Here is a 57671-nt window from a genome sequence, read left to right as displayed (position 1 = left end):
CCAATTGTAGATGGTCGTGGTGGTGGTAAACCAGATATGGCTATGGCTGGCGGAAGCAACCAAGCAGCTATTCAAGAGTTACTAAAAGCCGTGCCAGAAAAATTGTAATGTCATATTACTTTAAGCGAGATAGATCTGTGCTTGTCTCTACAAGGATTTCAAAAAATGAAATCTAAGAGAGTTGCATAAAAATCATACAAAAAACGAACAGTTTCGATATTCTGTTAGTCAGAACATCGGAATTATTCGTTTTTTTTATTTGTACGATTAAGTTCTGGCGTTTTATAAATCCAAAAATAGCTTTCATATTTTTGATAGTTACAATTTTATAAAAATATGGTAAAATAGTTTTGGAGATAAAGCGCTTTCATATAGCTAATTATGTTGCGATAAAAAGACAAATATTGCCAGTTAGCGTATGATTTTTTGTAAAAATTTACAAATTTATGACAAAGGAGATGATGTCGTTCAGTAGTACAGTTTAAGGTAGCGGAAACATGCTTTTTAAAGAGAGAAAGGAGATTCTTATGGGACTCATTAAAGCAGGAATTGGTGCTGTAGGCGGCGTATTGGCTGACCAATGGAAAGAATTCTTTTACTGTGATGCCATGGACAAGTCCGTCATGGTGGTCAAAGGACAAAAGCAAGTATCTGGACGTTCATCCAATACGAAGGGCAGTGACAACATTATTTCAAATGGTTCTGGAATTGCTGTTGCAGACGGTCAGTGTATGATGATTGTTGAGCAGGGAAAAATTGTCGAAGTTTGTGCTGAGCCCGGTCAATTCACTTACGACACCTCTAGCGAGCCGAGCATTTTTACAGGTAATTTAGGTGATTCCATTAAGGAGACCTTCAAACAAATCGGAAAACGGTTCACTTATGGTGGTGATACAGGCAAAGATCAGCGTGTTTACTATTTCAATACCAAAGAGCTGATTGATAATAAGTTTGGCACACCAAATCCGATTCCGTTTCGTGTAGTGGACTCAAAAATCGGCTTAGATGTGGATGTTTCTGTCCGTTGCTCTGGTGTTTATTCTTATAAGATTGCAGACCCACTTCTTTTCTATACCAATGTCTGTGGCAATGTCGAAAAAGAATATTTACGTGAAGAATTAGAATCACAACTGAAAACAGAATTTATCAGTGCTCTTCAACCAGCATTCGCTACATTGTCTGATTTAGAATTGCGACCAAATCAAATTGTTAGCCATAATACAGAACTCGAAAATGCTATGAATGAAGCACTCTCTAGCAAATGGGGCGAGCTTCGTGGTTTGAAAGTCATCAGTGTAGCTCTTGGTTCAGTAACTCTTCCAGACGAAGATGCTGAAATGATTAAGCAGGCTCAACGTGTGGCTATTATGAAGGACCCAACCATGGCAGCGGCTACCTTAGTCGGTGCACAGGCAGATGCTATGAAAGCAGCGGCTGAAAATCCAGGTGGTGCGATGACTGGCTTTATGGGAGTAGGAATGGCAGCGGGCGCAGGCGGTATGAATGCCCAAAATCTTTTTGCTATGGGACAAGAGCAGGCCGCTAGTCAGCAAACGCAAACAGCGAGTGCAACCTCTCAAACTCAAACTACTGCAGATAAATGGACTTGTCCAAATGGGCATGAAGCATCCGGCAAGTTCTGTCCAGAATGCGGTTCACCAAAACCTGTGAGTGACAGCTGGACTTGTACTTGTGGGACTGTCAATAATGGTAAATACTGTTCAAACTGTGGTCAACCGAAACCAGAAACCCGCCGTCAATATCGTTGTAGCAATTGTGGCTGGCAACCAGAAGATGCTTATAATCCACCTAAATTCTGCCCTGAATGTGGCAATGTATTTGATGAAAATGACCTTGTTTAAAAGCTTTTCTAACTATCTCATAGCTCGATGACAGTAGAAAGGAGGTCATCATGGCTGATTTACAAGAATATAAATGTCCAAATTGTGGCGGTGCTCTTGAATTTAATAGTTCAATCCAGAAAATGAAGTGTCCTTATTGTGATTCCGAATTGGATATGTCAAGTTTGAAGGAATTGGATGAACAATTAAAAACCCAGACTGATGAAAATATGACCTGGAGTATGCAGGCTGGTGGTGAATGGGATACGGGCGAGATTGATCAGCTATCAGTTTATGTCTGTAAATCTTGTGGTGGTGAAATTGTTGCTGACGAGTCAACAGCAGCCACTTCGTGTCCATTCTGCGATAATCCTGTTGTTATGATGGGACGCTTTGCTGGTGATTTAAAGCCAGATTATGTGATTCCATTCAAATTAGATAAAAAGGCAGCAAAGGCGAATCTGAACAAGCATCTCATGGGGAAACGTCTCTTGCCAAAAGTTTTTAAAGACCAAAATCATATTGATGAAGTAAAGGGGGTTTATGTTCCGTTCTGGCTTTTTGACACAGAAGCAGATGCGGATGTTCATTATAAAGCAAGCAGGATTAGAACATGGAGTGATAGTGAGTATGACTATACCGAAACAAGCTATTTTTCAGTTATTCGTTCCGGTCAGTTAGCGTTTGAACATATCCCAGTAGACGGTTCAAGTAAATTGGATGATCAATTAATGGAATCCATTGAACCCTTTGATTTTTCAGAAGCTGTTGATTTTCAGACAGCTTACCTAGCAGGATACCTAGCAGATAAATATGATGTCGGAGCCGAGGAGAGCATTACTCATGCTAACAGCCGTGTCAAGCAAAGCACGGAGGAAGCCTTTGAAGATACAGTTACGGGGTTTTCTGCCGTTACCCCAGAATCTTCGAATATTCGCTTGATAAATGGTTCAACTAAGTATGTTCTCTATCCAGTTTGGCTCTTAAATACGACTTGGAGGGGCAAAAAGTTTGTCTTTGCGATGAATGGTCAGACTGGTAAATTCGTCGGAGATTTGCCCTTAGACAAGCAAGCTTATAGACGTTGGCTAATTGGACTGGGCGTGGCTGCAAGTTTAGTTAGTTATGCGGCTGTATGGATGATTCACTTACTGTAAGAAGGGAGGATGAGATTATGTTGAAGAAATTCATAACATTACTGACAACTCTTCTTCTCTCCTTTCTCATGATTGGGACTGTCTGTGCAGAAGAAACCAGCTATATTCGTGATGAAGTCTCAGCCTTTTCAAGCAAGGAAATAACAGAGATTAACAAAGCGGCTAAAGCTATTGAAGAACAATATCATTTGAAAGTTTACTTTTTAGCAGCAAAATCAGTAGGTGAAGATGGTATTTTGTCTTATGCTGAAAAGGTTTATCAAGAATCTGCAGGCACAGCTGAAGGTATTCTCCTTGCTGTTGATAAAGAAAAAAATGAATGGATCCTATATTATGCCGGAAACGCTAAAGAAAAGCTAGGAGCAAAGAGTGACGACATACTTTGGAAAGCTTTTAAGAGTGGGAAAAATATTTATAGCGGTGTTCGGTATTATCTCAATAAAGTAACCAAATTGCTCAATGCATCGGCCAATCCATTACTGGTAGATGAAGCGGACTTGCTGAAGCCGGATCAAGAAAAAGTCTTACTAGCAAAGCTCCAAGACATTAGTCAGCGCCAAAAATGCGATGTTGTTGTCGTGACCGTTAAGAGTCTGGAAGGAAAAAGTGTTCAAGACTTCGCAGATGACTACTTCGACTACAATGGCTACGGTCAAGGAAAAAATCATGATGGGGTGCTTTTCTTAATCAGTATGGCAGAACGGAAGTGGCATATTTCAACGACAGGCTACGGCATCACTGCTTTTACCGATGCTGGCTTAGACTACCTATCAAAGCAGTTCTTGCCTGATTTAAAAGATGGTGACTACAATGCTGCTTTTACAACCTACGCTGAGCAGTGTGATGAATTCCTCACTCAAGCACGAAAAGGGCAGCCTTATGATGTAAAAAATCTCCCTAAGGAGCCTTTAAGTTGGTACTGGATTCCTGGAGCATTGGCTATTGGCTTTGGTATTGCCTTTCTCATCGTAACGGGAATGAAAGGTCAGCTCAAATCTGTCTATCATCAAACCGGAGCCACTGATTACATCAAGAAAAATAGTCTCCAGATTACCAATGCTCAAGAATTCTTCCTCTACTCAAATGTAGATAAGAAAGCAAAACCGGAGCCTAGCAGCTCCAGTGATTCTGGGGGTAGTAGCACACATACATCTTCATCAGACAGAAGTCACGGGGGCAGTGGCGGAAGTTTTTAGATGGATAATAGTGGAAGTTAAAAAAGGTCAGGATATTTATGCTGACCTTTTTATTACACTTCATTTTACAACGGGGCGAATTTTAAAATTTTCAAACGATGTTGTCCACAATAATTTTATTTCTAGGGGAATTCAACGAGGAATTGGAAATGCTATTATTTTGCTTTACATCATTTTCCAAGTCAGAAAGAATGTCTTCATTTGCCAGTTGATTTTCATACAAAAAAGTAGCAAACATCTTTCCTTTTATATTTGCATTGAAATCTGCAATGACTTTTGCATAGAAATAGCGTTTGCCTGCCAAACCTAAGACAATCAACATATTTCCAAGAATTCCCAACATCAAGATTTGCCAGAGAATTTTTAAATTTAAACTATCAATAATCATCCGAACAAGCGTTGGGTTTAAAACTGACTCAACCCATGTCAGCACGATAAACAGAAAGTAAATCGCTAGTAGTTTTTTTGAAATAAATCGTTTAAGCATATCTGATAAATCCTTATAGAACATATGAATACTTTAAAAACTCTCAAAAAGCTGTTTGAGAGTTTTAAGCGCGCCGTAGCAATTTTTTAATCAAACTGAGAATTTTAAATTTTAATGGCTGTGGATAATAGCGGAAAGTGCCCATTTTGCGAACGATGTAACCATTGAAGTTTTGTTTGAAACGGAGAACGCCGTCAGACCCGTCGAAAATTCCTGTAATACCAAGAAAATTGTAAAAAGGAATATTTCGCTTGATAGCTTCTTTCATGACATATTCTTGAAGAAGTGCTGGGGCGTAGAATTTGTTAAATTCAGGATAGGAGCCACTAAAGAGGTAAGTCGCTTCCTGTGGTGTGTAGATAAAGAGGCTGCCTGCAAGAACTTGGTCCTCTGTTCCATATTTATCTATCAATTCTTGCGCTTCGGCTTTGCGTGTTTCAAAACTTTCAAATTGACTAGAGAATTCACGCAGTTGATTGTGCTTCTTCTCTGATTGAGGATTTTTTTCTAAATCCGCTTCTAATTTTTTGATCTTTTGTTCTAGTTTTTTTTGATCATTTTGCAGATGTTGCAAATAATCTTGAAAATTAAGCGTTGCAATCATAAAGTCTGCTTGATTACCAAAAGCATCGTAGAAATCTTGGTAGTAATCTAAAGATTTGTCACTATATTCACGCCGTTCGGAAGTGGCAGAAGTGATTTCTTTGAAAATATTTAATTCATCTCGCTTCAATTTTTTTAATTGAATGCCGAAAGTATTCGCCTTTTTGACGGTTGATTTGCCATTTTTGCTGAAGGATTTGATGAGGTCTTTTTCGGTAAGACCTGCCAGATCTTTGACATAGTGCCAGTCAGGTTCCCCACCGGGATAGCCAGTCTGTAAACCATCAAATTCATAACCTAAGTCTGTCAAATCTTTTATCAATTCTGTTTTTTCGGGCGAAGTAGGTTGACCATTGCTGTCAAATGTTTGATAAGTTTCATAAGGTTTGACAATTAGCTCTAAAGCGCCATTTTCTTTAGCGTAGGTCTTGAGTTCACGGTAAAAAGCTTGCAGGTCGTGAGGATTTGTTGAAACAGGGCCACAATTTATTTCCATGTGAAGTCCACCTGTCATGGGCATACTGTAGAGCACAGCTGAAACAGTCACTTCGTCATGCTCATTTGTGTATCCTACATATTGACAAGTAAAGCCACGTTTTGATAAGAGCTTCTCCATTTCTACCGTCTGCATAAAAGAACGTTGAGCGCAAGAAGCGCTGTGTTTTACAAATTCTTCCTGACGAAGTTGTTTGAGTGTCATGCGATTCCTTTCTTAGTGTTTGCTGCGGTATTTCTTTCTCAAAGTATAAGCAAAGTTCGAGAGATGATAGAGAGGATTAGTTGGGAGGTTAAATTCACCGACAAACTCTTCAATGGTTGGATTGAACTTGGACTTAAAGTGATAAAGTCCGCCGTCTAAATCATTTTCAACACCACCCATGTTTTGCCAGTTCGCCCCACGGTCAAAGGCGTGCTTTGCTGTTTCATACCAAGTGAGGAGAGCTGGCTGGTAGCGGCGGTATTCTTCATCCATTCCAGCATAGATATTTTCAGAAGTGGCACCATATTCGAGAACCAAGGTTCCAGATAAAGGCACGGTTGTGGCACCTTGAGCAATTTTTTCTGACAAGAAATCCATTTCTTCTTGCAGTCGTTTTTGTTCTTGCTTATTGTTTTCAATTTTACCAGGTTTAGTTTTTTCAGTGAATTTGCTGGCTTCTTTTTCAGCCTTGGCTTTTTGAGCTTGAAGACTTTCTAGACGCTCATTTAGGTCAATGCTTGCAAGTGTGATATAGGAATGCTCTGGGTAAGTATCAAGGAGTTTTTGATAATAGTCCTTCCCCCGCAAGTGAATACTCTTTCGATTCTCGGTTTTTTTCATCAAAGCAGAGAAATCGTCTAAAAGCTCTGAACCACCAAATTGGACTTGAATACCTTTGTTGCGAGCAGTGCGAATAGCTTGTCGTGTGCTTTTCGATAAAAGTTCTTCACTGAAATTATCCTTGTAAATATTTGCTTGAAAGCGTGGCTGAATGGTTTCATCCAATAATTCAGTGCGTCCAAGCCAGATAGCACCTGCTTTTTGCAAGTTGTTAATCAAATCAAGAGTTTTTGGATTGTCCTGTCGTTCTTCCCCACTTTGATTTTGAACTAAGAAAAGACTAGGATCAAACTTGATAAAAAGAGCTTTTTTAGTTTTGGCAAATTTTTTTAAAGAAGTCAGAACAAAGTGTAGCAATTCCTGATCTTGATAGTCCATAATAGGGCCACGCGGAATATAAAGCATGGTCATACTGAGCGGCAGTGGCTTGATGAGAATGCTGGCCGAGGCTACTAATTGATTATTTTTGTAGAAACCAATTCGTTCATTGTCCCAGTTATCTTTAACCTTTGCCCAAGAAGCGCTTTGAAGTAAGTTGGTTTGAGAACTTTGCTTAACAAAATCATCGTGTTCTTGAGCAGAGATTCCGATTTTATAAGTGTACATTAGTTTAAAACCCACTCTCTAATAGCGTATGCAACGCCTGATTCGTCATTTGATTTGGTAATGTATTTGGCGATTTTTTTCAGTTCATCAGTCCCATTTTCCATTACAACAGGATTTCCAACGACTTCTAGCATAGAACGATCATTTTCTTCGTCACCAATCGCCATAGTCTCCTCTTTTGTCAATCCTAATTTTTCTGCTAGATGCACGACTGCAGCTCCTTTGTTGACAGTTTTTTTGACAATTTCTAAGTAAAAAGGTGCAGATTTTACGAGTGTGTATTTATCGTACAATTCTTTAGGAAGTTTCGTGATTGCTTGATCCAAAATTTCTGGTTCGTCAATATACATGATTTTGACGATTTCTTTATCTATCATTTCCTCTGGAGTGCGGTAGTAGACTGGCATATTAACTAACCCAGCTTCGTAAACAGTATATTTTCCAATGTTACGGTTAGCAGTATAAATGCCGTCCTTGGTGATAGCGTGCATATGAACTCCTAGCTTGCGGCTGAGGCATTCGATGTCCAGATAATCCTCATAAGACAGGGGTTCTTTGATATATTCCTCCCCTGTTACTGTATCTTGCACCAGCCCGCCATTGAAGGTAATGACATAGTCGCCTGGCTCATTTAGGTGTAATTCTTCGAGTAAATTTCTCACTCCTGGAATAGGGCGTCCGGTTGCAATGACGATCTTTACTCCAGCATCTTTCGCATCTTGTACAGCACTGAAAACCTCAGGTGTGACTTCTCTTTTATTGTTCAATAAGGTTCCGTCAATGTCAACGGCAACTAATTTAATACTCATGTTTGTGTGATTCTCCATAGATAAATTGGTCATTTTTGATATACGACAAGAAAGTTTTGCTATTTTCGCTAAAAAGTCCAGCATCTTTCAGCATTTCTTTTGGAAAATAGAAACGATTGTCACCGTGTCTTGTACCAGCTAATGCTTGGACAATAGCTGATAAAGTGGATAATTCAGCAAGATTGCCATCTTTTTGCACAATTTCAATCTGCGTTCGCGGATTTTCTACATGTGGTCGATAGAAATCATACGGCAAGTCAAAATTACGATGAATGGCAGTGTAGTAGTCAGGGTTAAAGCCGACTTCTGCAACTAAATTCCGCATGATATTCAGATGTTTTTCATTTTTTTCAGAGAAAATAATGGATTTAAAGACTTTACGGTTGATGAAACGCTGTGCTAAATCAGATAAAATCGTATCAGGACTCGTCATCCAAACTTGGAAATAGGTGTTCATAACTCCATCATCTAAAGCAAGATAATCTTTCAAAGTCACTCTTTTTTCAAAGAAAGGAATAAGGTTGGGAGAAGAGAGTGCAAAATAGTCTTTCTGCTTTTCATAGAGAAATTTTGCTCGCTTGAGCAAATTCTGTAAGAGTACCTCCATCGCACGACTAGCAGGATGAAAATAAACTTGCATATACATTTGATAACGACTGACGACATAATCTTCCACAGCATGCATACCGCTGCGTTTGAAAGCAATGCCATTTTCTACTGGACAAATAACGCGCAAAATCCGTGTTAAGTCAAATTGTCCATAAGAAGCACCTGTATAGTAGGAATCTCGCAAGAGATAATCCATACGATCCACATCGATTTGACTGGAAATCAACTGAACAACCTGTTTATTAGGATAAGTATGGTTGATAACACTGGCTACTTTTTCTGGAAAATCAGGTGAAACTTGAACCAGCACTTGGTTAATCTCTGTTTCAGGGCTCGTGATAATCTGGCGTGTAATTTCTTCATGGTCGGTATCAAATAAACGCTCGAAAGTATGTGAATAAGCGCCGTGACCTACATCGTGCAAGAGAGCTGTTGCCATGACTAAGAGACTTTCATGACGATTCCAAACTTCTGGATATTTTTCGTTAAAAATCTTTGTGATGCGTCTGGAAATTTCGTAGGCTCCAAGACAATGTGAAAAACGGCTGTGTTCGCCTCCATGAAAAGTATAGCCAGAAGTTCCCAGCTGTTTAATGCGGCGCAGTCGTTGAAATTCTTTAGTGTTTATTAAATCATAGATGATTTGGTGATCTACATGAATGTAATTGTGCACGGGATCACGAAATACTTTTTCAATCATGGCTCTATTATACCATAAAACAGAAGAAGACCACACTGAAAAAATTAAAGGAAAGAAAGGAAGAAATCTTTGAGATTTTCTGATAAAATAGAAAAGAAAAGCAGTAGATGAGGAGTTTATAGTGTGAAGATTAGAATCAAAAATCAGATACAGTTTGATGAACAAGTAGAACAAATTGATCAAACTTATGACGGAGAATGGCAGAAAAAGGGAGCTTATCATTACTTGCGTTTTGAAAATGAAGAGAATGAAAATGTTGTTTTGAAGTTTCAGGATGAAGAACTAGTCATGACACGCTTCTCTACTCCTAAATCTTTGATGCGGTTTATCAAAGGAGGAGAAGCCTTGATTGGAATTCCCACACCGGTCGGCATACAGCAATTTATCACAAAAACAAGTCATTACCAGGTTGATTTGAAAAAGCAGACACTTGAACTGCATTATCAATTGAGAACACCTGATGGCGGTCGAACTTTTGCGGATTATCAAATGGAAATTTCGTGGAGGTAGAAAGTGATGGGAAGAATCCTTTTTAGTTTAGTAATAGCGGCTATTTTTATTCTCAGCAGATTTATTTGGTTTTTTATAACAAGACAAAGCTTAATATGTTCTTTGACCTAACAGGGACACTTGTCATAGCGATTATTTTATTTATTGTGTCTTATTCTTTGTTGGGCAAAATAGATAGAAATTGAACTTTTTTGCTTGAAAAAATTGAAGAATCTGATATAATAAAAACACTCAAGGGAGTAGCTAGCGGGATATCCGTTACAAGGTCGTCAATACGAAAGCAATTTCCGGCCTTGTATGAAACAGCGAGACTTGTTACAGCAAACAGGTCTCTTTTTGTTTGTCAAAAAGAGATTAAAGGAGGAACTATTTTGTCGAAAGAACAAAAGCGCCAAGCGTTTTATACGCAAAGTTCGGAAGAAGTTTTAAAGAATTTGGAAACTTCTAATCAGGGTTTAACAAGCAATGAAGCTACTAAGCGTTTAGATGAGTACGGTCGCAATGAACTAGATGAAAGAGAGAAAAAATCCCTTCTGATGAAATTCGTTGAGCAATTCAAGGATTTGATGATTCTCATTTTGCTGATTGCTGCTATTCTTTCAGTTGTGACTTCAGGTGGTGAAGATATTGCAGATGCGATTATTATCCTAGCTGTGGTCATTATTAATGCCATTTTTGGAGTTTACCAAGAAGGCAAGGCAGAAGAAGCAATTGAAGCACTCAAATCTATGTCTAGCCCAGCTGCGCGCGCGCTGCGTGACGGGCATGTGACAGAAGTGGATTCTAAGGAATTAGTTCCAGGAGACATCGTTATACTGGAAGCTGGTGATGTGGTACCTGCTGATATGCGTCTTTTGGAAGCGAACACGTTGAAAATCGAAGAAGCAGCTCTGACTGGTGAATCTGTTCCTGTTGAAAAACATCTGACTGTTGGTGTAGCTGCGGATGCAGGACTGGGTGATCGCATCAATATGGCTTTCCAAAATTCAAATGTTACGTATGGACGGGGAATGGGTGTAGTTGTCAATACAGGTATGTATACGGAAGTTGGTCATATTGCTGGTATGCTTCAAAACGCTGATGAAACAGATACTCCACTCAAGCAAAATCTAAATGGTCTGTCAAAAGTGCTCACCTATGCGATTTTAATTATTGCAGCTATCACTTTTGTGGTTGGTGTATTTATTCAAGGAAAAGATCCACTGGGCGAATTGATGACATCAGTCGCACTTGCTGTTGCAGCGATTCCAGAGGGGCTTCCTGCTATTGTAACCATTGTCTTGGCACTTGGTACCCAAGTTTTGGCGAAGAGAAATTCTATTGTTAGAAAGCTTCCTGCAGTTGAAACGCTTGGCTCTACTGAAATTATTGCTTCTGATAAGACTGGTACGTTAACTATGAACAAAATGACAGTTGAGAAAGTCTTCTATGATGGTAGCTTGCACGAAGCAAAACAGGCTATTGAGCTTGGGCTCGACTTGCCTTTGCTACGCTCGGTTGTACTTGCTAATGACACTAAAATCGACCAAGAGGGGAAACTCATTGGTGACCCAACAGAAACAGCCTTTGTTCAGTATGCACTTGATAAGGGCTATGATGTTAAAGCTTTCTTAGAGCAATATCCTCGTGTAGCGGAGTTGCCGTTTGACTCGACCCGTAAGCTCATGTCAACTATTCATCCTTTGCCGGACGGTAGATTTTTGGTTGCTGTAAAAGGTGCGCCAGATCAACTCTTAAAACGTTGTGTGTCTCGTGACAAGGCAGGAACTATTGCGCAGATTGATGAGGCAACGACTCAGCTGATTAAAGATAATAATTCAGGTATGGCTCATCAAGCCTTGCGCGTGTTGGCTGGCGCCTACAAAATTATTGATGAAATCCCAGAAAACTTAACGTCTGAAAATCTTGAAAATGATTTAATTTTCACAGGTATGATTGGAATGATTGACCCTGAGCGTCTAGAAGCAGCAGAAGCCGTTCGCGTTGCCAAGGAAGCAGGGATTCGTCCAATTATGATTACGGGTGACCACCAAGCTACGGCGGAAGCCATTGCCAAACGTCTAGGAATTATCAATGATGATAGTAAAGACCATGTCATGACTGGTGCCGAGCTTAACGAATTGTCAGACGAAGAGTTTGAAAAAGTTGTTGGTCATTATTCTGTCTATGCGCGCGTATCACCTGAGCATAAAGTACGGATTGTCAAAGCATGGCAACATCAGGGGAAAGTTGTTGCTATGACCGGTGATGGTGTCAATGATGCACCAGCCCTGAAGACAGCCGATATCGGTATTGGAATGGGGATTACAGGTACAGAAGTTTCGAAAGGTGCTTCTGATATGATTTTGGCTGATGATAACTTTGCAACGATTATCGTGGCTGTTGAAGAAGGCCGTAAAGTCTTCTCTAACATTCAAAAGACGATTCAATATTTGCTTTCGGCCAATACGGCAGAAGTTTTGACTATTTTCCTAGCAACTCTTTTTGGTTGGGATGTGCTGCAGCCGGTTCACCTACTTTGGATTAATTTAGTGACAGATACTTTCCCTGCCATTGCTCTGGGGGTTGAACCTGCTGAGCCAGGTGTGATGACGCATAAACCGCGTGGTCGCAAGTCTAGCTTCTTCTCAGGTGGTGTCATGAGCTCGATTATTTATCAAGGATTCTTGCAAGGTGCTTTGGTACTTGGTGTTTATGCCTATGCCTTGATGAATCCTGTTCATGTTGGGGATATGAGAGCCATTCATGCAGACGCATTAACTATGTCTTTTGCAACGCTTGGATTAATTCAGCTCTTCCACGCTTTTAATGTGAAATCTGTTTATCAATCACTTCTAACAGTCGGGCCATTCAAGTCTAAAACCTTTAATTGGTCTATCTTAGTTTCCTTTATTTTGCTAGCTTCCACTATTTTGATTGAGCCATTAGAAGGAATTTTCCATGTAACAAAATTGGATCTTTCACAATGGACAGCAGTCCTTATTGGCAGTTTTTCAATGATTATCATCGTGGAAATTGTCAAATTTATCCAACGCAAACTTGGCTTTGATCAGAATGCTATTTAAGAAAGAAAAAGTCATCTTCGGATGACTTTTTCTAATAATCTAATAATCTAATTGAAAAGGAAAGATATGGAAAAAATACTAAAAGAAAAATTAGCACAGGATATGCCAATTTATCAACAAGAAGAAATCCTTTGGATGTTAGATCATGTTGGTCATCCAAATTATAAAATACGAGATGACTTAATCTTTGTTTCTCTAGCCAGAGCCATACAAGAACAGTTATTTACAAAGGACCAGTTTGATTTTGTAGTGGTTGAAGCTCTTAAACGACAGGGACTTTTGTATAAAAAGGAAGAAGTTGGTCAGGCTACTCTGATTCGATCTTTTACGGCTTTATTATTCGCTAATTTGCTAAATGCAGATGCTAAAAAAATTCACTTTATTTTAAAAGACTTTCTAGTCATCAAAGAATGGCTCTATTTGAACAAGGTCTGTCTTATTTATTGTATGAAAATGATAGCACTGGTTATTCTGAAGAATATGGTTGGGTGCATGCCTTTGCTCATGGTGCAGATCTTTTAGTTGAGATTATCTGTCATCCAGATTTTCCTATAACACGAGTAAATGAGGTTCTTCAAGTGTTAGAAAAGATTTTTAAAAGAGTGGATTGGCGCTTTATTAGTGATGAAGAATGGCGTTTGGCACGAGTAATCTATCAAGCTGTTTTAAATGAGAGGCTCTCACAAACCAGAGTTGCGGTTTGGTTAACTTCACTTAGCTTTCCGTTAGAAAACTCAATAGACTTCATACAGTTTTCCAATGTTCGTTCGTGCTTATTAGAAATTTATCTCCAATTAAATAAAGAAAAAGTTCTTGCAGACGAGCTGAGAGAAGCCATTCACTTATTTTCGTACTAGATTTCAAAAGAGATAAGTGTAGCTACAATTTCTTCGTTAAAGTGCTTCTTCTTGTATTTTAAAAAAAGAGATAGGAACGATTGTCGTCAAAAATCATAGGAATTTTTAAGTTTTTTAGTATAAAATTGAGGTAAAGAGGAGGGATAAAAGATAGTCAAATTAGTGATATTTGAAATTGGAATAAGGAAAATGATACGATAGAATACAGAAAAAGCCTTGGGAACTGCATCTTCCAAGGCTTTTTAAGTGTTTTTTGTTTCAGGTAGATGTGTGCTGAGAGGGCTAAGTTTTTATGAGAACACCCTTGATTTGTATATCGTTAAATTATAAAGAATCTCGTTTATTCTTTGTTAGTCAGCTTATTAAAGTGATTAGTATAGTGCAATTTTAATTTATCTTCTCCCAAAATATCAAGCACTTGTATGGCTTGTTTCATTTTTTTAATTCCGCTACTTGATTGACGCTTAAATTCAAAGTAACCAGTAGCATAGAGAAAGACGGTTTGTTCGTAGAAGTTCAATTCGTTATCTAATAATGATTTTATCTCACTAATTAAATAGGAACAATTCGAAAATTCTTCCTTATCTATGCTAAGAATGAAACAATTTATAGCTAGCTGAGTAACAATCCGTTTATTGGTTTTATTCAATGATGAGTAGAGGTAATTGTTTAACATTTCCTTTGTTAATAGGAAGTAGGACTTGTAGTTAATTGTTCGTACGCAGTTACCTAATAAAATGATTTCATAGTAGCCCCATTTTTCAACTTTGAAGAGATAATCTGTCAATTGAAGTAATTCTTCATCTGATGGAAAAATAGTTGAATCCATTGTGTATAAAATGGATTTTACCATTGTTTTTTCAAAAGAATTTAAAGTGTAATTTGAGGAGTCGGAAAGTAGATATACTATATTATTGATATCTTGTGATGAATATTGCTTACGAATGTACTGTACCAAGTTGGCAAATAACTCAGTTTTGGTGTAGTCCTGATCATGTAAGATAAGAAACTCATCGAAAGAGATATGCAGTTTGTCTAAATATTGATAAGTCGAGTACAAGATATTTCCGATTCACCACGTTCAAAACGAGAAATTTGTGATTTAGAGAGATGCTCATCCGCTACAGAAGATAAACTGACTTGTTTACCTTTACGGACCTTTCTAAGTGTCATACCAAGTTTTGATTTCATAATTTCCCGTTTTCCCAACAAAAAATGATTTTATTTTATTTATTGTACAATAAATAAAAATAGAAAGGAAGTCAAAGTATGAAGAAAATTTCAAAACTTTTGCCGATTTTGATTTTGGCAATGGATATTATCATTATTGTTGGTAGATAAAATGCTTAGGTGTATACCTAAGTTTTGGATACTCTAAAGACTTATACCATTAATTATGAATAAAATAATGAAGAAAGTTGAACATATTATGAAAAATAATTTGCTAAGTAGAATTCAAGATAAGAAGGCAAATATTACAATTTGGGGAGCAGGATATATAGGTCTATCCACAGCTTACCACTTTGCATTAGTAGGTTTCCGTGTCAAAATTTTTGATACTAATCATAGATTGATACAGAATCTACTTGAAGGAAATTTACCATTTAAAATTGACTTAGATGAAGAAATATTTAGTGAATTAATATTTAAGAAGTCCATTTTACCAGAAGTTGTAGAACACGCTGATACATATTCTAATGAGATACAAATTATCTGTATTAATACTGAAAGAAATGGAGTACCTATTAGTAAACCATTAACTACTGTATTAGATAATATAACAACAGTATCTGAACAACTAGTTATTATTGAAAGTACAATTTCTCCAAATTGGATTGATACAATTGTAAGACCAAAGTTGAATGATTTGCAGTATCTAGCACTGGCTCCTAGACGAGACTGGTTTTTAGAGACTGGATTAAATTTAAAAACACTTCCTCGAGTTATTGGTACATTGGGATCAAATTATCGTATGGAGGTTTTGAAATTATATGAAATGCTTTCTGATGTTGTGATTGAGGTAACGGATGCCTATCACGCTTGTTTAGTGAAGGCGGTTGAAAATTCTATACGTTATATTAATGTTGTATTTGCTAATGAAATGATGAGAGCATTTCCAAAATATAATATTGCAGAAATTTTCAATGCTGCTTCAACTAAGTGGAATATTCCTTATTATCATCCGTCAATTGGAATTGGAGGGTACTGTCTTCCGTTAGCTCCTAAATATATTTTAGATGCAGTCGATGATAGCAAGGAGTTGTCTATGCTAAGGGAGTCAGTTAACTCTGATTTAAAACAGTCTGACTTTATTACTGATTTAGTCAAAAGCTATAACTGTCAAAAAGTAGGAGTATTAGGTTTAAGTTATGCTCCGGAGACTAAAATTTGGAAGAACTCCCCAGCTATTAGTTTAATCCATTCTTTGTTAAGAAATGGAATGGAGGTAAAAATAAATGATCCATATTACTCTAGTGAAGAAATTCAAGAAATAACGACTGTTCAATCTTTCAGTTTAAATAGTGAGTCATTACAAGAATTTGACATATTGATAATTGCTACCTCACATAAAAGTTATGATGGAGAATTAGAAAGATTCCTTTTTGATTTAGATAAAGAAATAATTATTTTTGATAATTTTGGAGTGAATAAGAATCTATCTAGATTACCAAATATTCATTATTTTGAAATTGGGAACTTCCAATATAATGAAAGTAGGAGATAAGGTGAAAAAAGCATTAATAATTACAGCCCATCCAGATGATGCGGAAATTTCTATGGGTGGACATATAATTAATATGGTTAATAGTGGTTTTTATGTCAAACTGCTAGTCTTATCGGTTCCAGAAGATAAAACGAGGATTTTAGAAGCAGAAAAGTCTGCAGAATTTCTAGGAATAGAATTAAAAATAATTAGTGAAAAATCTCAAGTTTCTCAGTTTAGTTCAAGCGAATTAGTTTCAATTATTGACAACGAAATTGAGGAATTTAATCCATCTTATGTGTTTACACATTGGGAAAATGATGCTCATAAAGATCATCGAATCATATTTAAATCTGTACAGTCCTCTAGTAGGCGTCATTCGTTTACTTTTCTATCGTTTTCTCCTCCCAATATATATGTTAGCAATGCTTTGCAGTTTGTTCCAAATATTTTTGTAGAAATAAATATTGAGAAAAAGTTGAGGGCTATCGAATTCCATAAAAGTCAAGTGAATAAAAAGTCATACCCAATCGACGGCCCTAAAGTTCAATCTGTCTTATTTGGTAAACATATAGGAGTAGATTATGCAGAGGGATTTATACTGATTAGACATATAAATAGGAAGTGTTAATGCGGAAGTATGAAACAAATAATATTATCCACTGGGAGTACTAGTTCTCTAGGGTTAGATAATCTAGCAACCTTTGAAAAATTTACTAACAATGAAGTATATGATTATGAAATTTTTTTCCAATCTAGATTGGAATTGACCGCTTCTGAAATAAAAAAAGTAAAAGAATATTGCAGCCAAAAGGGAGTAAATGTAAATTCTATACATCCTTTTATGGAGGGATATGAGGTTCCAAATCTATTCTCTGTAAATATAAAAAAATATACAGAAGCCAAAGACATATTCTACCGATTTTTAGAGATATGCGTATTATTAAATTCAAAATATTTGATTATGCACGGCCCTTTACAAAATTGTGATTGGGACAACAGTATTGATAGAATAAAGTTTTTAATAGCTGAAGCTGAAAAGTATAATATTGATATAGCGATTGAAAATAAAGACTATACACTTTTCTATTGTCCTGAGCAGATTATTCTCTTAAAAGAACAACTGGAAAGTGATAATTGGGGATTTGTTCTAGATTTTAAGTCTGCTTGGAAAGCAAATATATCTTTAACAGATATGGTAGATGCAATGGGGAAGAGGTTATTATTTTCTCATGTTTCGTTTAGGGATTTAGAAAATAATAAATATGGAATTTCATTTCAGAAACCTGATAAAAGTGTATATAAAATTTTTTCATATATAAAGGAAAAATACAAGACTCCTAGATATGTCATTGAAGTTGATTTAGTAGAGAGTGAAATTGATATTATTCGAACAATTTCTCATGTAGAGGGACTATTATGAATTTAAGGAAGAAAGTTAAAATATGAAAAAATGCTGGCTTACAACAAACTTTGAAGACTATGTAAAAGCATCAAGTGCGAATGAATTGACGTTACTTGTAAAAAATCAAGAAATTGATTTGTTGGAAATTTCAAGTTTTTATGATGTAGAATTTGAATTTTATACAAAGGATAGATTATCAATAACATACAAAGGAAAAACTATAGATAGCGAGTCAGTCGTTATTTATATTGGAAGTAACCTCATGTGTCAGAAGTCTGTAGAATTATACGCTAGCAATAGAAATTATAATTTTACTTCATATAAAAATATTAGTGATTTTTTGGATACTGAGTTTGAAAAGAAATATGATTATGTGACTATTGTCTGTAACATTGATAATATTGATGACAGTAGTTTTTATAAATGTACAAACAAAGTCAATATTAATAATATTTATACTTCAGTCGGCTTTCTTTTGTATGACGACATATATGATTTAACTTATCAGATATTTAAAACAGTATCTTTAGAAAATACCTTTAAAGATAATTCTTTATTGATTGCACACGATGAAAAGATGAAAAACAAAAACTATTTTAATTTTTTTGATTCGTCGAAAGGCAACTTCCCTTATACTGATGAGATGGATATTTTTTCATTCCATGGACACAGTCGAGAAGATAAACTCTTTATTTATAATGGATATATATGTTGTACAAATAATGACAATAATGTGATGGAGGCGCGAAGTGGGTGTGATATTCCTCATTGGGCTAGAAATCCAGAATACTATGAGGGAAAAAAGGATATAGTAGATAATAAAGAGATAAAATGTAAAATAGCCTTTTTAAATTCTTGTAGTGGTATTCACTTTAAAAAAAGTCTATATCGAAAGGAATATTGGATTTCTGAAGGTTTTCGTGTTAGCTATCCAGCTGTAGTAATTGGGAGCAATATTATTAAAGATGGTAGTAGTATTGAAAATATATTCTTTATAGAATTAATAAAAGCTGGATATAGTGTGGGAGAATCAGTTAATATTTTAAATAAAATGTCAAAAGACTTAAAATATGATACTGGTTCATTTTGCATTTTAGGTGCTCCTGAATTTAGGCTTACAACTCTAAATAGTAGTTCAGAGAAGATATTGTATGAAATCAAAGATTTCACAGATAATCTTCTTATTTTAAAAAATCGTTTAAAAAAATATTTGGAAATTTTTCATAAGCAAAAACAAATAGATATTTATGGCGTAAAAGATAAACGAATTCAGAATATACAAATAAATGTAGAAAATCAGCTACAATCGCTTGTGCGAAAAATTAATATTTCAAATATACATAGATATAATTTATGTCAATTAAATCATGAAATGGATGTTCTAGAAACTCAATTAAGAGATTTACAGGATAGAATAATTTCAGATTTGAGTATGAAGACTAGAACAGGAAATTATCTATTTTCAGAGTATTATCATGAACTTTCAGAAATAGATTATGAAGAGTTCCGAGAAAACTCTTGTCCAAATTGTAATAATTCTATTCTGTTACAGAAATTCACAGTGCTTCCAGAAAATGTAAGTAGGTTTGTATATAAATGCTCAAGATGTGGTACTTCAATTGATTTGCCTAGGAATGTCTTTAGAGATATAAATTTAACAATGGAAATTAATATAGAAAAATTAGAAATAAAGGTGTTGTTCGACTATCAAAACCTAATTAAGAAGGGAGAAATTGCAGCAGTAGATTGTGAAATATTAGAAGCTGATAGATATTCAATTGAGAGAGTAGTGGCTAATAATCAAGATAGTTTGCAGGGAGAGACTGCTTTTAAATATAATCTCCAAAAGACACCGCTGCAAGTATATTATTTAAAAGTATATATAATGATCAACGGTGAGTTACTACATAGGAGTATTCCTATAAATTTGTAAGTTAGTAAAGAATTGTTGGTGATTAGATATGGGATCAAAAATTTCAATCTTAGATAGACTATATTCACGGATATATATTCAGAAATTAAAAAAATTAGGTGCAAAAATTGAAGAGAATGTTGTGATTTGCTATGGAGCAAAGCTCATTTTTAATAAAGGATGTTTAATTCAGAAGGATACAGTCATCGGTAGATTCGTAGTAATAGAAGCAGATAGGATTACAATTGGAAATAATTGCTTATTTTTTCCAAAAACTATGATTTACTCTAAGGAAACATTCAGTTTGGGAACAAGAGGAAAAATTAGTAAAGATTGTATATTTAGGGCAAATAATATAAATATCGGAAGAGAATTTTGGTGTAATGAGTCAGTAAGAATTGGAGAAGGTGGATGGAATCAAAAAAGTGCAAATATTAAAATTGGTGATTATCAATTCATAGGACCTCGAGCGCAAATAAATGTAAGTGATTCTGTGGAACTAAGGGGATATGGTGGTCTAGGAATCGAGGCAATGATTTTTACGCATGGTGCGGGACATGGTCAATCGGCAATTGATGGATATTATGCTGAACAAAATAAAGTTATTATTGAAAAAAATGTATCCATTTTAACAAGGGCTATTGTTCTACCAGGTGTCATAGTTGGTCAAGGTACTACTGTAGCAGCAAATGCTATCGTAACCAAGAGTTTTGCACCCAACTCATTAATAGGAGGAGTTCCGGCAAAGTATATAGGTCCAAGTAGTAAAGAAGTTTCTGTGAAAGAGCGAAAAAATATAATTGTTGATATTTTAAGTGAGGGATTGGGAATAGAACCAGAGATAAAAAATAATAGCTTTTGTTTTGAGAAATTTAATGAAAATATTATTTTTCAATATAATTTAGAAGAAATTGAATCTACTGATTCTATTGATCAAAGAGATATTATCATTTTTTACCAAGGGGATAATAAATATCATAAAAATTATAGTACCTATATTGATTTGAAATCGAAAATAATTTCAGGCAAAACAACTAAGGCTTCAGAATTTTTAAGAGATAAATTTAGAAGAAAGGGAGTAATCTTAAATTATAAAAATTATAGTCCATTTTTATTGAATTATAATTATTTAATAATTAATAAGATTGAAATTTAGATGAGATATGGGATTATCGAAAATGATTAATAATGTGTTTGAAAGTTGTATTCATACTGAATATCATTTAATTGATTTATCGAAGATAAAAGAGAAGAGAATAGCAGTCATAGGGGAAAATAAAGCTGAGTACTTAAATATGATTTTAAATCTCATGCTACAAGGTAAAGTTGTTATTCCAATTAATCCGATTCAAACTAATTCTCAAATTGAAACACTTTTGAATATATCCGATGCTGAAGCAGTATTATCAGATAATAACTTTCAGTGTAAAAGTGAGAAAAAAGTTTATCAATTTTGTGAATTCAATAATATTTATAATAATCTTGAAATAGGGATTTCGGATACTCCTTTAGTATTTTTTACATCAGGTACCACAGGAGCTCCTAAATCGGTTGTGATTAATAAGATATCTTTTACAGAATTAATTAATCTAATGATCTCACAGTTAGAAATTTCCAGTGATGATATATTATATCTCCCTTCGCACATTGCCTTTATTCAATCTCTCTGGGCTGCCATGATAGTTATTTTTACGGGGGGAAGAGTAATTTTTAAAGATAGAATTACTTATAAAAATTTTTTCAAGGAACTTCAATTAAACGATGTAACAATAACTGTTATGGTACCTACTATGATGAATAAACTTGTTAATTTATATACAAATACTCTCGAAGAGTGCGAAAAATTAAGATGTATTATTGTAGGTGGAGAGGTTATAAATAAAGATAGTGCAATCTTTTTATTAAATAAGTTGAAAAACGCAAATATAGCAAATGCATATGGAATGGTAGAGACAACCGCAGTTTGTTGTCTACAATATGGACGTGATTTAAAAAATATTAACTCTGTTGGTACATCTTTACCGGGGGTTGAAGTTGAAATAAAGAATATGGATGATGATGGGAAAGGTGAAATCTGGATAAAGACAAATCGCTTTATGAACGGATATTATCCGAATAAACATACTGATGAATGGATATATACAGGAGATAGAGGATACAAAAATAGGGAAGGTCTTCTATTTGTAACAGGTCGAGATAGTATGTCAATTAATAAGGGAGGGATAAAAATTAACCCTATTGAAATTGAACAAATTATTCTTCAGTTGCCGGATATTCAACTTTGTAAAGTTGAAAAAATTAGTGACATTATTTACGGAGAAAATTATATATTAGAAGTTATTTCTGAAGTGAAAGATAGTAATAGAATAAAAGAACTGATTTTAACAAACTTAGGTAAATATTATTTACCTCATTCAATAAAATTTGTTGAATCTATAGAAACAACTTCTAGTGGGAAATTGAAGAGAAAATAGTATGGTCAAAAAGGGAAATATCAGGTTAAATTATCCGAAAGGTTTCTTTGATCTTGATGAAATTCAATTTAAAAAATATTGTGACGTAGAAAATAATTTGAGGGATATAGCATCTATAAATGGTTTTGAATTGATCAAAGTTTCATCTGCTGTTTATAGTCATTTAAATGAATACACTCATGCATCTATAGGAAGGTATTATCAAATTAAAGATGAAAAAGATAGAAGTATAGGACTAAGCTCGGATGGTTCTATGTCTATACTGAGATATTTCTATAACAATAAGCAGGGTTATAGTAGCTATAAAGTTTGTTCTAATGCAACAATATATCGAAAAAATAAAAAACTACGGGAATTTTCACAATTTTGCTATGAGATTTTTAATGCTTCTTCAATCGATGAGTTACAGTTTAATTATATCAATTTAATTATTGAGATTCTTGATTCACTTGAGTTAGAAAGTATTGTTATATTAACTAATTTCAATATTTGGAAAATAATTTTATCAAAATATAATAATTATAAAGAGGTATTATATGAGTTAAGAAAGAGTAAAGACATGTTAGGAATGATAAATTCATTAAATATCAATCCAAGGTATGTAAAATTTTTATTAAAATTTCATAAGGGAAATTTTACAATATATGATTTGTTAAACTATTGTAAAGTAAATCAATTATTTGAATTAATTGATGAACTTTGTCAAATGCAGAAATATATAGAGTTCATACGACATCGTCTTACTATTCAAATTAATTTGTTTGATTTTAGAGGCTCTGAAGTTTTTGAAGGTATTTACTATAAATGTGTAGATAAAAATGAGAGACCATTTTTAGATGCTGGAACTTACTCTAATTTAATATTTGAAGTAACTAAAAAGGGCATACTAAGTGGTGGTTTAGCGGTTTGTATAGAAGCTCTTTTAGATAGAATTCAAATTTCAAAAAATCCTAAAAAAGTTTTTGTGAAATATGTTGGTGGAAAAAATTTTAAAATTGGCGATTTTTATAATATTCTAACTCTCATTCGAAAGGAAAAGTTGAAAAAGTTTTTTATTAAAGAAGAGGTTAGTTCATTGTCTCTAGCAAAAGCGAAGAGGAGGGCATACAATCAGAAATATGATTTTTTTATAGCTATTGGTGAAAGAGAGAAAAATAGGAGTGAAATTATGATTGAAGAATTACAAACACGTTCAAGAAGAATAATAACATTAAATGGAGGGTAATTAAGTGATAAGGAAATTATATTACGGCATAAGTTCAGCTGCTGGTTGGTCTTGGGGAGTTTCTTTCTTAGTAACTTATACATTGATTCATGAAAAAGGGGTGATTCCTTTTGCAGTGTGGGCATTTTTTAATTCGTTAGCTATTCCGATTTTTGGCCTATTTTTTAAAAAATTATCAAGATTAAAGGAAATAATGATAAATGTTCGCTGGTTAGTGTACTTTATGGCTATTGTCCAATGTTTTTCAATTATTATTAATTTACAAGCAATGTATCAGATGGGAACTATTATTGGTCTCTCTTCAAGATTATCAACTCTAGTTGCTTTACTATCAGGAGGGATATTTATAATAAGTGTCCTCAAGAATGGCTATAAAACTGTATTGTATAGTAATGTTATACAATGGTTGATTAGTATAGGAGCTATTATTACACTTATTTTTATTGGTTACTTAGCTGATAGTGATGTTACTCTACATGTATACAATGATTTTAATTCAATTTATTGGTCCATTTATGCTGGTTTATTATTACTTTTTAGTCCATTTGTTGATATGCAAGGATGGGTTAGAGCTATTGAAATAGATAAAAATAGAGATTTTGAAGCATTCGGATTATCTGGAATATTTTTTGCAGTCTATATGTTATTAATTTTAGTGCTATCTCAATTTGAATTATCAGTTCATATGGGTATAACTTTATTATTTTTAGTTATTATGATATCTACATCAACAATACAACCGAATGCACATGCATTGAATATTAATTTTAAGTATGGCTGGCTTGGGGCACTAATAGCCTGTCTCCTTTGGCCTCTACTAAGTAGATTTGGAATACTAGCATTATGGACATATCTTGCCAGTTTTAGAGCAATTGTAGTAGCACTAGTCTTTATATATATGGGCTACGAGAAAATAAGAGTTTTACTGATTTCTAAATAATTTTTAAAATATCTGGAGGTATTTTATGGTAAAAGTAGCAATTATCAATCAATTTTCACCTAGAGTTTGTGATTATAAATCTATTGAAGAATTAGAAGATAAAAAATATGAAATTGAGTTTTTCACTAAATCTAGATTTAAATCTTACTACAGTAGTTCAAAGTTTAAATGTTACTTCTATGATGATCTTTTGGAAAATCAAAATTATCTATTTGATCTTATTGAGTCACATGCAAAAAAACCATTTAATTATATAGTTGCAACTCATGAATTTGATATAGTCCTAGCAGCAAAGATAAGAGAGTTACTGGGACTATCTGGACAGAATATCGAGAGCGCTATTGGTTTTAGAGATAAATATATAATGAAAAAATATTTAGAAAAAGTAGTATCTTTACCAAAATATGCTGAAATTAATGATTGTATAGATTTAATCGAGTTTACTGATAACCTAAGATATCCATTTGTAGTGAAACCTAGACAGGGTGCGGGATCAATAGGTGTAACAATTATACAAAATAAATCTGAATTAAAAGATTTCATTAGTACTCCTCTAAGTCCAAATATAATGGTTGAAACTTTCACAGATGGTGAGATGTATCATGTAGACGGATTATTCAAAGATAGTGAAATATTGTTATATTCCGTTTCGAAATATTTCAATGATTGTTTATCATTTAAAACTAATACACCACTAGGATCATATATAATTGATGATAGTAATCCACTTTCGAAAAAATTATATGATGCGACATTAAAAGTATTGACTAAAATTCCAACTCCTAGTCATACAATCCCATTTCATGCAGAATTTTTTGTGGATGGTGAGCAGATTACTTTTTGCGAAATTGCTTCTAGAGTAGGTGGAGGGTTAATAAATGACTCCTTCAAATTAATAACCAACATAAATTTACAGGAAACATTTGTAAAAAGTCAGATAGGAATTGATTATTTAAATATAATAAAATCTGACAAAAGAACAGCTTGGATAACAATTCCTCCTAAAGAAGGAGAATTATTATCTGTTAGTTTATATAAGGACTCATGGGTTGAGAAAGTTAATTTTGATGAGACCTCTATTGGGAGAAAATATAGTGGAGGTGATTTTAGCGCCTCTGCTCTTATAGCATATTTAATTAGTGGAAAGAATGAAGAAGATCTGAAGAGTAAAATTTCACATATTATTAAGTGGCAAGATGAAAATACAATATATAAAGTAAAATAATTATAAGTTTGTTTTAAAAGTTGTGGGTAAAGGATATGTTTATATTAGGTTCAGGTGATCAAGGATTGGCGGTATTGTCAATTTATGAAGGTGAAGTTGAAGGATTGGTAGATATTTTTGATGAAGGTCGCTTTATTGGTTGCAAAGTCTTAGATAAAACTGTCTTAGGAGGTCTAAAATGGTTTGAAAGTTTACTCTTGACACTTGAAAAGAAGCCAAAAGCAATTGTTGCATTTGGTGATAATTTTAAGCGAGAAGAAATATTTTGCTCATATGAAAATAAGGTGGAATATACGAATGTTATCTGTAATTCCGCGAAAATTTTAAAACATTCTTTTTTAGGAAAAGGAAATTTTATTGGTACCAATGTGACTATTCAAGCACTTGTAGAAATCGGTGATAACAATATTATAAATTCAGGAAGTATTGTTTCATGTAATTGTAAAATTGGTAATAATGTAAATATTTCGCCAGGTGTTATACTATCTGGGAATGTTAAAATTGATGATAACGTCTTCATAGGTGCGGGTGCGACAATTAGGGATGCGGTAAGCATTGGCTTTGGTGCTATAATTGGTGCAGGTGCTACCATAATACATAATGTACCAGAAAATGCTGTTGTAGTAGGAACACCAGGGAAAATAATAAAATATAGATCTGATTGAAGAAAAACTCTTCATAGCCATATAACTTAAGTTTTATCGCATGTCAGTAATCTCATAAGGAATTATGTAGATATTAGTGCTAGCTCCTAGGTTTCATCCGTACTAATGATTAATGTAAGAACCCCTAAAATAAGCATTTCGATAATGCCATAAGTATCTTTGGATAGCTCACCCAACAATTGAAATGCTTTTAACTTGTGAATTTCTATGATTATTTTATTTGATTTTATGGGTGCTGTTTACATTCAATACTTTGTAATAACATATTAAGGTTCAATTATATTTATGGGTAAGCCATGAGGAGGATATTGTAAAAAAATTTTTAGAAAAAATTGATGATTAATGATAAAAGAAAATATTCATAGTTAAGGAGTTATTCTTGAAAATAGATGAAAAAAACGTGGCTTACCTTATTATAAGTAGAGGCATATCTCGAATCGGAGATATCATGTTCGATTTTGCGAATAATACATTTCTCGCTGGACTAAATCCAGCTTCACTATCGTTGGTTGCAATCTACCAATCATTAGAAAGCGTAATAGGTGTCCTATTTAATTTGTTTGGTGGGGTTATTGCTGATAGCCTCAAGCGGAAAAAAATTATCATTGGAACAAATGTCTTATGTGGTATCGCTTGTATAGTTCTTTCGTTAATAACCCAAGAACAATGGTTGGTTTATGCGATTGTCATAGTAAACGTTACCTTGGCTTTTATGAGTGCTTTTTCTGGACCATCCTATAAAGCTTTCACGAAAGAAATTGTAAAAAAAGATAGTATCTCCCAGCTTAATTCATTGTTAGAGACAACGAGTACTATAATCAAAGTAACGGTTCCTATGGTAGCAATTTTCTTATATAATATACTGGGCATACATGGTGTATTATTATTAGATGGATGCTCATTTCTAATTGCTGCGTCACTGATTTTCTTTATTGTACCTGTTAATGAAGAAGTGGTCACAAAGGGGAAAATGACAATAAGTGGAGTCTTTAACGACTTGAAAATAGGGTTCAAGTATATTTACGGCCATAAGCCAATGTTTATTATTATCATTCTCTCTGCCTTGGTTAATTTTTTTGTAGCCGCGTATAATTTATTGTTACCCTATAGTAATCAAATGTTTGGAGAAATATCAGATGGGCTTTATGGGACATTTTTAACAGCAGAAGCGATTGGTGGATTTATTGGAGCGATATTAAGTGGTTTTGTCAATAAATCTTTGTCAAGTAAACGTTTAACGCTCCTATTGGCCTGTTCAGGTTTGATGTTAATGTTAGCTACTCCGCTCTATTTTTTATTCCACCATGTCATAGTTCTAGCCTTGTCTCCAGCACTGTTTAGTCTATTTATTACCATTTTTAATATTCAATTTTTCTCTATTGTCCAAAGGGACGTAGATAATGCGTTTCTTGGTAGAGTCTTTGGAATCATCTTTACGGTAGCAATACTTTTTATGCCAGCTGGGACTGGATTTTTCTCAGTAGTATTAAATCCTAACAATACCTTTAATCTTTTTATTATTGGAGGATCTATCACTGTGTTATCACTAGTTTTTGGAACTCTATTTAAGAGGTATAATATGAGTTGATAGTTTTTACTAAGTACTATTATGTAAATTATATGTCCCTAAAAGAAATTAAAAGCACTTCGTCGATAATTTGTATAGAACAGATTATCGACGAAGTGCTTTTTGACAACTATTCATTTGTATCTACAACTATAATGGCCTCAATTCTACAATTAAGTGCTATACATATCTTTAAAAGTACATCTGTTGTTACATCTAGTTTTGCGATGGTGGAAGAGCTGATTCCCGCTTCTTGTCGAAGCTTTGATTTTATCCATCCTTTATCAATTAGAAGTTTCCATAATTTATTGTAACTAAACTTCATCTGAGTTTTCTCCTTTGTTCCATGAAATACCGTAGAGTTCATTTTCGTTGCTAGAGAGTCTTAGTACAGTATTTTCTGATGAGAGCGATTAGCTTCTGGAGAATACGAGCTAGTTTCATCGAAGGATAAAAAGACTTGCTTATTTAATGATTTATATTGGTCATATAGCTTCAAAAGAGCTTCAGTTGCTTGGTAGTTGATATTATTAAGGAGTAATGAATCATGCGTTAACGCTGGCAGTTTGGTGAGGTAAAGCATTGATAAGTCGAATAGAATCATCCCTTTGAACTTAGTTCCTGTCCCGTCGTCATCAGGTGTATAGAAGGAGTAGTTGTTATGATCTTTAAAGTTAATTTGGGGAGTTTTGCGAATATCTGGATACAGAATATTATTGAACTCACGCATCTTACTATTGATTTTTCCTTCTAAATCTAGAAGGATATCTTCCGTACTGCGTTTCAAGTCAGAGTCTGCCTCTGACTTTTATTTTGATAAAGATGACTCTTTCAGATAGACCTCGTTTTGCTCTTTCAGTGCATTGATAGTAGCTGTTAACTTAGAGTAGTTTTCTAAGAATTCACTTGAGAGGGTTGGGATACTTTCTAGTTCCTGAAGTTCTCGGTTTAGGGTTATTAATTGACTTTCCAATTCCTCTATATCAACCACTAGGGATTCACGTTCGGTTAGGAATTTAGGATCCAAGATATTTGTAATTTTTTGTGATAAGCTTCAACTTTCTATAACTTTTTGATATGGATGATACATTCCTGTGCTTTGACAATACCTACGATGTGGAGCACTTCGAGAAAGTTTATCGAATGTTGCAAGATAAAGATATTAAAGTAGTTGTCATCTCAGGTAATCAATATGCCCAACTGGCTTCGTTTTTTCCAAAAGATCAGCTCCACAAGAGATAATGGCTTTTGGAGACGGTGGAAATGACCTAGAAAAGCTAGTTTATGTAGAGCAGGCTATGCGATGAAAAACGAATCTGAAATAGTAAAGAGAGTAGCAAAATATCAAGCACCAGGTAATCAAGAATCAGGTGTTTTAGAAGTTCTTGAACAAGAGCTAGTAAAATAGTTCACTACTATATAAATCATTTTTCTGTATCTGTCTACTTAATATTCCTCTTCAGATGGCAACCTATCTAACAATCATGTAACAAATAACGAAATTTCTTGATTACAACTTAGAAATTTTATACAATAACTATTATGGGGTTCTGTCAGAAATTAGAAAAAAATACTGACTTGTGATATAATAAAATGATATGTGAAAAGAGGTAGATATGGACATTTCAGAAATTCGTCAAAAAATTGACGCAAATCGTGAAAAATTAGCTTCTTTCAGGGGGTCTCTTTGACTTAGAAGGTCTGGAGGAAGAAATTGCTATCTTAGAAAATAAGATGACAGAACCTGACTTTTGGGATGACAACATTGCAGCTCAAAAGACATCTCAGGAGCTCAATGGACTCAAGCAAACCTATAATAACTTTCAGCAAATGACTGATTTGTTTGATGAACTAGAAATTTTGCTGGATTTCTTGGCTGAAGATACATCTGTGCAAGAAGAACTAGAAGAAAAGCTAGTTGAATTGGACAAGATGATGGCAAGTTATGAGATGACCTTGCTTTTATCAGAACCTTATGATAACAACAATGCTATCCTTGAAATTCACCCAGGTTCAGGAGGAACAGAAGCTCAAGATTGGGGAGATATGTTGCTTCGTATGTATACACGCTTTGGCAATGCTCATGGTTTCAAGGTTGAAGTTTTGGATTATCAAGCGGGGGACGAAGCGGGAATTAAGTCTGTTACCTTGTCTTTTGAAGGGCCTCATGCTTATGGTTTGTTGAAATCTGAAATGGGAGTTCATCGATTAGTGAGGATTTCTCCGTTTGATTCAGCTAAGCGTCGACACACTTCCTTTACATCAGTAGAAGTCATGCCGGAGTTAGATGATACGATTGAAATTGAAGTTCGAGATGAAGACATCAAGATGGATACTTTTCGTTCAGGTGGTGCTGGTGGACAAAATGTCAATAAAGTTTCGACGGGGGTGCGTTTGACGCATATACCGACAGGAATTGTGACACAATCAACGGTTGACCGTACACAATATGGAAACCGTGATCGGGCAATGAAGTTGCTTCAAGCCAAGCTCTATCAAATGGAGCAAGAAAAGAAAGCAGCAGAAGTAGACTCGCTCAAAGGAGATAAAAAAGAGATCTCTTGGGGAAGTCAAATCCGCTCCTATGTTTTTACACCTTACACTATGGTTAAGGATCATCGAACTAGTTACGAAGTAGCTCAAGTTGATAAAGTTATGGATGGTGATTTAGATGGCTTCATAGATGCCTACTTGAAATGGCGGTTGAACTAAAAAGAAGACTTTTATCAAAGAAAGTGTCATTTTAGTAACTTGAGTATTTAATGAAAGGACTCTTTGCAATATATGTCAATTATTGAAATGAGAGATGTTGTCAAAAAATATGACAACGGGACAACAGCCTTGCGTGGTGTGTCCATCAAAGTGGAACCAGGAGAATTCACCTACATTGTAGGACCTTCTGGAGCTGGGAAATCAACTTTTATTCGATTATTGTATCGTGAAGTGAAAGTTGATAAGGGAAGCCTGCAAGTTGCTGGCTTTAATCTTGCTAAAATTAAAAAACGTGATATTCCAATGTTGCGTCGCAATGTTGGCGTTGTTTTCCAAGATTATAAATTACTACCCAAAAAGACAGTTTATGAAAATATCGCTTACGCCATGGAAGTTATCGGTGAGCGTCGTCGCAATATTAAAAAGCGTGTTATGGAAGTGCTAGATTTAGTTGGTTTGAAACATAAAGTTCGCTCTTTTCCAAATGAGTTATCAGGTGGTGAGCAACAACGGATTGCGATTGCACGGGCTATTGTCAATAATCCAAAGGTTCTAATCGCTGATGAACCAACAGGAAATTTGGATCCGGATAATTCATGGGAAATCATGAATCTTCTGGAACGAATTAACCTTCAAGGAACAACTGTTTTAATGGCCACTCATAATAGCCAAATTGTAAATACTTTGCGTCACCGCGTTATTGCCATCGAAAATGGTCGTGTGGTGCGTGATGAAGCAAAAGGAGAATACGGATACGATGAATAGTAGATTTTTAAGTCACCTGCTAGAATCGCTTAAAAGTTTAAAGCGCAATGGTTGGATGACGGTTGCTGCAGTCAGCTCCGTGATGATTACGCTGGGATTAGTTGCAATCTTTGTGTCAGTCATTTTAAATACAGCGAAGCTAGCAACAGATATTGAAAATAATGTGCGGGTCATGGTCTATATGCGTCCAGATACGGCAGATAATAAAGAGACGATTACAAAAGAAGGCCAAAAAGTTAAAAATGAGGATTATCATAAGGTTTATGATGCTCTTAATAAAATGGCCAATGTCAAATCTGTTACATTTTCTAGCAAAGAAGAACAATTAAAGAAATTAACGGAAGTCATGGGAAAAGATTGGAAACTCTTTGAAGGGGACGCCAATCCTTTGCATGATGCCTATATTGTGGATACAACAGAACCGAAGTATGTTACTTCTGTCGCAAATAATGCGAAGAAGATTGAAGGAGTTTCTGAGGTCGAATACGGTGGAGCCAATACAAAACGTATTTTTGCTCTGGCTAATTTTATTCGTACGTGGGGTATTGTAGGAGCACTCCTCTTAGTCTTTATTGCTGTTTTCTTAATTTCAAATACTATTCGGATTACGATTATTTCACGCAGTCGTGAAATCCAAATCATGCGTCTGGTAGGTGCGAAAAACAGTTATATTCGAGGACCGTTCTTACTAGAAGGAGCTTGGATTGGCTTACTTGGAGCGGTTGTTCCAGCTGGATTAGTTTATTTTGTTTATGAAATAGCTTATAAATCGTTCAATCCATCACTTGCCAGTCAGAATCTCTCAATGATTGTACCGCAAACCTTTATTCCATTGATGATTGCCTTCCTTTTTGTCGTAGGAATCATTATTGGCTCATTTGGATCAGTTCTATCTATGAGACGATTCTTGAGGATTTAGTAGAAAACAATAATAAAAAGCCTGTTTAGGGCTTTTTTCATTGTAAAAATGGATTAAACATTTTTTCGTGAACAATGGTAGTCTGAGAACCGTGACCGGGATAAACATCATAATTAGGCAAGGTCAGCAATTCTTCTTTAATGCCAGCAATGAGCTGTTCCAAGTTTCCAGTATAGAGATCCGTTCGACCGATTGCTTCACAAAATAAGGCATCACCAGTTAAAACAAAACGCTCGTTAGGAAAGACAATTGAAACGCCACCGATTGAATGTCCGGGTGTTGGTACGACATAAAAATAAAAATCATCTAAGCTGTAAGAATTATGATAATTATAGAAAACATCGGCAGGTTGGAGGATGATGTCGTCAATATCTTGGTGACGCTCTAGTCCAGATAGATTATACTCCGGACTAGAGAGCCAAGTAGCTTCGCTTTCAGCGACATAGACAGGTGGATTGCTAAACTGTTGACGAACTAAATCAACACTCATAATATGGTCGTAATGGGTATGAGTCAGTAAAATAGCTGTAATTGGCTTATTGATTTCTTGGATTTTTGCTGCAATTTTCTCCCAGTCACTACCCGGATCAACTACGATAAGATGATGCTCGTTTTCTAAATAATAAGTATTTTCGTATGCTTGAGAATTTAAAGTTTTATGAATTGTTATCATGAGAGCTCCCTTCCTTTCATAGTTTAACAAAAAATGTGAGAAATGACACAAAAAAAATATTGCTTTATTCGTCAAAAGAAAATAAGACATAAAACGTGATACGAAATAGTTGGATTTATGGTATAATTTTTCTAGTATGACACAAGAAAAAAGAAAATATGCTGTGGTAGATTTGGAGGCGACCAGTGCCAGTAGCAATGCAAAGATTATCCAAGTCGGAATTGTGATTATTGAAAATAGTCAAATTGTCAAAACGTATGAAACCGATGTGAATCCTCATGAAAAGTTGACTTCTCATATTCGCCAATTAACAGGATTGACAGATAAGCGATTGAGAAAGGCACCAGACTTTTCTCAAGTGGCTCGTGAGATATATGAGTTGATTGAAGATGCCATTTTTGTGGCTCATAATGTGAAATTTGATGCCAATTTACTTGCAGAAGCCCTTTTTTGGGAAGGGTTTGAATTGGTGACTCCGAGGGTAGATACAGTAGAACTTGCACAAGTCTTTTTCCCGATGTTTGAAAAATACAATCTAGGAATATTATGTGAACAGTTAGACATCCCTTTAAAACATGCACATACAGCGATTGCGGATGCTTCAGCAACTGCTACCTTATTTTTAAAAATACAGGAGAAAATCCAAAAACTTCCAAAAGAGTTAGTGGAATATTTGTTAACTTTTTCGAATAGTTTGATTTATGAATCACGTTTGGCAATAGAGGATGCTTTTGATCATATGTCGGATTTCACTTGCCATGATTTGGTAAAGCGGCAGGGGATTTTTCTTAGAAAAAGTAAAAAGATTAAAAAAGCAAGGAAATTATCCCAAAATTTCCAACACAATATCAATTTGTTGGATTTAGAGGAACGAAAAGAGCAAGATGAGTTTGCCCATGCGGTAGAACAGGCTTTAAAAAGTCATCAATCAAGCTTTTTACAAGCTCAGACGGGGTTAGGAAAGACCTATGGTTACTTACTTCCAGCTTTAGGTCAAACGAGCAAGCAAATCTTGGTGACGGTTCCTACGAAAGTATTGCAGGATCAGATTGTGGCAAATGAAGGACAGAACTTAGAACAAATTTTTCATATTTCTCTTCATAGCTTAAAAAGTCCTGCCAATTATTTGAAACTTGACTTCTTTTATGATAGTTTGCAACAAGTAGATGATAATCGTCTGGTCAATCGTTGCAAAATGTTACTTTTAGTTTGGCTTACAGAAACAGAATCGGGTGATCTGGATGAAATTGGCCAACGACATCGTTATCAGACTTATTTAGAACAGGTTCTTCATGACGGGAAATTGAGCAAAAAATCTCATTTTTGGGATACAGATTTTTGGCAAAAAGGTCAAGAAAAATCGAAGCGTAGTCGTGTGTTAGTGACGAATCATGCCTATTTTTTGACGCGGTTAGAAGATGATAAGTCAATTGTAGAAAATCGGCTTTTGATTGTGGATGAAGCGCAGAAGTTGTTTTTAGCTTTGGAAAATCTATCTCGAAAATCACTTAATATGACAAAATGCTTGCAGCAGATTCAATTGGAACTAAAAGAAGTAAATACTATCTTAGAACGCCGTTTGTTAGAGGATATCCAATTTGAGTTAGCTCATGCAATAGAACAATTCCAACGCTACAGAAAAAATGAACTGACAAAGGAAACTTGTTCTAAACTTCGACAAGACTTGTCAGAGATAAATACCTCCTCTCTTCCTGACTTACGCGCTATTTTCGCTACAAAATATGACCAGTTCTGGTTAAAAGAGGAGCGATTTGATGATTATCGAGTGACAATGTTGGAAGCTGCTTGCTTAGAAATGCTAGATTTTAGAGCCTTGCTACCCGAAGAAGTTCAAGTCTTGTTCGTTTCGGCTACACTGGAAATCAGCAAAAAAGTGCATTTGGCTCATTTACTTGGTTTTGAACATGCACCATTTTATCAGTTGCCACAAAAGCAGAAATATCAGCAGAAAATATGGCTGGATAAGAATTTTCCAAATGTTGTAGAGTTAGATATAGATATTTATGCAGATTTGATTGTTAAATGGGTACATAAGTTAGCTACTCAAGGGGTTCCTCTCCTCGTTTTGTTTACATCAAAATCGTTACTACTGGCTGTCTCAGACCGCTTGCGTCTTCCTCATTTAGCCCAGTATAAGAATGGTGAAGCAGCTAATATTAAACGACGTTTTGATAGAGGGGAAAGTAGTATTTTACTAGGAGCGGGTAGCTTTTGGGAAGGGACAGATTTTTCTAGTCAGAAACAAATGATTGAAGTTATTACGCGAATCCCTTTTGACAATCCGAGTGATTTCTTTACGCAGAAGCTCAATCGCAAATTGCGGCAAGAAGGTAAGAATCCTTTTTATGATTATAGCTTACCTGTTGCGATTTTACGGATAAAACAGGCTTTAGGACGTACAATTCGACACCAAGAGCAGCAATCAGCAGTCGTTATTTTAGACAATCGCATTTTAACCAAACGATATGGACGCCAAATTCAAACAGCTCTGGAAAAAGTTGCTCCACTATCCATCACAAGTATGAAACAAATTCCAAAAGAGATGGAGCAATTTTTGAAGAAGGAAACGATGTAACTTCAATTTATGAATGACTCAGTTCAAAGTAAACTGAGTTTTTTTGTTAAAAATACTGATTTTCTCTGCTGCTAGTTTTAAATTTTGTTATAATAGAAACACAAAGAAAGAAGGTTCAATATGTATCAAAAATATCTTCCAGGGATTGGTTTTGCTTTTGTATTAGCGGCAGTAGCAACCGTCTTGGGAAATTTCTTTCCCTTGATTGGCTCCAGCGTTTTTGCCATTCTTTTGGGAATTTTAGCCAATAATCTTTTTCATATAAAAAAGGCTTATCATGCTGGTCTAGCTTATTCAGGTAAGAAATTACTGCAATATTCCATTATTTTGCTGGGGTTCAGCATGTCCATTGGTCGTGTCTCTGCTACGGGTATTTCCTCATTAAAGATTAGTATTTTAACGATTCTCATCGCCTTTCTTTCAGCTTATGTGGTAGGTCGTTTGTTGGGGATGGGTAAAGTTTTAACCACTTTAATTGGGTTCGGGACTGCTATTTGTGGTGGTTCTGCCATTGCAGCAGCTTCACCGATTTTAGAAGCAAAAGATGAAGACATCGCTTTATCTATTTCAACAATTTTTTTCTTTAACATTTTAGCAGTTTTTATTTTCCCATTTTTAGGGCATCTGATGCATATGAATAATGCAACTTTTGGAACTTGGGCAGGAACCGCTATCAATGATACATCATCTGTTGTAGCAGCAGGATACACTTACAGTCAGTCGGCGGGAGATTTGGCAACGATTGTCAAACTAAGTCGTGCTTTGATGATTGTACCAGCCTGTCTCATCTTTGCAGGAGTCCGATATATACGCTCACAAAACAGTCATCAAAAAGTTGATTTAAAGAAAATTTTCCCGTGGTTTATTCTGTGGTTTGTCGTGGCATCCATTGTTACTAGTGTGGGGATTTTTCCAAGTTCATTTGTTCCTGCAACGAAGTTCTTGTCACAATGGCTCATGGCAATGGCTCTTGCTGGGATTGGGGCGAGAGTATCCTTTGGACAATTTAGAAAAGCAGGTGTAGCACCGTTGGTAACAGGTGCCTTTGCTTGGTTTGCAGTTGCTGCATCTAGCTTAATTATTCAATACTTTTTCTCATAAAAGTTTTTGATGTTTATTACGTATGTTGGAGGAGATATGCCTTATCAAAAACGCTCGATTGATTCACGAGTGGATTATAGTTTAATATTACCAGTATTTTGTTTGCTTTTTATTGGTATTGTTGCCATTTATATTGCAGTTAGTCATGATTATCCTAAAAATGTTTGGCCGATTGTAGGGCAACAGATTGCTTGGATTGCTCTGGGGACAGTTATCAGTTTGATTATTATGCTATTTAATACAAAATTTCTTTGGCAAATAACGCCATACTTATATGTATTTGGCTTATCCCTGATGGTACTTCCGCTTATTTTTTATAGTTCAGAATTAGTTGCTTCGACAGGAGCGAAAAACTGGGTAACTATAGGGCGTGTCACCTTGTTCCAACCGTCTGAATTTATGAAGATTTCCTATATTTTGATGTTATCGCGAGTTGTTGTCAATTTTTTACAGCGCCATAAAGATAGAGAGCGAACAATTCAATTAGACTTTTTTCTGATTTTTGAATTAGCACTTTATACCTTTCCTGTCCTGATTTTGTTGGCATTGCAGAGTGACCTAGGGACAGCTTTAGTTTTTATTGCCATCTTTTCAGGAATTGTTCTCCTGTCTGGTGTGTCTTGGAAAATAATCGTACCAGTTGTTTTGACAGCTCTGATTGTAGGTGGTGGCTTTTTACTTATTTTCATTTCAAAAGACGGGCGAGCCTTTTTGCATCAAATTGGGATCCCAACTTATCAGATTAATCGAATTTTGGCTTGGTTGAATCCATTTGATTATGCGCAAACAACTACGTATCAACAGGCACAAGGTCAAATAGCAATTGGTAGTGGTGGTCTCTGGGGACAAGGGTTTAATGTATCCAATCTATTGGTGCCTGTACGTGAAAGTGATATGATTTTTACTGTCATTGCAGAAGATTTTGGTTTTGTCGGTGCAACGATTGTGATTGCCTTGTACTTGCTATTGATTTATCGTATGTTAAAAATTACGCTGAAATCAAATAATCAATTTTACACCTATATTTCTACTGGTTTTATCATGATGTTACTCTTTCATATTTTTGAAAATATCGGAGCTGTAACAGGAATTTTACCTTTAACAGGAATCCCGCTTCCATTCATTTCTCAAGGTGGTTCTTCGATTATTAGTAATTTAATTGGTGTCGGACTCTTGCTTTCGATAAGTTATCAAAATAATCTCTCAGATGAGAAACGCTCCCATTATCCTACAAGGCATAAAAAAGTAGTATTAAAACAATTAAAATAAAGGAGAAGAAGTATGATGAAAGTAGCTGTTATGTTAGCCAATGGATTTGAAGAGATTGAAGCGTTGACGGTTGTGGATGTTCTGCGTCGTGCTGATATTACTTGCGAAATGGTTGGCTTTGAAAAGGTTATAACGGGTTCTCATGGTATTTCAGTTCAAGCAGATAAAGTTTGGGCTGGAAAGTTAGAGGATTATGGTTTAGTAGTGCTGCCAGGAGGAATGCCTGGGGCGACAAATTTGCGAGATGATGATCGTTTGATGTCAGCTCTACAGAAGATGCAAGAAGAAGGTAAGTGGATAGCAGCCATTTGCGCAGCACCGATTGCACTCAATCGTGCAGGAATCCTAAAGGATAAACAGTTTACCTGTTACGACGGTATCGAATCAGATATTGATTCTGGTACTTATATCAAGCAAACCGTTGTTGTTGATGGGAAAGTGATTACTAGCCGAGGACCTGCAACTGCTCTAGTTTTTGCTTATGAATTAGTTCATCAGTTAGGCGGAGATAGTGAGCGGCTTGCAACGGCAATGCTTTACAATGATGTTTATGGTGATTGATTTTCTGGGATACTGAAACTTATTTGGAATTAACCAAGTAAGTTTTTTTATGGGAATTCATATCTAAAATAAGCTCTCCTATCCCTTTTTACCGCCATTTTTTAGAAAAATATGTTATAATAAAGGATATGGATTATCAAGATTATATTTGGGATTTAGGGGGGACTCTCCTCGATAATTATGAGACTTCAACGGCTGCTTTTGTAGAGACATTAGCTAGTTTTGGTATTCAAGCTAACCATGATGAGGTTTACAAGGCATTGAAGATTTCCACTCCCTATGCAGTTGCTCAGTTTGTGCCTGACATTCCTCCATTCTTACAAACTTATAAAGCGAACGAAGCGATAGAATTAGCTCATCCTGTTTTATTTGAAGGGGCTTCGGAGTTGCTTAAGAAAATTCTTGCGCAAGGAGGGCGTAATTTTCTGATTTCTCATCGGAATGACCAAGTTTTAGAGATTCTTGAAAAAACAGGGATTTTGGCATATTTTACGGAAGTTGTGACTTCTAGTAGAGGCTTTAAAAGGAAGCCAAATCCTGAGTCGATGCTTTACTTAAAAGACAAGTATCAGATTGAGAATGGTTTAGTCATTGGAGATCGTCCGATTGATATAGAAGCTGGTCAAACAGCTGGTTTTGCGACTTATCTCTTTGATAATATGGAAAATCTCGAGCAATTTATAAAAATATAGAAAAGGAATCGTATGTCAGAAGAAACTAAAGAAATGCAAGCACAGGATTATGATGCTAGTCAAATTCAGGTTCTCGAAGGGTTAGAAGCTGTTCGTATGCGCCCAGGAATGTACATTGGCTCAACTTCAAAGGAAGGACTTCACCACCTTGTTTGGGAAATTGTGGATAACTCAATTGATGAGGCACTAGCAGGTTTTGCAACCCATATTCAAGTATTTATAGAAAAAGATAATTCGATTACAGTTGTCGACGACGGTCGTGGGATTCCTGTAGATATTCAAGAGAAAACAGGTCGTCCTGCGGTAGAAACAGTCTTTACGATTCTCCACGCTGGAGGAAAATTCGGCGGTGGCGGTTATAAGGTTTCCGGTGGCCTTCATGGGGTGGGTTCTTCCGTTGTCAATGCCCTCTCAGCTCAGTTAGATGTTCGGGTTTACAAAAATGGTCAGATTCATTTTCAAGAATATCGTCGCGGTCAGGTCGTAGCGGATTTGAAAATTATTGGAGAAACAGATCGAACAGGGACAACTGTCCACTTTACTCCAGACCCAGAAATCTTTACAGAAACTGTTGAATTTGATTTTGAAAAATTGAATAAACGGGTACAGGAACTAGCGTTCTTGAATCGCGGATTGCGGATTTCTATCACAGATAAACGCGAAGGATTGGAACAAACAAAAGATTACCATTATGAAGGTGGAATTGCTAGCTATGTCCAATACATCAATGAAAACAAAGACGTTATCTTTGAGAATCCTATATATACAGACGGAGAAATGGATGATATTACTGTTGAAGTAGCTATACAATACACAACAGGTTATCACGAAACAGTCATGAGTTTTGCAAACAATATCCACACTCACGAAGGTGGAACTCATGAACAAGGATTCCGTACAGCACTCACGCGTGTCATCAATGACTATGCGAAGAAAAATAAACTTTTAAAAGAAAATGAAGATAATCTAACTGGTGAAGATGTTCGTGAAGGTTTAACAGCTGTCATCTCTGTCAAACATCCTAATCCTCAGTTTGAAGGACAAACAAAGACAAAGTTGGGCAATAGTGAAGTTGTTAAAATTACCAATCGTCTCTTTAGTGAAGCCTTTTCAGATTTTCTTTTGGAAAATCCTGCAGTTGCTAAGAAAATTATTGAGAAGGGAATTTTGGCATCTAAAGCTAGGATTGCAGCTAAGCGCGCACGTGAAGTGACCCGCAAGAAATCAGGACTAGAAATCTCCAACTTACCTGGTAAATTAGCAGACTGCTCTTCCAATGATCCGCACGAAACAGAATTGTTTATCGTGGAAGGAGACTCAGCAGGTGGTTCAGCTAAGTCTGGTAGGAATCGGGAATTTCAAGCTATTTTACCAATTCGTGGTAAGATTTTAAATGTTGAAAAAGCCAGTATGGATAAAATCTTGGCAAATGAAGAAATTCGTAGCCTTTTTACCGCAATGGGAACAGGCTTTGGCGCAGACTTTGATGTGAATAAGGCTCGTTATCAAAAGTTAGTCATTATGACCGATGCTGATGTTGATGGTGCTCATATCCGAACTCTTCTGTTGACATTGATTTATCGTTATATGAAACCTGTTTTGGAAGCAGGATATGTTTATATTGCACAACCACCTATTTATGGAGTGAAAGTTGGCAGTGAAGTGAAAGAATATATCCAACCTGGAGCCAATCAAGAAGAAGAGCTGCAGTTAGCTTTGGAACGTTATTCTGAAGGTCGCTCCAAACCAAGCATCCAGCGTTATAAAGGGTTGGGTGAAATGGATGATCACCAACTTTGGGAAACAACAATGAACCCAGAGCATCGCTTAATGGCGCGTGTTTCAGTAGATGATGCAGCAGAAGCAGATAAGATTTTTGATATGCTGATGGGTGATCGTGTAGAACCTCGCCGTGAATTTATCGAAGAAAATGCCGTTTATAGTACATTGGACGTTTAAAAAAATCTGAAAAAATTCACATTTACCAGTAAAATTATGATATAATAATCATGATTATTTTCAAGTAATATTTTGAAGGAGTTTTACATGTCTAACGGACTAATCGTACTAATTATAGTGATAGCAGTTCTCTTAATTGTTGCTTATATAGCTGCTGTCTTATTGAGAAAAAGAAATGATGCTTTACTTGCTAAGTTAGAAGAGCACAAAGAAGAACTTTATAATCTTCCTGTAAACGATGAAGTAGAAGCAGTTAAAAATATGCACTTAATCGGACAAAGTCAAGTGGCCTTTCGTGAATGGAATCAAAAATGGGTTGATCTTTCTTTGAATTCTTTTGCCGATATTGAAAACAATCTTTTTGAGACAGAAGGTTACAATAATTCGTTTCGATTTTTAAAGGCAAAACACGGTATTGATAAAATCGAAAGTCAGATTGACCTAATTGAAGAGGATATCACTGCTATTCGTAACGCACTTGCTGAGCTAGAAAAGCAAGAGTCAAAAAACAGTGGTCGTGTCCTACATGCCTTGGATTTGTATGAAAAGTTACAGGTATCTGTTGCGAATGATACAGAAAGTTATGGTTCGGCACTTCCTGAGATTGAAAAGCAATTAGAAAAAATTCAATCTGAATTCTCTCAATTTGTAACCTTAAATTCATCAGGAGACCCTGTTGAAGCAGCAGAAATTTTGGATAAAACAGAAGATCACATCCTTGCTTTGACGCATATCGTTGAAAAAATTCCAACTCTTGTATCAGAATTAGTGGAAAAATTGCCAGAGCAGTTAGAAGATTTGGAATCTGGTTATCGCAAACTGTTGGAGTCAGGATATCACTTTATTGAAACGGATATTGAATCTCGTTTCCAACAGTTACACACTAGTTTGAAACGGAATAGCGAAAATATTGCCAGTTTGGAATTGGATAATGCGCAGTATGAAAATACGCAAATTCAAGAAGAAGTGGATGCTTTGTATGACATGTTCAACCGAGAAATCAAGTCACATAAAGTAGTTGTCAAGTTAGTCAATAGTTTACCAGGTTATTTGGGTCATACAAAAGAAAACAATCAAAATCTGTTGACAGAGATTGCCCGCCTTTCAAAATTATATCTATTGACAGAAAGTGATACGAATCATGTTCGTCGCCTTCAAAGTGAACTTTCGAGTTTAGATGATGTTGTTTTAGAAGCTATTGAAGATTCTTCAGAAAGAAAACAAGCTTATTCTGTTCTTCAAGAAAATCTTGAAACAATTCAAAAACGCGTGAAAGAAATTGAAGATGAGCAGTTAGTACTGAGTGAAAAATTGGCCAAAATTGAAAAAGATGATGACAATGCTCGACAAAAAGTCAATATTTATATCAACAAACTGCATACAATTAAACGTTATATGGAAAAACGCAATCTGCCAGGTATTCCACGAAGTTTCTTGACCATTTTCTTTACTGCAAGTGATAACACGGAAAGCTTAGTGGCAGAATTGGAGCAATATCGTGTCAATATTGAATCGGTGAATCGTATGCTGGAAATTTTGACAAATGATATGAATGAGCTTGAAAATGAAACCTATCGAATTGTTGAAAATGCAACGTTGACAGAACAATTATTACAGTATTCGAATCGCTATCGTTCATTTGATGAAGGTGTACAAACTGCTTTCGACCGTGCATTAGAAATTTTTGAGAATGACTTTGATTATCAAGCTTCATTTGAAGAAATCTCACAAGCATTGGATGTAGTAGAGCCCGGTGTAACCAATCGTTTTGTTACATCGTATGAAAAAACACGAGAAAATATCCGATTTTAAATTGAAAAGTTATACAAGTAAAGAGAAGGTTTATTTCCTTCTCTTTATTTGTATTATATGAAAATACGATTGTTCTATTCCTTTTTATAAGAAAATTACATGGATCCTCAATGAGTAAATGTATAGGTGTTTTTAAATTAAGCAGTTTACACCAATCACAATATGTAGTCTTTTAAAACATGATTTTTGTAAATTTGACAATTATACTGTGCAATGGTGTAAACAGGTATGTAATTCTCTTATTTTTTAATGAGTAAAAGCAACACAAACACCTTCTGGGACAAAGAAATCATGTGAGATTTCTGTTAGTTTTCCTGTTTCTGGGTCGCGTTTGAAGACAGTGGCATTGTCTGAGTCTTGGTGAACTGCAATAATGTACTGTTGATCTGGTGTAATATTAAAATCGCGTGGATTTTTTCCGTTAGTTGGAACAATTTCTACAAGTTCAAGAGTTCCGTCTCCTACCACTTTGTAAACAACAATTGAATTATGTCCACGATTAGAACCGTAAAGGAACCGACCATCTGTAGATAAACGAATAGCAGCTGTTCCATTAAATTCTGAAAAGTCTTCTGGTAAGGTTGAAATAGTTTGTAGGCGTTCAAATTGACCATCACCATCATAAATTAAAACTTCAATGGTAGAGTTTAATTCACAAATAAGATAAGCGATTTTGTAATGAGGATGAAATACGATATGACGTGGACCAGCACCAGATGTCGCGTGATAGGTATCTAATCGGATTAACCGACCATAATCACTAATGTCATATGTAATGACTTCGTCAGTCCCCAAATCACACGTAACCAGATAGTTATCTGGTGTCAAATCTGCAAAATGCACATGAGCAGCAGCTTGGTTTTCATGCGGACCATACCCAATGTGAACATCAGAGTCAACTAATTTTAAGCTGCCATTTTCTTGTCGTCTATAAACTAAGACTTGCCCCTTATGATAGTTTGCTCCGTAGACAAGACTTCTTGTTTCATCGACACTCACATAGCAGAGAGGAGCTCCCTCAGCTACAACATGGTTGAGTAATTGGAATGTTTTATTGTAAGCTGCAATACCTCCTTCCCCATATTCAGCTCCGACAGAGTACAGGTGATGCTGCTTGTCAAAAGCTAAATACGTAGGATTCGGTTCTTTGGCAACAAGTGTTAAATTTGTTAGGTCACCTGTACTAGTATCAAGATCAGCCTTGTAAATTCCTTCAGAGCTACGACGTGTATAAGTTCCAAAATAAACTGTTTGAGTCATCATTCACCTCGAAAAAATTTGATACTTTTATTATAACATAAAAATAGATGAAATAGTTTTCATAAATGAAAGCGCCTTTCATCCTTATGCTTAAAAAATAGATAAAAAATAGATTTGAGGTAGAAAGGGAACAGATAGCTTTGTTACAATAAAATAGATTTATAGAAGCGAAATAGGATTTTTCCAAAGGATAAAGAAGTTTGCTGTAATAAGTATTTTATAAAGGTTTTTAATTATCAAAAAAGACTAAGGAATTTGTCGCTGATTTCTGAAAAAGCTTTGATTTTTTGAAGAAAATTTTATACTATATCACAATGTTCAATCTTTGTAAGTTCTCTATTTTGTTGTATAATAAAAGTAATCTTTATATGGATTATTCGTCATTTTATATTTATAATTTAAGGAGTAAAAAATGCATAAGATTTTAGTAGTAGAAGATGACACTACCATCAATCAAGTGATTTGTGAGTTTTTAAAAGAAAACCATTATGAAGTGACTCCCGTTTTTGACGGTGCAGAAGCTTTGCGTATATTTGAAGAAAAATCATTTGACTTAATCGTTTTGGATGTCATGTTACCTTCCATGAGTGGTTTGGATGTACTAAAGGAAGTCCGCAAAACTTCGCAGGTTCCAGTTATGATGTTAACTGCACTAGATGATGAATATACTCAACTAGTTAGCTTTAACCATTTGATTAGCGACTATGTTACTAAGCCATTTTCACCACTTATTTTAATGAAACGGATTGAAAATATTTTCCGTAGTACAGTAACAGAATCTGAAATTCTTGTTGGGGACTTGCGTGTTTCAATCGATGATTGTACAGTTTATTGGCAAGAAGAAAAAATGTCTCCAACCAAAAAAGAATATGAAATCATCCAAGCTCTGGCTAAAAGAAAAAATCATTTAGTGACACGAGATCAATTGATGAATACAATCTGGGGTTATAGCGAACTAGATAGTCGGGTTTTGGACAACCATGTGAAAAATATTCGGAAAAAAATTCCCGGAATTCCTCTTAAAACTATTACCGGTATGGGTTATCAACTTGGGGGCGAAGAAGAGTGAGAATTGCTAAAAAGCATTTCCTTTTGACAGGAACGATTATTTTTATTGTCGTGACAACGGTTCTGGCAACACTTTATTTTGTGATGCCTGTTTATTATGATCAAGTCAAACATCGAGAGGCTAAAAGTGAGTTTTCCCAAATTGCCCAGCAGGTTCAAGGAAAACCGTCAGATGACATGGGAAAGCTTTTAAGTGATTACAATCGAAAGAATACACGCGTCTGGTTTAGCATATTAGATGCAAAAGGAAAACTTATTTATCCTCGTATTGATTTAGCTAATGAAAAGGGGGAATTTCAATTAACAATTTTACCCTCTGACATGAGCTTGAATAATCAAACCAAAAGTATGAGTAAGAAGATAAAAACGGCAGAAGGTACCACATTGACTTTGCGTGGAGAATATTCCCTCCAACCAATATCGGATGCTAATTATGTGCTGTTAAGCCTCTATCCTTATATCTTATTCTTTTCTTTAGCACTAGGTGGTGTGGCAGCTTTTCTTTACAGTCGATTTGCAACCAAACGCATTAAAGAAATTTCAGAAAGTACGCGTAAGATGGCAACTCTTTCTCCAGATGTAATTTGTCCAGTCAAAGGTCATGATGAAATTTCTAATCTTGCTCAAGATATTAACACTCTTTATCAAAATCTGTTGATGAGTATTGAAGCTTTGCGATTGGAAAATGAAAAAGTGGCTGAAAGCGAGCGGGAGAAAGCAGAGTTCCTTCGTATGACCTCTCATGAGTTGAAGACACCAATCACTAGCATGATGGGAATTGTAGATGGTATGATCTATGGAGTTGGTGACTTCAAGGATAAAGATAAATATTTACATAAATGTCGTGAAATTTTAGAAGAGCAATCTAAACTTGTGCAATCCATTTTGGCGATTTCTAAGATTGAAATGCGTATAGAAGCGGAAGAAGAGGAGTTTTCACTTAAGCAGCTTTTAGAGGAAAATTTAAATACTTATAAAATGCTGGCTGATATGAAAGGTTACAAGTTTATCGTTCATTTAGAAGAACTTCATGTGCATGGTAACAAAATGTATTTATTAAAGGCGATTAAAAATTTATTGGACAATGCTTTTCATTATGCATTAGCTGGCGGGGAAATTTTTTTAACGATTCAAAATGGTCAGTTAATGATTGAAAATGATGCGGAACATGTGTTGGATGAACAGCAAATCCAGCAAATCTTTCAACCATTTTATCGTCCAGATTACAGTCGCAATCGTAAAGACGGTGGAACAGGTCTGGGACTCTTTATTGTTCAACAAATTTTGGAGAAACACAACTTGCGTTATCGCTTCGAGGCGGTTGATGGCAAACGAATGCGTTTTATAATTTTTTTCTCAGATAAAGAAGACTAAAAGTGGGAATGGGATAGAACTAAATGAAACAAAAATTTAGTTCGTAGTCTCCCCTCGTAAAGTTGTTTAATAGTTTTCTAGACTGTTGAGGTGGTGAATGAAGAAAACGAAGTTTTCGTCAAAAATTTTCTTCCAAGCTTGAAAAGCGAACCGCCTTGAAACTTGCTTCGCAAGTTCTATCCGTTTCCTCAAAGTAGTGCTTTGAGGAATCAGTTACTGCGGCGTTGGTTTATTATATAGTATACTTTGAGGTTAGGAATTTTTGTCCCAACCTCACTTTTTTATATTTGACTTTGACGCAAGGAAGAAATTTACAAATGGCTACTTTTTCTTCAAGAATTTTTTAGTGAAAAATGCTACAATGAGATAAATAAAGAAAAGGATGTCTGTATGGAACACAAAAAAAAGGATTTCAGTCTATCGTGGTTTTTTCGATGGTTTTTAGATAATAAAGCAATCACTGTTTTTTTGGTGACATTATTGCTGGGATTGAATATTTTTGTATTAAGCAAAATTAGTTTCATTTTTATTCCTGTTCTAGAATTTATCGGGGTTATTATGCTGCCGGTTATTTTAGCGGGGCTTTTGTATTATCTATTGAACCCGATCGTGGATTTTATGGAGAAGCATAAAATAAATCGCTTGGTTGCGATTACGATTGTTTTTATTTTGATTGCTTTGCTTTTGATTTGGGGATTGGCTGTGGCAATTCCAAGTTTGCAACATCAGATTGTGAGCTTTGTAAGGAATTTACCAGCTAATTTGCAAAAGTCGAATAAAATCATTCAAGATTTTTTGGAAAATCGTATTTCTGATGATGTCAAGCCTCAATTGGAAGAAATTGCCAACAATTTTTCAGATCAAGTGACGACTTGGGCAAGTAATTTTTCATCGAAAGCAGTGAATTGGGTGAGCACATTGATTAGTACGGCTTCGCAAGTGATTGTAGCTATTATCATCATGCCTTTTATCCTTTTTTACCTTTTGCGAGATGGGAAAAATTTGAAATCTTATTTGACAAAATTCATACCAACAAAGTTTCGTGACCCTGTTGGTCAAATTTTGACAGACGTCAATACACAGCTTGCTAATTATGTTCGTGGCCAGGTGACTGTTGCTATCATTGTAGCGATTATGTTTATCATTTTCTTTAAGATAATAGGACTTCGTTATGCAGTTACGCTTGGAGTAACTGCAGGGATTTTAAATTTGGTTCCCTACTTAGGAAGTTTTCTCGCGATGTTACCGGCTCTTGTCTTAGGTTTGATTGCTGGACCGCTTATGTTATTGAAAGTTATTGTTGTCTTTATTGTAGAGCAAACGATTGAAGGGCGGTTTGTATCACCATTGATTTTGGGTAGTCAATTGAATATCCATCCGATTAATGTCCTTTTTGTCCTTTTGACAGCTGGTTCTATGTTTGGTATTTGGGGTGTTTTACTGGGAATTCCAATTTATGCTTCTGCAAAAGTTGTGATTACTGCTATTTTTAAATGGTATAAAAAAGTTAGCGGTTTGTACGAAGAGGAATTAGTAGATGAAACAGGAGAGAGAATTGAACAACAGTGAAAAAATGGTCGCTTCTCTACAAAAGCAGGATTTGGCGCATGCTAATAAATATTTTGAGAGAGCCCTAACAAATGATACAGAAGAAGAATTACTTGAATTGGCCGATTACTTAGAAAGTATCGGCTTTTTCCCTCAAGCTAAGCGAATTTATGAAAACTTAGCTCCTCACTATCCAGAATCCTATATTAGTTTAGCACAGATTGCTAGTGAAGATGGGAAAGTGGAAGAGGCCTTTGCTTATCTAGAAGAAATTAATTTTGATAGTGATTGGTACGTGACAGCTCTATTGGTCAAAGCTGATTTGTACCAAATGGAAGGGTTGCCGGACGTTGCAAGAGAAAAACTAGCCGAAGCAAAACAATTGACTGACGAGCCGTTAGTAACTTTTGGTTTGGCTGAAATAGATTTTGAATTGGGAAATTTTAAGCAAGCCATTAAAGAGTATGCTAGTTTAGACAATCGCATCATTTATGAGCAGACAGGTATTTCTACTTATCAGCGAATTGGCATTTCCTATTCAAGTCTTGGTAAATTTGAAGCAGCGGTTGAATTTCTTCAAAAAGCCTTAGAGATTGAATATGATGATACGGTGGCCTTTGAACTAGCAACTATTTTATATGATCAGAAAGAATATCAAAAAGCCAATCTGTACTTTAAGCAAATTGATACGATTTCGCAAGACTTTGAGGGCTATGAGTACGGTTATGCTTTGTCGCTTCATGCAGAACATCAAGCAGAAGAGGCATTACGCCTCACGCAGCAGGGCTTATCGAAAAATCCGTTTGACACTCGTCTTTTGCTACTTGCTTCACAACTTTCTTATGAGCTACACGATGAGCAAAAGGCAGAAGAATATCTGCTGCAAGCGCAAGAAAATGCTGAAGACGAGGAAGAAATCGTACTACGTTTGACGAATCTTTATGTGCAGCAAGAGCGTTTTGATGAAGTTTTGGCATTTGAAGAGCGAGATGTAGATAATGTTCTGACGAAGTGGAATATTGCACGTGCCTATCAAGCTTTAGAACATACAACAGCAGCTTTGGAGCGCTACAGTCTGTTGCTCTCAGATTTACAGGAAAATCCAGAATTTTTAGAGCAATATATTTATCTACTTCGTGAAATGGGTGAATTTGAAAAAGCAAAACACCAAGCAGAGCATTATCTTCGCCTCGTTCCGGATGATGGTATCATGCAGGAATTGTACGATAGTTTGTAAAAAGAGTAACAAGCACAATCCTATAAGACGCATGGGAATTATGATATAATGATGAGCGTGATATTCAGGAAGGACGAAGAAAATGACTGAAAAATTTGGTGCTGATCTAATTGTAGATAGTTTAATTAATCATAAAGTGGATTATGTGTTTGGGATTCCGGGTGCAAAGATTGACCGTGTGTTTGATACCTTAGAGGACAAAGGTCCACAACTGATCGTGGCTCGTCATGAACAAAATGCTGCTTTTATGGCACAAGGAATTGGGCGGATTACAGGAGAGCCAGGTGTCGTGATTGCAACCAGTGGACCAGGCGCTTCAAACTTGGCAACGGGCTTGGTTACTGCGACCGCAGAAGGGGATCCTGTACTAGCTTTAGCCGGTCAGGTCAAACGAGCTGATCTTCTTAAACGTGCACATCAGTCCATGGATAATGCTGCACTGTTTAAGCCGATTACCAAGTATTCTGTCGAAGTGCAAGATGGCAATACTCTTTCAGAAATTATTGCCAATGCGTATCGTCATGCCAAGTCAGGAATGCCGGGAGCAAGTTTCATTTCCATTCCGCAGGATGTGGTGGATAGTCAAGTGCAAGTAAAAGCGATTAAACCGTTGACGGATCCGCAGTTGGGGTCAAGCTCGGTAGCTGACATCAACTATCTAGCGCAAGCGATTAAAAATGCTGTATTACCTGTTCTTCTCTTGGGGAATGGCGCTTCAAGTGCTAAAGTGACGGCTTCTATTCGTCAGTTGTTGGAGCAAGTACAGTTACCTGTGGTGGAAACATTCCAAGGGGCTGGGATTGTGTCTCGTGAATTGGAAGAAGCTACGTTCTTTGGACGTGTCGGACTGTTTCGTAATCAACCAGGTGATATGCTCTTGAAAAAATCTGATCTAGTCATCGCTATCGGCTATGATCCGATTGAGTATGAAGCACGCAACTGGAATGCGGAAATTTCTGCCCGCATCATTGTGATTGACGTAGAGCCAGCAGAGATTGATACTTACTTCCAACCGGAGCGTGAGCTGATTGGAGATATTGCAAATACTTTGGATTTATTGCTGCCAGCGATCAACGGTTATCAATTACCAGAAGGGTCGCGGGAATATCTGCAAGTTTTGCGAGATAAAATGGACGGTGATGTGAAATTTGACCGCAGCCAAACTGAAACAGGACGACTACACCCGCTGGATATTGTCGAAGTCTTGCAGGAAAATACGACAGATGATATGACAGTTACAGTAGATGTGGGTACGCATTATATTTGGATGGCACGTTATTTCAAGAGCTATGAACCAAGGCATTTGCTTTTTTCAAATGGGATGCAAACGTTAGGAGTGGCATTGCCTTGGGCGATTTCGGCAGCCTTGGTTCGTCCCAACACAAAGATCATTTCTGTGTCTGGCGACGGTGGCTTCCTCTTTTCAGCTCAGGAGCTAGAGACAGCGGTTCGCCTGCAATTGCCAATTATTCATCTTATTTGGAACGACGGGCATTATAATATGGTGGAATTTCAAGAAGAAATGAAATATGGTCGTTCATCTGGAGTGGACTTTGGGCCTGTTGATTTTGTTAAATATGCAGAGAGTTTTGGTGCGAAAGGATTCCGAGCAACATCTCCAGCAGAATTAACACAGTTGCTCCAAAAAGCCTTAAAGGAAAATGGACCGGTTATCATTGATGTGCCAGTGGATTACAAGGACAGCAGTACACTAGGAGAAACGATTTTACCAGATGAGTTTTATTAAATTGAAACTGGGAAAGGGCTCAAGACTATTTCAAGAGAGTTCAATTTCTCATTTTCTTGTACGGTTAATGTGCAGTATTAGACAGTAAAAGGCTGGATGTGAGACCTGCTTTTTTCAAGGAAAGATAGTAAAAATTGCCTAGGAGGAGAAATGGCAAAGCTTGTAACATTATTTCACTACAATACTTTGGGGGCTTTGATGGCGGGGCTTTACAAGGGGACGATGACGATTGAAGAATTGCTTCAACATGGAGATTTAGGGATTGGTACTTTAGACTCTATTGACGGAGAGCTGATTGTGCTTGACGGCAAGGCTTATCAAGCCAAGGGAATAGGAGCAACTCCTGAAGTGATAGGAGTTTCAACAGATAGGACGGTTCCTTATGCTGCAGTGGCTTTTCACAGAGCAGAAGCGTGTTTTCGTCAGGACGTTGAGCTGACTGAAGAAGCGTTGAAGAAGCGCATAGAAGCTAGCTATGTCGGGGAAAATCTTTTTCGCTCAATTAAGATTCATGGTGAATTTAGCAGCATGCACGTGCGAATAGCTCCAAAATCCTCTCCGGGAAAGAGGTTTGCAGAAATCGCAGCTCATCAGCCGGAGTATCATGCAGAACACATTTCAGGAACGATTGTTGGCTTTTGGACGCCGGAGCTGTTTCACGGCGTCAGCGTAGCTGGTTATCATCTTCATTTTCTATCTGATGACCACCAATTCGGTGGACATGTCATGGATTTTGTCATGAAAAATGGAGAGGTTGAAATCGGAACGATTGCGGCTTTGGAGCAGCGTTTTCCGGTTCAAGACCAAGATTTTCTCTCTGCAAAATTGAATGTGTCGGAGTTAAAGAAAGATATTGAGAAATCTGAATAAAAAACAGTGGACAAAGTTAGACAAAAGCTCAAATTCCATTCAAAATTCAAAAGAATGATGCTAAAAAGGCTTAAAATCGTGTTGTTAAAAGCACTGATTTTAAGCCTTTTACTTTTCTAAGAAGTTTTTTCAGTCCCTTATAATGAGAACAAGTTCGTCGCCTCGGTCGACAAAGTGAACGAGAACTGGTTTAAGCTGTCGTCCACATTGACGACCTGATTTACTCTGTCCGAGGGTCGGACAGCTTACCTGAAAAGAGATTCATTCCGTCCGAGGGTCGGATAGCTTACCTGAAAAGAGATTCATTTCATCCGAGGGTCGGATAGCTTGCCTGAAAAATAATTCATTCCATCCGAGGGTCGGACAGCTTACCTGAAAAGTAATTCACTCCGTCCGAGGGTCGGATAACTTGCCTGAAAAGTAATTCACTCCGTCCGAGGGTCGGATATATAAAAAATAGTCAGAAAAAGGTGCCAGTTAGTAGACACCTTACATCTTCATGGATTTAATTTTGGCTTCATTAGGAGTAACGCGTAGGGTCTTTTGCCCTGTGTAGGTTACAAAACCAGGTTTACCACCTGTTGGCTTGTTAAGTTTTTTGACTTCAATCATATCCACCTGAACAAGATTGGACAATCTCGCCTTAGAAAAGTATGCCGCCAATTCCGCAGCATCTGTCTTGACCTCATCACTTGGTTGCAGATTGCCTGTGATGACCACGTGACTGCCGGGAATATCCTTGGCATGAAACCAGAGTTCCTCTTTTTTCGCCATTTTAAAGGTCAACTCATCATTTTGCAGATTGTTTCGTCCAACCAGAATAATTGTCTGTCCATCAGTAGACAAATATTTCTCTGGTTTTTTCCGTTTTTGGATCTTTTCACGCTGACGCCGGCGAATAAAACCGGTCTGAATCAATTCTTCACGAATTTCAGCAATTTCTGTCAAGTTAGCTTGTGACAGGGCGGTTTCCACACTTTCCAAATATTGAATGGTTTCTTTAGTTTCTTCAATCAGTCCCGTTAAATGCTTGACTGCTTCTTTCAGTTTTTGGTATTTCTTAAAATAGCGCTGAGCATTTTGGTTAGGGGTCAAAGCTTTATCCAGCACAATAGTAATTTTCTCGCTTGTGTAGTAATTGTCCAGTTCTACTTGGTCTTGATTGTTGGGAACTTGGTGCAAAAAAGTAGTGAGGAGCTCTCCTTTTTGGCGAAATTCCTCCGCATTTTCAGTCGCGACTAATTCCTGCTCTTGTTTTTTTAATTTCTTGCGGTTTTTTTCTAATTCATTTTCCACTCGATGAATCAGTTCACTGGCTTGCTGATTAACGCGATCGCGCTCTGCCTTGTCTTGATAGAAAGCATCTAACAATTGTGATAAACTAGGAAATTCTTTCTGACTATCCGCAAAGAGAATGGGGGTAAATGACTTGCTAGTCAGGGTTGCCTGAGTGGAGCTAGCGAAGAAGGCGCGGAAGATTTTTAACTTATCACTTGTTAAGCGCTGGCTGAGTTCGGCTGCTGTATCGCGCCCCAAGCCTTGAAATAAGTTTTGTAAAGAACGGGCCGACAAATCCTCTGTATGCAAAATTTCAAATAATTTTTCATCAGAAATGGTAAATGGATTGCGCTTATCTGTTTGAGGTGGAGTGACATAGCTTGAACCAGGCAGAATCGTACGGTAACTATTTTGAGAAAAGCCGACATGTTTAATAGCTTCAATAATATTGCCGCTTGCCTTATCCATTAGGATGATATTGCTGTGCTTGCCCATGATTTCGATGATAAGAGTTGCTGCCACGTTATCTCCAATTTCATTTTTATTGGAGACAGAAATTTCTAAAATTCGATCATTCTCGATTTGTGAAATGTTTTCAATCGTAGCACCTTGTAGATATTTTCGCATAACCATGATAAATGTGGTGGGCACTGCTGGATTTTCAAAGGCGGTACGGGTTAGTTGAATGCGACTAAAAACAGGGTGAACAGACAAGAGCAATTTATGATTTTGTCGATTACTGCGAATTTGTAGCACTAATTCCTGATTAAACGGTTGATTGATTTTTTGAATACGACCGTACAGTAACTGTTGCCGCAATTCATCTGTCATGTGATGTAAAAAAAATCCGTCAAAGGACATGGTTTTTCTCCTTGAATGGTACTAAAGAAAATTATAACAAAAAATAGTAAGAAAAGGTTGAAAAATTATTATCAGAAAAGTTTGACAAAATACTTGACATTTATTTCAGAAACCTCTAAAATAATATCAAATTAGAAAAGTAATAAAATATTTGTTGGCAGAGAGCTTGTGGTTGGTGAAAACAAGCAGCAGGGTTTTATGAAATTGGGCTAATGGATAGAACTTGAATTTGAAACGATAAAAATTCGGTAAGCACACCTTATAGTGCAACTTGTTGTTAGACAAGATAGAGATGTGGGAAAAGTGTATGATTTTTCCCATAATTGAGGTGGCACCGCGATTTACGCCCTCACACAGGATGAACTGTGTGTGGGTTTTTCTTTTATTGTAAATGGAGGGGAAGTATGTTTAAGCGATGGCGACTCTGGATTTTACTTGAATAAACATTTGAAACATACGAAATGGAGAACAGATATGAAAAATAAACGACTAATGGCAATTATTGCACTTTTAGTAGTCTTAGTTGTTGGAAGAATCATTTATTCTAGCATTAATGATGGGAAAACAACGAAAATCAACAATACAACAAAAACAGTAAAAGTCGGCGTACTACAATATGTTAGTCATCCATCGCTGGATTTGATTTATAAGGGCATTCAAGAAGGCTTGGCACAAGAAGGCTACAAAGGCAAGAAAATTAAGATTGATTTTATGAATGCAGAAGGTGATCAAAGTAAAGTAGCAACGATGAGTAAGCAACTGGTCGCAAATAATAATGATGTGCTGATTGGAATCGCAACGCCTGCTGCTCAGGGGCTAGCTAGTGCAACGAAAGACAAGCCAGTTGTTATGGGAGCAGTGACCGACCCAGCTGGAGCAAATTTGGTCAAAGATTTGAAACAGCCTGACGGTAATATCACAGGTGTTTCTGATCACAATCCAGCTAAGCAACAGTTAAATCTGATTAAACAGTTAACACCGAATGTGAAAACAATTGGTATTCTTTACTCAAGTAGTGAGGACAATTCCAAAACGCAGGTAGAAGAATTTACAACTTTGGCTGAAAAAGCAGGCTATAAGGTGCTTCCTTATTCTGTGCCTTCGACAAATGAGATTGCTTCAACCATGAATGTGATGACAGGGAAAGTAGACGCCATTTGGATTCCAATTGATAACACCATTGCTTCTGCTTTTTCAACAGTTGTTTCCAGCAATCAAACAGTTAAAAAACCTATCTATCCAAGTGCGACAGCTATGGTAAAAGAAGGTGGTCTAGGTTCTGTTGTAGTAGATCAAAAAGAACTTGGAGTAGCGACTGGAAAAATGACTGCGAAGATTTTGAAAGGGGCTAAACCAGCAAACACAGCGGTTGAAATCTTTAATACTGGAAAAACGGTTATAAATAAAAAAGTGGCTGCTCAGCTAGGAATAACGATTCCAGATGATGTTCTGAAAAAAGCAGGACAAGTCATTGAGTAATCCGATTGATAAGAAACGATATTTTTTAAAGTTAGGACAACATTATGATTATTTCGATTGTCTCGCAAGGACTTGTCTGGTCTATTTTAGGATTAGGTATTTTTATGACCTTCCGCATTTTAAACTTCCCTGATATGACAGCCGAAGGCTCTTTTCCCTTGGGGGGAGCAGTAGCAGTTACGCTGATTAGTAAAGGTATCAATCCCTTTCCGGCGACTGTTGTTGCCATTCTGGCAGGGTGTTTGGCAGGTATGGCAACAGGACTTCTTTATACCAAGGGGAAAATACCTACTCTACTTTCTGGAATTTTGGTCATGACTTCCTGCCATTCGATTATGCTCATGTTAATGGGGCGAGCGAATCTTGGTCTTCTAGGAACCAAGCAAATTCAAGACTTTCTGCCATTTTCTAGCGAAATCAACAATCTTCTAACAGGGCTACTTTTTGTCAGCTTGGTAATAGCTGCATTGCTCTTTTTCTTAGATACAAAATTGGGTCAAGCTTATATTGCTACAGGAGATAATCCTGATATGGCGAGGAGTTTTGGTATTCACACAGGGCGAATGGAGCTGATGGGATTGGTGCTATCTAATGGTGTTATTGCTCTAGCAGGAGCCCTCATTGCTCAACAGGAAGGTTATGCGGATGTCTCGCGCGGTATTGGAGTGATTGTTGTCGGACTTGCTAGCCTCATCATCGGTGAGGAGCTCTTTACTAGTCTGACATTAGCAGAACGTTTACTAACGATTGTTGTCGGAGCTATTTTCTATCAATTTCTAATTTGGGGTGTGATTGCACTTGGTTTTAATACCAGTTATCTCCGTCTGTATAGTGCGGTTATCTTGGCGGTTTGCCTCATGATTCCGACTTTTAAAAATAAATTCTTTAAAGGAGTCAAGTTAAGCAAATGACAGCAATTGTAGAATTAAAAAATGCGACGAAAGTTGTGAATAATGGCTTTGATGAAAAAACGATTCTTGACAATGTTTCCTTGACCATTCATAAGCATGACTTCATTACCATTTTAGGTGGAAATGGTGCAGGGAAATCCACTCTTTTCAACGTTATTGCGGGCACATTGCCATTGACGAGTGGCAGTATTTATATTCTAGGTGAAAATGTGACGAGTTATTCGCCAGAGAAACGTGCTAAGTATCTGTCACGTGTCTTTCAAGATCCAAAAATGGGAACAGCTCCTCGTATGACAGTGGCAGAGAATCTGTTAATTGCAAAATTTCGTGGTGAAAAACGTCGTTTGGTCCCACGTCGCCTGAAGCGTTATCGCAAAGAATTTCAAGAAATAATAGAGAAAATTGGCAATGGTTTAGAAAAACATTTGGATACGCCAATTGAATTTCTTTCTGGTGGTCAGAGACAGGCTTTGAGTTTGCTGATGGCGACTCTCAAGCGCCCAGAACTGCTTCTTCTAGACGAACATACAGCAGCGCTGGATCCAAAAACTAGTGTTGCCCTTATGGAGTTGACTGATGATTTTGTCCAAAGAGACCAACTGACGGCTCTTATGATTACTCATCACATGGAGGATGCCCTCAAATATGGCAATCGTCTCATTGTCATGAAAGAAGGACAGATTATCCAAGACCTCAAACAGGAAGAAAAAGCCAAAATGACCATAGCGGATTATTATGGTTTGTTTGAATAAAAAATTCCAATCTCATTTGAGGTTGGAATTTCTTTTTTGTGCTTCTCTGATAGTATTAGGAACCAGACGAATCCGCTTAATATCTGAAATACGAATAATGGTAGACATGCTTTTCTGGAAATTTTTTATAATGAGCTGCTGGCGTTCTTTGTCATATTTGACAATATCACCCGTAAAACTTTTATCTAAAAAAATGACATGTACGCCTGATTTCTTTTGCAAAGCGGTTTCAATCATCTGCAAAATATTGGCGTTGTCCTCCTCTATTTCTTGCGTATTCTTTTTGTAATTGATAAATTCACTTGCGCGTTCTAAAATCATTTCGAGAAATTTTTTCATAGCTAAATTC

The 57671-nt window shown here is 36.1% G+C and carries 48 protein-coding genes, 4 pseudogenes and 1 other annotated feature (2 of these 53 cut by a window edge); of the genes and pseudogenes, 40 read left to right on the top strand and 12 right to left on the bottom strand.

Features of this window, described 5'->3' with window-relative positions; translation table 11 throughout:
• The 4 genes from alaS to HMPREF1514_RS04015 form a co-directional block, all read left to right on the top strand.
• Window positions 1–108, top strand: the end of a protein-coding gene (gene alaS / locus HMPREF1514_RS04030; RefSeq protein ID WP_037597407.1) for an alanine--tRNA ligase. Its footprint begins 2511 nt before the window's first position; the window shows 108 of its 2619 coding nt (coding positions 2512–2619); its start codon lies off the left edge, out of view; its stop codon occupies window positions 106–108.
• 419 nt (window positions 109–527) lie between these two features.
• Window positions 528–1862 carry an SPFH domain-containing protein gene (locus HMPREF1514_RS04025; protein WP_037597404.1) on the top strand — a complete coding sequence of 445 codons (1335 nt, stop codon included), beginning with the start codon at window positions 528–530 and terminating at the stop codon, window positions 1860–1862.
• A gap of 50 nt (window positions 1863–1912) precedes the next feature.
• The gene (locus HMPREF1514_RS04020) at window positions 1913–2998 is read left to right on the top strand and encodes a hypothetical protein (RefSeq protein WP_003069849.1); all 1086 of its coding nucleotides are present in this window, start codon (window positions 1913–1915) and stop codon (window positions 2996–2998) included.
• Window positions 2999–3015: 17 nt separating this feature from the next.
• Window positions 3016–4194 (top strand): TPM domain-containing protein, encoded by a 1179-nt coding sequence (locus HMPREF1514_RS04015; protein WP_037597402.1) that lies wholly within the window; start codon window positions 3016–3018, stop codon window positions 4192–4194.
• A 160-nt stretch (window positions 4195–4354) separates the two neighbouring features.
• Here HMPREF1514_RS04015 and HMPREF1514_RS04010 read toward each other — a convergent pair.
• The 5 genes and pseudogenes from HMPREF1514_RS04010 to HMPREF1514_RS03990 form a co-directional block, all read right to left on the bottom strand.
• Window positions 4355–4681: pseudogene (locus HMPREF1514_RS04010) on the bottom strand (ABC transporter ATP-binding protein); the annotation flags it as partial.
• 64 nt (window positions 4682–4745) lie between these two features.
• A complete protein-coding gene (locus HMPREF1514_RS04005) occupies window positions 4746–5984 on the bottom strand; it encodes an aminoacyltransferase (RefSeq protein ID WP_037597400.1) in 1239 nt (412 codons plus the stop codon).
• 12 nt (window positions 5985–5996) lie between these two features.
• The gene (locus HMPREF1514_RS04000) at window positions 5997–7211 is read right to left on the bottom strand and encodes an aminoacyltransferase (protein WP_037597399.1); all 1215 of its coding nucleotides are present in this window, start codon (window positions 7209–7211) and stop codon (window positions 5997–5999) included.
• On the bottom strand, window positions 7211–8020 hold the full coding sequence (gene yidA / locus HMPREF1514_RS03995; RefSeq protein ID WP_003069839.1) for a sugar-phosphatase: 810 nt from the start codon (window positions 8018–8020) through the stop codon (window positions 7211–7213). Before yidA ends, HMPREF1514_RS04000 begins: the two co-directional genes overlap by 1 nt.
• The gene (locus HMPREF1514_RS03990) at window positions 8010–9329 is read right to left on the bottom strand and encodes an HD domain-containing protein (RefSeq protein ID WP_037597398.1); all 1320 of its coding nucleotides are present in this window, start codon (window positions 9327–9329) and stop codon (window positions 8010–8012) included. The genes yidA and HMPREF1514_RS03990 overlap by 11 nt, the downstream gene beginning before the upstream one ends.
• 123 nt (window positions 9330–9452) lie before the next feature.
• Between HMPREF1514_RS03990 and HMPREF1514_RS03985 the strand changes: the two genes are divergently transcribed.
• The 3 genes and pseudogenes from HMPREF1514_RS03985 to HMPREF1514_RS03975 all read left to right on the top strand — a co-directional run bounded on the left by HMPREF1514_RS03985 (window position 9453) and on the right by HMPREF1514_RS03975 (window position 13761).
• Entirely contained in the window at window positions 9453–9839 is a 387-nt protein-coding gene (locus tag HMPREF1514_RS03985) for a DUF1934 domain-containing protein (RefSeq protein WP_003025360.1), read from the top strand.
• Window positions 9840–10210: 371 nt separating this feature from the next.
• Entirely contained in the window at window positions 10211–12904 is a 2694-nt protein-coding gene (locus HMPREF1514_RS03980; protein WP_037597396.1) for a cation-translocating P-type ATPase, read from the top strand.
• Between the two features lie 66 nt (window positions 12905–12970).
• Window positions 12971–13761, top strand: a pseudogene (locus HMPREF1514_RS03975) (DUF2785 domain-containing protein).
• Window positions 13762–14101: 340 nt separating this feature from the next.
• On the opposite strand, the pseudogene HMPREF1514_RS03970 reads toward HMPREF1514_RS03975, so the two are convergent.
• Window positions 14102–14952, bottom strand: a pseudogene (locus tag HMPREF1514_RS03970) (Rgg family transcriptional regulator).
• Between the two features lie 78 nt (window positions 14953–15030).
• Between HMPREF1514_RS03970 and shp3 the strand changes: the two are divergent.
• The 12 genes from shp3 to HMPREF1514_RS03915 all read left to right on the top strand — a co-directional run bounded on the left by shp3 (window position 15031) and on the right by HMPREF1514_RS03915 (window position 27899).
• Window positions 15031–15102: a peptide pheromone SHP3 gene (gene shp3, locus HMPREF1514_RS09455; protein WP_142917870.1), complete on the top strand. Its 72-nt coding sequence runs from the start codon at window positions 15031–15033 to the stop codon at window positions 15100–15102.
• A gap of 67 nt (window positions 15103–15169) precedes the next feature.
• A complete protein-coding gene (locus HMPREF1514_RS03965) occupies window positions 15170–16486 on the top strand; it encodes a nucleotide sugar dehydrogenase (protein ID WP_232007997.1) in 1317 nt (438 codons plus the stop codon).
• A 1-nt stretch (window position 16487) separates the two neighbouring features.
• Window positions 16488–17096, top strand: coding sequence for a PIG-L deacetylase family protein (locus HMPREF1514_RS03960; RefSeq protein ID WP_232007999.1), 609 nt, complete (start codon window positions 16488–16490; stop codon window positions 17094–17096).
• 9 nt (window positions 17097–17105) lie between these two features.
• Window positions 17106–17888, top strand: coding sequence for a sugar phosphate isomerase/epimerase family protein (locus tag HMPREF1514_RS03955; RefSeq protein WP_037597391.1), 783 nt, complete (start codon window positions 17106–17108; stop codon window positions 17886–17888).
• A 22-nt stretch (window positions 17889–17910) separates the two neighbouring features.
• On the top strand, window positions 17911–19803 hold the full coding sequence (locus HMPREF1514_RS03950) for a hypothetical protein (protein WP_037597389.1): 1893 nt from the start codon (window positions 17911–17913) through the stop codon (window positions 19801–19803).
• Window positions 19804–19831: 28 nt separating this feature from the next.
• Window positions 19832–20938 carry an acyltransferase gene (locus HMPREF1514_RS03945; protein ID WP_037597388.1) on the top strand — a complete coding sequence of 369 codons (1107 nt, stop codon included), beginning with the start codon at window positions 19832–19834 and terminating at the stop codon, window positions 20936–20938.
• A gap of 7 nt (window positions 20939–20945) precedes the next feature.
• Window positions 20946–22256, top strand: a complete 1311-nt coding sequence (locus HMPREF1514_RS03940; RefSeq protein WP_037597384.1) for an AMP-binding protein — start codon at window positions 20946–20948, stop codon at window positions 22254–22256.
• Window position 22257: 1 nt separating this feature from the next.
• Window positions 22258–23481 (top strand): ATP phosphoribosyltransferase regulatory subunit, encoded by a 1224-nt coding sequence (locus tag HMPREF1514_RS03935; protein ID WP_037597383.1) that lies wholly within the window; start codon window positions 22258–22260, stop codon window positions 23479–23481.
• Window positions 23482–23485: 4 nt separating this feature from the next.
• Entirely contained in the window at window positions 23486–24421 is a 936-nt protein-coding gene (locus HMPREF1514_RS03930) for a hypothetical protein (protein WP_232216473.1), read from the top strand.
• A 25-nt stretch (window positions 24422–24446) separates the two neighbouring features.
• Window positions 24447–25646 carry an ATP-grasp domain-containing protein gene (locus tag HMPREF1514_RS03925; RefSeq protein ID WP_037597381.1) on the top strand — a complete coding sequence of 400 codons (1200 nt, stop codon included), beginning with the start codon at window positions 24447–24449 and terminating at the stop codon, window positions 25644–25646.
• Between the two features lie 35 nt (window positions 25647–25681).
• Entirely contained in the window at window positions 25682–26311 is a 630-nt protein-coding gene (locus HMPREF1514_RS03920) for an acetyltransferase (protein ID WP_084635983.1), read from the top strand.
• A gap of 379 nt (window positions 26312–26690) precedes the next feature.
• The gene (locus HMPREF1514_RS03915) at window positions 26691–27899 is read left to right on the top strand and encodes an MFS transporter (protein ID WP_037597380.1); all 1209 of its coding nucleotides are present in this window, start codon (window positions 26691–26693) and stop codon (window positions 27897–27899) included.
• Window positions 27900–28008: 109 nt separating this feature from the next.
• Here HMPREF1514_RS03915 and HMPREF1514_RS03910 read toward each other — a convergent pair whose 3' ends face one another.
• Together HMPREF1514_RS03910 and HMPREF1514_RS09655 are read right to left on the bottom strand one after the other, a co-directional pair.
• Window positions 28009–28203, bottom strand: a complete 195-nt coding sequence (locus tag HMPREF1514_RS03910) for a helix-turn-helix domain-containing protein (RefSeq protein WP_037597378.1) — start codon at window positions 28201–28203, stop codon at window positions 28009–28011.
• Window positions 28193–28940: pseudogene (locus HMPREF1514_RS09655) on the bottom strand (DUF2326 domain-containing protein); the annotation flags it as partial. The pseudogene HMPREF1514_RS09655 and the gene HMPREF1514_RS03910, both read right to left, overlap by 11 nt.
• Window positions 28941–28955: 15 nt before the next feature.
• Between HMPREF1514_RS09655 and HMPREF1514_RS09565 the strand changes: the two are divergent.
• From HMPREF1514_RS09565 to ftsX, 5 genes are all read left to right on the top strand, one after another.
• Window positions 28956–29120, top strand: a complete 165-nt coding sequence (locus tag HMPREF1514_RS09565) for a hypothetical protein (protein WP_198014306.1) — start codon at window positions 28956–28958, stop codon at window positions 29118–29120.
• A gap of 61 nt (window positions 29121–29181) precedes the next feature.
• The gene (locus HMPREF1514_RS09650) at window positions 29182–29286 is read left to right on the top strand and encodes a hypothetical protein (protein WP_148132046.1); all 105 of its coding nucleotides are present in this window, start codon (window positions 29182–29184) and stop codon (window positions 29284–29286) included.
• A 208-nt stretch (window positions 29287–29494) separates the two neighbouring features.
• Window positions 29495–30590 (top strand): peptide chain release factor 2 gene (gene prfB / locus HMPREF1514_RS03900; RefSeq protein WP_156921868.1). Its coding sequence is split into 2 segments (ribosomal slippage): window positions 29495–29566 and window positions 29568–30590, totalling 1095 coding nucleotides; the frame shifts between segments, so codons are not numbered across the junction.
• Between the two features lie 72 nt (window positions 30591–30662).
• Complete coding sequence (gene ftsE / locus HMPREF1514_RS03895; RefSeq protein WP_003069826.1) at window positions 30663–31355, top strand: cell division ATP-binding protein FtsE; 693 nt, start codon at window positions 30663–30665, stop codon at window positions 31353–31355.
• Window positions 31348–32274: a permease-like cell division protein FtsX gene (ftsX, locus tag HMPREF1514_RS03890; protein ID WP_020997704.1), complete on the top strand. Its 927-nt coding sequence runs from the start codon at window positions 31348–31350 to the stop codon at window positions 32272–32274. Before ftsE ends, ftsX begins: the two co-directional genes overlap by 8 nt.
• Window positions 32275–32311: 37 nt before the next feature.
• Here the strand turns inward: ftsX and HMPREF1514_RS03885 are convergent, their stop codons facing one another.
• Window positions 32312–32947, bottom strand: coding sequence for an MBL fold metallo-hydrolase (locus tag HMPREF1514_RS03885; protein WP_037597371.1), 636 nt, complete (start codon window positions 32945–32947; stop codon window positions 32312–32314).
• A gap of 136 nt (window positions 32948–33083) precedes the next feature.
• Here HMPREF1514_RS03885 and HMPREF1514_RS03880 point away from each other — a divergent pair, with 136 nt between their 5' ends.
• The 7 genes from HMPREF1514_RS03880 to ezrA all read left to right on the top strand — a co-directional run bounded on the left by HMPREF1514_RS03880 (window position 33084) and on the right by ezrA (window position 42937).
• The gene (locus HMPREF1514_RS03880; protein ID WP_037597368.1) at window positions 33084–35543 is read left to right on the top strand and encodes a bifunctional DnaQ family exonuclease/ATP-dependent helicase; all 2460 of its coding nucleotides are present in this window, start codon (window positions 33084–33086) and stop codon (window positions 35541–35543) included.
• Window positions 35544–35663: 120 nt separating this feature from the next.
• Window positions 35664–36644 carry a YeiH family protein gene (locus HMPREF1514_RS03875; RefSeq protein ID WP_037597365.1) on the top strand — a complete coding sequence of 327 codons (981 nt, stop codon included), beginning with the start codon at window positions 35664–35666 and terminating at the stop codon, window positions 36642–36644.
• 36 nt (window positions 36645–36680) lie between these two features.
• The gene (locus tag HMPREF1514_RS03870) at window positions 36681–37913 is read left to right on the top strand and encodes an FtsW/RodA/SpoVE family cell cycle protein (RefSeq protein WP_037597362.1); all 1233 of its coding nucleotides are present in this window, start codon (window positions 36681–36683) and stop codon (window positions 37911–37913) included.
• A gap of 12 nt (window positions 37914–37925) precedes the next feature.
• On the top strand, window positions 37926–38474 hold the full coding sequence (locus HMPREF1514_RS03865; RefSeq protein ID WP_006269930.1) for a DJ-1 family glyoxalase III: 549 nt from the start codon (window positions 37926–37928) through the stop codon (window positions 38472–38474).
• A gap of 128 nt (window positions 38475–38602) precedes the next feature.
• Entirely contained in the window at window positions 38603–39166 is a 564-nt protein-coding gene (locus HMPREF1514_RS03860; RefSeq protein ID WP_003069805.1) for an HAD family hydrolase, read from the top strand.
• Between the two features lie 12 nt (window positions 39167–39178).
• Entirely contained in the window at window positions 39179–41125 is a 1947-nt protein-coding gene (gene gyrB, locus HMPREF1514_RS03855; RefSeq protein ID WP_006269927.1) for a DNA topoisomerase (ATP-hydrolyzing) subunit B, read from the top strand.
• An 87-nt stretch (window positions 41126–41212) separates the two neighbouring features.
• Window positions 41213–42937: a septation ring formation regulator EzrA gene (gene ezrA / locus HMPREF1514_RS03850; protein ID WP_037597360.1), complete on the top strand. Its 1725-nt coding sequence runs from the start codon at window positions 41213–41215 to the stop codon at window positions 42935–42937.
• Between the two features lie 246 nt (window positions 42938–43183).
• On the opposite strand, the gene HMPREF1514_RS03845 is transcribed toward ezrA, so the two are convergent.
• A complete protein-coding gene (locus tag HMPREF1514_RS03845; protein ID WP_037597358.1) occupies window positions 43184–44197 on the bottom strand; it encodes a lactonase family protein in 1014 nt (337 codons plus the stop codon).
• A 412-nt stretch (window positions 44198–44609) separates the two neighbouring features.
• On the opposite strand from HMPREF1514_RS03845, the gene HMPREF1514_RS03840 reads away from it, so the two are divergent.
• The 6 genes from HMPREF1514_RS03840 (at window position 44610) to budA (ending at window position 52041) form a co-directional block, all read left to right on the top strand.
• Window positions 44610–45266: a response regulator transcription factor gene (locus tag HMPREF1514_RS03840; RefSeq protein ID WP_003069790.1), complete on the top strand. Its 657-nt coding sequence runs from the start codon at window positions 44610–44612 to the stop codon at window positions 45264–45266.
• Window positions 45263–46639, top strand: coding sequence for a HAMP domain-containing sensor histidine kinase (locus tag HMPREF1514_RS03835; protein ID WP_003069789.1), 1377 nt, complete (start codon window positions 45263–45265; stop codon window positions 46637–46639). Before HMPREF1514_RS03840 ends, HMPREF1514_RS03835 begins: the two co-directional genes overlap by 4 nt.
• Window positions 46640–47029: 390 nt before the next feature.
• Window positions 47030–48208 (top strand): AI-2E family transporter, encoded by a 1179-nt coding sequence (locus tag HMPREF1514_RS03830; protein ID WP_003069788.1) that lies wholly within the window; start codon window positions 47030–47032, stop codon window positions 48206–48208.
• Window positions 48195–49424, top strand: coding sequence for a tetratricopeptide repeat protein (locus HMPREF1514_RS03825; RefSeq protein ID WP_156921867.1), 1230 nt, complete (start codon window positions 48195–48197; stop codon window positions 49422–49424). The genes HMPREF1514_RS03830 and HMPREF1514_RS03825 overlap by 14 nt, the downstream gene beginning before the upstream one ends.
• A gap of 82 nt (window positions 49425–49506) precedes the next feature.
• Window positions 49507–51171, top strand: a complete 1665-nt coding sequence (gene alsS, locus HMPREF1514_RS03820; RefSeq protein WP_037597352.1) for an acetolactate synthase AlsS — start codon at window positions 49507–49509, stop codon at window positions 51169–51171.
• Window positions 51172–51321: 150 nt separating this feature from the next.
• Window positions 51322–52041 (top strand): acetolactate decarboxylase, encoded by a 720-nt coding sequence (gene budA, locus HMPREF1514_RS03815; RefSeq protein ID WP_037597349.1) that lies wholly within the window; start codon window positions 51322–51324, stop codon window positions 52039–52041.
• A 489-nt stretch (window positions 52042–52530) separates the two neighbouring features.
• Here budA and fbp62 read toward each other — a convergent pair whose 3' ends face one another.
• On the bottom strand, window positions 52531–54180 hold the full coding sequence (gene fbp62, locus HMPREF1514_RS03810) for an Rqc2 family fibronectin-binding protein Fbp62 (protein WP_037597346.1): 1650 nt from the start codon (window positions 54178–54180) through the stop codon (window positions 52531–52533).
• Between the two features lie 117 nt (window positions 54181–54297).
• Window positions 54298–54534: a binding site (T-box leader), on the top strand.
• Window positions 54535–54654: 120 nt separating this feature from the next.
• Here fbp62 and trpX point away from each other — a divergent pair.
• Genes trpX through HMPREF1514_RS03795 form a run of 3 tightly spaced genes read left to right on the top strand, consistent with a single transcriptional unit; the run spans window position 54655 to window position 57322 of the window.
• On the top strand, window positions 54655–55659 hold the full coding sequence (trpX, locus tag HMPREF1514_RS03805; protein ID WP_037597343.1) for a tryptophan ABC transporter substrate-binding protein: 1005 nt from the start codon (window positions 54655–54657) through the stop codon (window positions 55657–55659).
• A gap of 44 nt (window positions 55660–55703) precedes the next feature.
• Window positions 55704–56570 (top strand): ABC transporter permease, encoded by an 867-nt coding sequence (locus HMPREF1514_RS03800; RefSeq protein ID WP_037597340.1) that lies wholly within the window; start codon window positions 55704–55706, stop codon window positions 56568–56570.
• Complete coding sequence (locus HMPREF1514_RS03795; RefSeq protein ID WP_037597338.1) at window positions 56567–57322, top strand: ABC transporter ATP-binding protein; 756 nt, start codon at window positions 56567–56569, stop codon at window positions 57320–57322. Before HMPREF1514_RS03800 ends, HMPREF1514_RS03795 begins: the two co-directional genes overlap by 4 nt.
• A gap of 12 nt (window positions 57323–57334) precedes the next feature.
• Here HMPREF1514_RS03795 and HMPREF1514_RS03790 read toward each other — a convergent pair whose 3' ends face one another.
• Window positions 57335–57671, bottom strand: the 3' portion of a protein-coding gene (locus HMPREF1514_RS03790) for a hypothetical protein (RefSeq protein WP_037565830.1). 5 nt of this gene lie beyond the right edge of the window; 337 of the gene's 342 nt are visible here — the last part of the coding sequence; the start codon falls outside the window, past its right edge; its stop codon occupies window positions 57335–57337.

Source organism: Streptococcus sp. AS20 (assembly GCF_000524255.1).
Lineage (GTDB): Bacteria > Bacillota > Bacilli > Lactobacillales > Streptococcaceae > Streptococcus > Streptococcus constellatus.
The sequence above is the reverse complement of the archived record's forward strand: the minus strand, read 5'-3'. Positions and strand labels throughout refer to the sequence as shown.

Excerpts from the sequence above, each read along its gene's own strand:
- HMPREF1514_RS04025 (WP_037597404.1), top strand. The coding sequence starts at position 528 with ATGGGACTCATTAAAGCAGGAATTGGTGCTGTAGGCGGCGTATTGGCT.
- HMPREF1514_RS04020 (WP_003069849.1), top strand. The coding sequence starts at position 1,913 with ATGGCTGATTTACAAGAATATAAATGTCCAAATTGTGGCGGTGCTCTT.
- HMPREF1514_RS04015 (WP_037597402.1), top strand. The coding sequence starts at position 3,016 with ATGTTGAAGAAATTCATAACATTACTGACAACTCTTCTTCTCTCCTTT.
- HMPREF1514_RS04005 (WP_037597400.1), bottom strand. The coding sequence starts at position 5,984 with ATGACACTCAAACAACTTCGTCAGGAAGAATTTGTAAAACACAGCGCT.
- HMPREF1514_RS04000 (WP_037597399.1), bottom strand. The coding sequence starts at position 7,211 with ATGTACACTTATAAAATCGGAATCTCTGCTCAAGAACACGATGATTTT.
- yidA (WP_003069839.1), bottom strand. The coding sequence starts at position 8,020 with ATGAGTATTAAATTAGTTGCCGTTGACATTGACGGAACCTTATTGAAC.
- HMPREF1514_RS03990 (WP_037597398.1), bottom strand. The coding sequence starts at position 9,329 with ATGATTGAAAAAGTATTTCGTGATCCCGTGCACAATTACATTCATGTA.
- HMPREF1514_RS03965 (WP_232007997.1), top strand. The coding sequence starts at position 15,170 with ATGAAGAAAGTTGAACATATTATGAAAAATAATTTGCTAAGTAGAATT.
- HMPREF1514_RS03955 (WP_037597391.1), top strand. The coding sequence starts at position 17,106 with ATGAAACAAATAATATTATCCACTGGGAGTACTAGTTCTCTAGGGTTA.
- HMPREF1514_RS03950 (WP_037597389.1), top strand. The coding sequence starts at position 17,911 with ATGAAAAAATGCTGGCTTACAACAAACTTTGAAGACTATGTAAAAGCA.
- HMPREF1514_RS03945 (WP_037597388.1), top strand. The coding sequence starts at position 19,832 with ATGGGATCAAAAATTTCAATCTTAGATAGACTATATTCACGGATATAT.
- HMPREF1514_RS03940 (WP_037597384.1), top strand. The coding sequence starts at position 20,946 with ATGGGATTATCGAAAATGATTAATAATGTGTTTGAAAGTTGTATTCAT.
- HMPREF1514_RS03935 (WP_037597383.1), top strand. The coding sequence starts at position 22,258 with ATGGTCAAAAAGGGAAATATCAGGTTAAATTATCCGAAAGGTTTCTTT.
- HMPREF1514_RS03925 (WP_037597381.1), top strand. The coding sequence starts at position 24,447 with ATGGTAAAAGTAGCAATTATCAATCAATTTTCACCTAGAGTTTGTGAT.
- HMPREF1514_RS03920 (WP_084635983.1), top strand. The coding sequence starts at position 25,682 with ATGTTTATATTAGGTTCAGGTGATCAAGGATTGGCGGTATTGTCAATT.
- HMPREF1514_RS03910 (WP_037597378.1), bottom strand. The coding sequence starts at position 28,203 with ATGAAGTTTAGTTACAATAAATTATGGAAACTTCTAATTGATAAAGGA.
- HMPREF1514_RS09565 (WP_198014306.1), top strand. The coding sequence starts at position 28,956 with ATGGATGATACATTCCTGTGCTTTGACAATACCTACGATGTGGAGCAC.
- HMPREF1514_RS09650 (WP_148132046.1), top strand. The coding sequence starts at position 29,182 with ATGAAAAACGAATCTGAAATAGTAAAGAGAGTAGCAAAATATCAAGCA.
- ftsE (WP_003069826.1), top strand. The coding sequence starts at position 30,663 with ATGTCAATTATTGAAATGAGAGATGTTGTCAAAAAATATGACAACGGG.
- ftsX (WP_020997704.1), top strand. The coding sequence starts at position 31,348 with ATGAATAGTAGATTTTTAAGTCACCTGCTAGAATCGCTTAAAAGTTTA.
- HMPREF1514_RS03885 (WP_037597371.1), bottom strand. The coding sequence starts at position 32,947 with ATGATAACAATTCATAAAACTTTAAATTCTCAAGCATACGAAAATACT.
- HMPREF1514_RS03880 (WP_037597368.1), top strand. The coding sequence starts at position 33,084 with ATGACACAAGAAAAAAGAAAATATGCTGTGGTAGATTTGGAGGCGACC.
- HMPREF1514_RS03875 (WP_037597365.1), top strand. The coding sequence starts at position 35,664 with ATGTATCAAAAATATCTTCCAGGGATTGGTTTTGCTTTTGTATTAGCG.
- HMPREF1514_RS03870 (WP_037597362.1), top strand. The coding sequence starts at position 36,681 with ATGCCTTATCAAAAACGCTCGATTGATTCACGAGTGGATTATAGTTTA.
- HMPREF1514_RS03865 (WP_006269930.1), top strand. The coding sequence starts at position 37,926 with ATGATGAAAGTAGCTGTTATGTTAGCCAATGGATTTGAAGAGATTGAA.
- HMPREF1514_RS03860 (WP_003069805.1), top strand. The coding sequence starts at position 38,603 with ATGGATTATCAAGATTATATTTGGGATTTAGGGGGGACTCTCCTCGAT.
- gyrB (WP_006269927.1), top strand. The coding sequence starts at position 39,179 with ATGTCAGAAGAAACTAAAGAAATGCAAGCACAGGATTATGATGCTAGT.
- ezrA (WP_037597360.1), top strand. The coding sequence starts at position 41,213 with ATGTCTAACGGACTAATCGTACTAATTATAGTGATAGCAGTTCTCTTA.
- HMPREF1514_RS03845 (WP_037597358.1), bottom strand. The coding sequence starts at position 44,197 with ATGACTCAAACAGTTTATTTTGGAACTTATACACGTCGTAGCTCTGAA.
- HMPREF1514_RS03840 (WP_003069790.1), top strand. The coding sequence starts at position 44,610 with ATGCATAAGATTTTAGTAGTAGAAGATGACACTACCATCAATCAAGTG.
- HMPREF1514_RS03830 (WP_003069788.1), top strand. The coding sequence starts at position 47,030 with ATGGAACACAAAAAAAAGGATTTCAGTCTATCGTGGTTTTTTCGATGG.
- alsS (WP_037597352.1), top strand. The coding sequence starts at position 49,507 with ATGACTGAAAAATTTGGTGCTGATCTAATTGTAGATAGTTTAATTAAT.
- budA (WP_037597349.1), top strand. The coding sequence starts at position 51,322 with ATGGCAAAGCTTGTAACATTATTTCACTACAATACTTTGGGGGCTTTG.
- fbp62 (WP_037597346.1), bottom strand. The coding sequence starts at position 54,180 with ATGTCCTTTGACGGATTTTTTTTACATCACATGACAGATGAATTGCGG.
- trpX (WP_037597343.1), top strand. The coding sequence starts at position 54,655 with ATGAAAAATAAACGACTAATGGCAATTATTGCACTTTTAGTAGTCTTA.
- HMPREF1514_RS03800 (WP_037597340.1), top strand. The coding sequence starts at position 55,704 with ATGATTATTTCGATTGTCTCGCAAGGACTTGTCTGGTCTATTTTAGGA.
- HMPREF1514_RS03795 (WP_037597338.1), top strand. The coding sequence starts at position 56,567 with ATGACAGCAATTGTAGAATTAAAAAATGCGACGAAAGTTGTGAATAAT.